The following is a 41485-nucleotide window of genomic DNA, read 5'->3' as shown; positions in this document are numbered from 1 at the left end:
ACATCTTAAGGAAGTTTAAGAAAAAGTGGTTTGACCTTATAACAGGATTAAAGAAGGTAGTAAAGATGCGGCTTTACAGACTAAAAGGTATCTCCGAATCCCTGCTTGATGAGGGGATAGGAGTAGTTGGCAGCGTGAACCTGCCAGGAGGGATAAGGACAGCGTTAAGCTGTCAAAATCCCTCAGAAGCTCTGTCCGTAAGGGCGGAGTAGTTCACTTAACTAAAATTTTAAGTCTAATAAAATTAAACTTTTTTTTAGGAATAATTATTATATTTTTAATATCAGTTGTAAAAAACTAGAGAGTTAATATGAGTACAAATATAGCATCTAAAATTTTTGATTCTGTTTCTAAAACATATGATATCTTCTTAAACTTTATTACTTTTGGATATATACATAAACTTCAAAACAATCTTATAGAAAAAACACCACTTGGGGAAAATATTGTTGATATTGGAACTGGAACTGGTGAAATATTAAAAAAGATTAATGATAAAAATAATAATAGTTTGTTAATTGGAATAGATGTTTCAAAAAATATGCTATTGAAAGCAAAAGAAAAGGTACCAAATGCAAATTTATTAATTGCAGATGCTGAAAATTTACCTTTTAAAAATAAGAGTATAGATAATATATTTTTCTCTCTTGTTTTTAGACATCTAAATCAAGAAAATACTACTCAAGAACTAAAAAGAGTAATAAAGAAAAATGGATATGTCTCTATTTTAGATTTAAGTAAAAATAAATTATTACTTTTTTTATTTGACAAAATTTTTAAACCTTTTGGAAGATTAATATTTTCTAAAAAAGAGTATGATTATTTTATAGATAGTATAAAATGGGCTAAATCTATAGAGGAACTTGAAGAGTTATTTAAAAAAAATGACTTTGAATGCATATATAAGAAGAAGTATCTATTTGGATTAGCAATAATAGTTATTTTCAAAAAATCATCTTAAAAAGATATGATATTATAATTTAAGAATATTCTATAAAAAGGGGAAAGCATATGAAAGAGTTTATTGTAGATGCCTCTAAAAATTTTAATAAAGTAATAATTACTACTGCTATAGAAAGTGGAGCAGATGCAATAATAGTACCAAAAGAAAAATTAGAAGATGCAAAAAAACTTGGAAGAATAAAATTTATATCTATAGACAAAGATGGAAATTTATCAGATGATTTTGTTTTAATAAGAATAGAAAATAAAAAAGATGAAGAAAAGGCAGCATCATTAGCAAAAGCAGGGAAAAAAGTAATAGTGGAAACTACAGACTGGACTATAATCCCTTTAGAAAATCTTATAGCCCAATCAGATAATATATATTCTGTAGTAAAAAATGAAGAAGAAGCAGCTACAGCAATAGCAATTCTTGAAAAAGGTGTAAAAGGTGTTGTTTTACAAACAAATGATATTAATATAATTAAAAAAGTTTCAAATGAAATAAAACAGCAAACAGAAAAAGTTAATTTAGTAAAAGCCAAAGTTATTTCAATAACACCGGTAGGAATGGGAGATAGAGTAGCAGTTGATACTACTTCTCTTTTAAAAAGAGGAGAAGGAATGCTTGTTGGAAATTCTTCTGCAGGAATGATCTTTGTTCATGCAGAAACAGAAGAAAGTCCATATGTAGCATCAAGGCCTTTTAGAGTAAATGCTGGAGCTGTCCATATGTATACAAAAGTTCCAAATGGAAAAACAGTTTATTTATGTGAGTTAAAAACAGGAAGTGAAGTAATGGTTTATGATACTGAAGGAAATGGAAGAGTTGTTTATGTAGGAAGATCAAAAATAGAAAGAAGACCTATGCTTTTAGTAGAAGCAGAATATAATGGTAAAAAACTTTCAGCAGTCCTTCAAAATGCAGAAACAATTAGATTAGTTAAATCAGATGGTTCTTTGGTTTCTGTTGTAGATTTAAAAATTGGAGATGAGATTTTAGGCTATGTAGAAGAAGCCGGCAGACACTTTGGAATGAAAGTTGAAGAAACTATAATAGAAAAATAATGAATACTATAGCAATAAAAGTAGGGCTTTTTGTTCTTTTAACAGCAGTTTTAGCAGGATATTTAATAATTACTTTTGAATCTAATGGATTTAGTAAATCAGTAGCTAATTATTATATATATTTTGATGATGTTAGCGGCCTCTCAAAAGGGGCAGATGTAGTTGTAAAAGGTGTAAAAGCTGGAAAAGTAGATGATATTACTATAGAAGGTAATAAAGTAAAAGTAAAAATAGGTTTTATGAAAGATATAACTTTATATCAAAATGCAAAAGCTTATATAAAGATGCTTGGGCTTATGGGGGATAAATATATTTATATAGAACCAGGTAGTCCTGAATATGGAGTTTTATCAAAAGGCGGAATAATCCAGTATGGAACTACTTATGGTTCAACAGATGAAGCATTCAATAAAGTCTCACAGCTTGTAGATAATATTAACCAAGCAATAGGAAACGGGAGACTTCAAAAACTAATAGAAGATATAGATAGTTTAGCAGTTGAAACAAAATATTTAGTAGCAGAAAATAGAAAAAATATAAAGAAAACAGTTGATAATATTCAACAGATAACAGCATCTTTAAAAGAAACATTACCTTCTTTAATTGAAAAAATGGATAAAGTAGCAGATAATCTTGATCAAATAACATCAGATAATAAAAATGATATTAGAGATATTGTTGCATCTTTAAGAGAAATAACTAAAACATTGAAAGAAAAATTACCTACAACAATGGATAATCTGAATGTAGCTTCAAAAGAAGCAAAAGATATACTTGGAGAAAATAAAGATAATATAAGAAAATCCTTAGAAAACATAAAAAAAGCAACAGAAAAGCTAGATAAAATACTTGCAAAAATAGATAAAGGTAAAGGAACAGTAGGAAAACTTGTAAATGATGATAGTTTATATAATAATGTAAATGAAGGTGTTAAATCAATATCAAAACCATTCAAAATTATAGATGAATCAAACTTAGAAATATCTATGTATGGAGAACATCATACTGGAAATAAAGATGATAAAGCAGGGATATCTGTATCTCTTTTCCCTAAAAATGATAGATATATTTATGTAGGACTTCTTTCTAACTCTAATGGTTCTATTAGTGAAATTAATGAATATACTCAAAATGGTACCACAAAACGTGAAACAAAAAAAGATTATGGTATTTTATTTGATATTCAGTATGCAAGAAGATTATGGGAAACAAAATATGGTAATTTATGGGTAAGAGCTGGTTTAAAAGAAAATACAGGAGCAGGTGGTTTAGATTGGTGGTTTACTAAAAATTTCAGAATTACAACAGATCTTTATAAATTTAATAGAGAATATGAAACTTATGGCACAGATAAACCTGAATTTGATGCTGGTATATATTATAAATTCGGTAAAACACCATTTTTTGTTAAATTTGGTGGTTCTGATTTAATTGCTGAAAAAAATAGAGGATTTTATATAGGTGGTGGACTTCAATTTACAGATAATTATCTTAAATATATGTTAGGAGCCTTAGGAGGAACAAAACCATAAATGGAGAAACAAATGGATAAAATAGAGTTTTTAAAACAGATTTATTTATTTGAAGGATTAAAAGATGAAGAAATAAAAGAGATATCTAAATATTTCTATGAAGAAGATTATAAAAAAGGAGATTATATATTTTTTGAAGGAGATGAAAATCCGGGAATATATATAGTAGTAGATGGAATTATAAAATTAACAAAAGAAACTGCAGATGGAAAAACAGTTATTCTTAGACTTGCTACACCAAAGGAAGTTTTTGGGTGGCTTGTTCTTGGAGAGTCAAAACCAGAAAGTACTTATACAGCTCAAGCTTTAGTGGATAGTAAGGTTCTTCATATATCAAATACTGACTTTTTAAGACTTTTAACAAAATATCCAGCAATAGCAGTAAAAATAACATGTGATGCATCTAAAAAATTACTTGAAGCTTATGAAAGGCTAAAAAGTTTAGCAGCAGAAAAAGTAGAAGGAAGAATAGCAAGTCTTCTTTTAGATTTATCTAAAAAAATAGGAAAAGAAAAAGATGGACATTTAATAATAGAAGCACCTATTACAAGACAAGATATTGCAGAAATGGCAGGAACAACAGTAGAAACAGCTATAAGAGTAATTAGTAAATGGAAAAAAGAAGGTATAGTTAATACAGAAAGAGGAAAAATAGAGATTTTAGATGTAGATTATCTTGAGGATTTAATCCTTTAATAAATCTGATAAAAAATTAAAAAAGTAACACTTGCAAATATAAGGCCATCTATTCTATCAAGAATACCTCCATGTCCTGGGATTATATTTGAAGAATCTTTAACACCTACCTGTCTTTTTATAAAACTTTCAAATAAATCCCCTATCTGCATTAATATAGCTCCAATAAAAATAGGAATTATTGCTTCTAAATGATTAAAGTAATAAGCGGTTAATCCACCAAAAAACAAAGAACCAACTGTACTTCCAATAGCACCTTCTATAGTTTTTTTAGGGGAAAGTTTTGGGGCAAGTTTATGTTTACCAAAATTTTTACCAATAAAATAAGCCAAAGAATCTCCAGCCCATACAGTAGCAAAAAGGATAAAAAGTATATATCTATCAATCTCAAATAAAAATCCTAAAGAAGATATAAAAAAAGAAGAATATACTAATCCAAAAGTTATATAAGCTAATAAATCAATATTCCAATATTTATTTGCAATATAAAATCCATAAATAAAAATGATTAATATAGATAAAAAAGGAGATATAAAAAATAAAGACAAACTACTTATAAAAGCAATAAATGAAAAAAAGATACTATTTATATTTCCTATTTTTTTAGAAATTAAGTTTGCAATTTCCCAGCCAGCTAATGCTGAAACAATAGATACAATAATAAAAAAAATTATTTTATTTAAATATAAAACACCTAAAATAGCAATAGCACCTAAAACTATAGCAGATATAACTCTTTTTATAAGATTACTCACTGAGTTGAAACCTTTCCAAATCTTCTTTCTCTATTTTGATACTCATATAAAGCTTTTAAAAACTCTTCTTTATCAAAATCTGGCCAAAGTACTTCTGTAAAATAAAATTCAGAATAAGCTATCTGCCAAAGTAAAAAGTTAGATATTCTTTGCTCACCACTTGTCCTTATCAATAAATCAGGATCAGGTAAATCTGGAAGATACAAAAATTTAGGGAAATCTTCTTCTGTTATTTCTTTACCTTCTTTTATAGCTTTATTTACTGCATCTACAATTTCTGCTCTCCCACTATAGTTTAAAGCTATCACTAACTGCATTTTTTTACCATTTTTTGTAAGTCTTTCACCTTCTTCAACTGTATTTAAAATCATATCTGGAAGATCTTCTCTTCTTCCTACGAATCTAAGTCTTATATCTCTTTCAATTAAGTAAGGAACTTTTTTATTTATATACTCAATAAGTAAAGACATTATAGCTTCAACTTCTTCTTTTGGTCTTTCCCAGTTTTCTGTTGAAAATGCAAAAAGTGTTAAATACTTAATGCCAAATTCTAATGCATAATCAATAACCCTTTCTACTGCTTTAGCTCCTTCCCTATGACCTATATATCTTGGAAGTCCTCTTCTTTTGGCCCATCTTCCATTCCCATCCATTATAATTGCTATATGATTAGGTATTTTATAAAGATTCATCTAATACCTCTAATTTTTTCTTTGCTATTTTAGCTTGATCACTGTCTGGATATTTATCTAAAAGTTGTTTTAAGTATTTTATAGCTTTTTCTTTTTCCCCTATTTTTAGATAAGAATAAGCTAATTTTAATAAGGTATCAGGAATTTTATTACAATCTTTTAATTGTCCAGTTTCACATTCATTTATTAAATTTTCAAAAGTATTAATTGCTTTGTCATACTGTCCTTCTGTATAATAAATCTGTCCAAGCCAAAATAATGCATTATCATAATATTTACTATCTTTGCTACTTGTATTTAAAAATCTTTTAAGTTCTTTTTTTGCTTCTTCTAATTTTCCTTCATAATAAAGGTCTAAAGCTTTGTCATAAATATCTTCAGAATTTTGAGGGGTTTTTACTTTTTCCTGTCCTTCTAAAGGTGGATTTTTAGGAGGTTTATAAGAAAGTTTTAATTTTTGTATTTCTAATTCATTTTTTGTAGCTTTATTAGAAACTTCATCTAATTTATTTGCTAAATCATCTGTTTTTGATTCTAATTGAAGTTGATGTTTTTTTAGTTGTTTAACCTCTTTTTTTATCTCTATAATCTGATTTTGTAAAGTTATTACAGTTTTATCTTGGACGCAACTTGTTGTTAAAAATATAATACTTGAAAACAAAACAGCTTTTTTAATCATGTTAATCCACCTCTATTATTTTTTTATAAAAAGATAAGAAAAAATAAATCCTGCTGATATAAAAATTATAGCAGCAAAAATTTCAATATAAAAAAGGGAAGAATAACTAAGCTTTAACAAAAGTCTATCAAAAAATAAAGCTAAAAATGGAATAGAAGAAACTATCATTAATAATATTATAAGTGTAAAGGGGTTTTTTAACTTTTGTTTCAATTTTTCCCTCTTTTAAAAATTAGCTTAGGTAATAATTATAAACTTTAAATCTAATATTCTCAAAAATTAAAAAAACTTAATAGAATCTTAATAAAAACTTAATAAAACATAATTAATATATCTATATGAAAAAATTTAATATATCAATCCATGATATTACAAAAACTAATATGGAAAATGTTATTAAAATAATATTTTTTCTTGAAGATTTAGGAATAAAGAAAATATCTCTTTTATTAATTCCTAAGTATCATAATAAAGAAGATATTTTAGAAATTAAAGATTATTTAAAGGATATAATACCTAATAGAGAAATAATACTTCATGGTTTTTACCATAAAGCAGATAAAGTTAACATCTTTAATATAAAAAATAGATTATTTACATCAGGGGAGGGGGAGGTTTTAAATCTCTCACTAAAAGAGTTTGAAAATAGATTAAGAGAAGGTTTAAAACTTTTAAACTCTATAAATTTATATCCAGAAGGATATATAGCACCTGCATGGCTTATAAAAAAAGAAAATATAAAGCTTTTAAAAAAATATGGTTTTAAATTTACAACTACTAGATATGGAATATATGATTTAATAAATAATAGATATATCTTTTCACCTGTAATATCTTTTAGTTGTAGAGGTATTATTGAATCTATATCAGTAAGAACTTTTACTGTTCAACTTAAACTTTATAAAAGTTTTCTCAATTTCTTAAGGCTTGCAATTCATCCTTGTGATATAAATAGCAGTAAAAAATTAAATCTAATAAAAACTTTTATTTTAAAAATGCAAAACTGGGGAGAAAGTTCTCATTTTAGCGAATTAATAGGAGGTATTAATTATGATAAAAGTAGATCTACATCTTCATTCAATAGCATCAAATAAACCTGCTGGTTATTTTTCAGAAAAAATAGGAATAAATGAGAGTTATACAGATCCTATAGATTTATACAATACTTTAAAAGAAAGAGGAATGACTCTTTTTACTATTACAGATCATGATTCTATAGATGGTTGTTTAGAGATAGCTCATCTTCCTAATACATTTATAAGTGAAGAAATTACAACATATTTCCCTGAAGATAATTGCAAAGTCCATGTCATTGCTATTGATATAAATGAAAAAATACATCAAGATATTCAACATGTAAGACATAATATATATGAACTTGTAGATTATTTACAAGAAAACAATATTACTCATATTCTTGCTCATCCATTGTATGATATGGATGGAAAATTAAAACCGGAACATATTGAAAAATTTTTACTTCTTTTTGATAATTGGGAAGTTTTAAATGGAACAAGATCTCATTTATCATCTAAATTAACAGTAAATTTAGCAAGAAGATATTCTAAAGAAGATATATTAAAACTTGCTGATAAATATGGATTTTATAAAAGGAAAAGAGATTTTATATCTTTTTCTGGTGGTTCTGATGATCATGGTGGACTTGATTTAGGTCTTGGTTATACATATGTAGAAGAAGGGGAAACTGTTGAAGATTTAAAAAAAGCTTTAGAAAAAGGAAATACAATTCCTCAAGGATTACATGGTTCTCCAAAAAGACTTGCACATATGGTAATGAAAATAGCATATGAAGGAAGCAAAAGAAAATATAATATTGGGGATTTAAAAAACTTAGGAGATGAAATATTTTCTAAAGGATTAGAAAAAAAGAAATCTTACTCATTTTTAGATTCTTTAATAGGTATTAATCCTGTAGAAGATTTTATAAGATCTGTAATTGGTGAGAATTATGAAGAAGTGAAAAAAGATCCTCACAAAAGAATTTATAGTTTTATAGATAGTTTATTTCCTTATATAGTAAAAAATTTAAAAAGTATGAAAAAATTTGATTTACAAAAATTCTCACAAAATCTTGGAATGGGTATTTTATCTTTTATACCTATTTCTTTCTATATTGGAACTTATTGGCAAAGAGCTAATGAAAAAAATAAATCTAAAGAAATTTATAACAAACTAACTAATGAATATTATAATGAAGGAAAGGTTGCATGTTTTACAGATACATTATTTGAAATAAATGGAGTTGCAAGAACATATCAAAATATAATGGAAATTGCAAAAAAAGAAAATCTAAATCTAAACTTTATAACAAGTTATGATTCTAATATAGATGATCCTTTTATAAAAAATTTTAAACCTCTTATATCATTTCCTATCCCAGAATATAAAGAGCTAAACATAAATATTCCTAACTTTTTAGAAGTTCTTGATTATGTAGAAAAAGAGAATTTTGATGTTATATATAGTGCTACTCCTGGGGTAGTAGGATTATATGGATTTGTAATATCAAAAATACTTGGAATTCCTTTTGTAACTACTCATCATACTGATTTTCCAGAGTATGTAAAAAAATATACAAATGATCATTTTTCTTATATGTATTCATGGAAACTTTTATCTTTATTCTACAATAATGCAGATAAAGTGCTTTCTCCATCAAACTATAATAAGAAAAAATTAATAGAGAAAGGAGTTGAACCTTCTAAAATTTTAGTATTTAAAAGAGGTGTAGATCTAAATATATTTAACCCTGAAAAAAAAGATGAGATGTTCTGGAAGAAATATGATCCTACTTATAATGGAGAAAAAATTATTTTATATGCAGGTAGAGTAGCGAAAGAGAAGGATTTAGATGTTTTTGTAAATATAGCTAAAGAGTTTGAGGATAATAAAGATGTGAAATTTGCTATTGTAGGAGATGGTCCTTATAGAAAAGAGATAGAAGGAAAAGCAAAAAATATAATATTTACAGGATTTTTTGATAAAGAGGAACTTGCTATAGCTTATGCATCCTCTTATTTATTTGTATTTCCAAGTACTACAGAAACATTCGGAAATGTAGTTTTAGAAGCTTTAGCTTGTGGGCTTCCTGTTTTAGTTTCAGATAAAGGTGCAGCTTGTGAAAATGTTATTCAAGGAATAAATGGATTTATAGTAAAAGATAATAATATAAAAGAGTATATTAACTTAATTAACAACTTATTAACTAATAAATATTTATATATGAATCTTAGAAAAAATGCTATAAATCTATCTAAGAACTTAGATTATGAAAAACTTCTTATGGAAATGATAGATAAATTTTCTTTAGGACTTATAAAGAAAAGGGAGATGGTTTTTGCTTAAAGTTTTAGATATTACTCATTTTTATAGTAAAAAAAGTGGAGGGATAAAAACATATCTATTAGAAAAATCTAAATACCTCTTTAAAAAAGGAATAAATCATTCTTTGATTGTTCCTGATAAAGAGGATTATATAAAAAACATAAATAATGCAAAATATTATTTTGTAAAATCACCACCTCTTCCTTTTTCTAAATACTATAGGTTATTATTAAACAAAGCTAAAATATTTGAAATAATTGAAAAAGAAGAACCAGATATTGTAGAAGTAGGTTCTCCTTATTTTTTACCATCATGGATAAATGAGAAAAAAGATTTTTTTGGTTATAGGACTGTAGGATTTTTCCATTCAAATATTGAAGGAAGTTTATCTTCAATACTAAAACTAAAGCAATTAAAGAAATCATCTAGTTTAATTTCTGAAAAAATAATAAAAAAAGAATATAGTGATTTTGATATTGTTATTACTCCTTCTAAGTATATAGAAAATTATATAAATAAAATTGGTATAGAAAATACAACTACAGTTTATTTAGGAGTAGATAGAACTACTTTCTTTTATAGAAAAAAAGAAACTACATTAAGGGCTAAATATAATATTCCAAAAGATAAAATCATATTAATTTATGTAGGAAGATTGACTCAAGATAAAGATATTTTAGAACTTGCTGATATTTATAACAATTTAGATCATAATAAATACCACTTAATAATAGTAGGATCAGGAAATAAAAAAAAGAAATTATTTAAAAAGATAAAGTTTAATTTTACATATTTTGGATATTTACAAAATAAAAAACAACTTGCACAGATTTTATCTTTATCTGATATATATATAACAACTTCAAAAATAGAAACTTTTGGTTTAAGTGTTGTAGAAGCTCAAGCTTGTGGTCTTCCTGTTATAGCTTATAAATTAGGTTCTTTACCTGAAGTAGTTTATAAAAAAGAGCTTTTAGTAGATTCAAAAGATGAGTTTATAAAAATGATTGAAAATGCGTCTAAATATTACATTACTGAAAATATTAGAAAAGAAATATCAATCTTTACAAGAAATTATTTTTCATGGGAAAAAACTTTTAATAAATTACTTGAAATTTACAATCAATTATTAATTAATGTTAAAATATAACTAAATACAATATAAATAGAGGGTTTTTATGAAAGTTTCTGAATATCATAAAAAAGGTTTAAATAATTTTGTTGAAACTATTCCTTCTGGTTATAAACTCGTAGGAGAAGCAAAAGAAGGGATTCATAAAGTTTCATGTTTTATCAAAGAAAAAGATGGAAAAATAGAAGATGCAAAATTTAATTCATCAAAAAGATGTAAAAAATTAATGGCTATTGCAGATTTAGTATGTGAAAAACTAAAAGGACAACCAGTAGATAAAATAATAATTAATGATGAAGAAATTTTAGAATCTTTTAAAGAAGAAAAGGAAAAAGAAAAGATGCAAAACAGATTAAATATTGTAAAAAAAGCCGTAGGAGTATAATTATCAATGTTTAAAAAAGAACTTATAGATATGTTTTCATTACAAGATAATCTAAATAAAAAGATAAATGAAAACTGGAAAAAAGAAAGAACAAAAGAAGATTTTACAAGAGCTATCTGGTTAGAATGTGCAGAGCTTGTAGATAGTCTTCCTTGGAAGTGGTGGAAAAAACAAGAAGCAGATATGGATAATGTAAAAATAGAAGTAGTGGATATATGGCATTTTATATTATCTTATATATTACTTGATTTTGATAATATTGAAGAAATAGTTGAAACTGAATATATAAAACATTTCCAAAAAGGATATGATGAAGATTTTCAAAACTTAGATATAAAGGGAGAATATATAAATCATTATCTTGGAGAAACAGATAATAATAAAAAAATAATATTTTTAGCAGAAAGAGTAGCAGAAGGTTTTTTAAAGGATAATCCTTATGAAGGGTTATTTTTCTTTGGTCTTCTTGTTAAAAATAGTTTATCTTTTAAAGAATTGTATTTACTTTACATAGGTAAAAATATTCTTAATCATATTAGACAAGAAACAGGGTATAAAGATGGTAATTATCAAAAGATGATTAATGGTATAGAAGATAATAAATATTTATTTGATATTGTTAAACAAGTAGAAAATAAAGAAGACCTTGAGAAAAAAATAAGAGATACTTTTGAAAGTTTAGCAAAAAGCTAAACACAAATTAAAGGAGTAAATAATGGATTCCTATGGAATTTTTATAAGTCAGCTCTTTTGGTTTATTTTTATACTTTTATTAATACTACCAATGCTTAAATCTCAGACTTTAGAGTGGAGCAGAGAAAGGCTTATAAGAGCTATTGAAGAAAAAAGAAAATCTCGTGTAATTACAATGATTCATAGACAGGAAACCCGTTCATTTCTTGGATTTTTTATGATGAGATTTATTACTATAGAAGATTCTGAACAGGTTTTAAGAGCAATAAGGTTAACACCAAAAAACATGCCAATAGATTTTATAATTCATACCCCTGGAGGACTTGCTTTAGCAGCTACTCAAATAGCAAATGCCCTAGCAGATCACCAAGCACCTGTTAGAGTAATAATTCCTCACTATGCAATGTCTGGAGGAACTTTAATAGCATTCGCAGCAGATGAGATAATAATGGATGAACATGCTGTTCTTGGTCCTGTAGATCCACAACTTGGACAAGAGCCAGCAGCTTCCATAGTTAAGATAAAAGAAATAAAAGATCCAAATGAAATAGATGATGCTACTTGGGTAAAAATAGATGTAAGTGAAAAAGCTTTAAAGCAGATGTATGATAATGTTGTATCTTTACTTAAAAAGAAAGGATATTCGGAAGAAGTAGCTAAAAAAGTAGCAGAAGAACTAACTCAAGGAAAATATACTCATGACTTTCCTATTACAGTAGAAAGGGCTAAAGAACTTGGACTTAAAGTATCAACAGAAGTACCTGATGAGGTTTATGCTTTAATGGAGCTCTATCCTCAACCTTCAGGACCTCAATCAGTTCAATATATTCCAGTACCATACCAAAAACCTGGAAATACTTCTAATGGACATTAAATTATGAAAAAATTAAGAGATTATTTTTTAACAGGATTATTTGTGTTACTACCTATAGGTATTACCCTATGGGTAGTTATTACATTACTTACTTTTGTAAACAACTTAGTTTTACCTTACATAAGAGTATTTATTCCTATCCCAGATATACCTGGATTAGGAATACTAACAACCTTACTATTAGTATTAGCTACAGGTATTCTTGCTCAAAATTATTTTGGTAAAAAATTTTTTGAATGGTGGGATAAAGTTCTAAGTAAAATTCCACTTGTTAGAGCTATTTATTCTGCAACAAAACAAACTATGGAATCTTTAATATCTAATAAAGATAAATTTAAAAAAACTGTTTTAGTTGAATTTCCAAGAGAAAATACATTGTCTATTGCTTTTGTTGCTAATGAGATTGAAATTAATAATAAAAATTATTATGTAGTATATGTTCCTACTGCACCTAACCCAACTTCAGGTTATACAATCTTTGTTCCTGAAGAAGAAGTAATTCATGTAGATATATCTGTAGATGAAGCTATGAAAGTAATTCTTTCAGGTGGTTTAGTAATGAAAAATAAGATAAATTACCTTTAATAATTTCTTTTAATAATTTCTTTCTCCAAAAAGTCTTGTTCCGATTCTAACAATTGTTGCGCCTTCTTCTATTGCAATATCAAAATCATTGGACATTCCCATAGAAAGATGTGGAAGTTGTATATTAAACTCTTTTTCTATATCCTCTTTTAAATCTCTAAGCCTTGCAAAATAAGGTCTTGAATCTTCTTTATTTTCTGAATATGGTGGAATACACATTAAACCTAAAAGATTTAAATTTTCTTTTTTTAAGGTATATTCCACAAGAGAATTTAGATCTTCTGGCTTTACTCCATATTTTGATTCTTCTTTCCCTATATTTACTTCAATTAAAACATCTTGTATTTTATTTATTTTTTTAGCTCTTTTATCCAGTTCATCAGCTAAACTTTTTCTATCTAAGGAATGAATTAATTCAAAATATTTAACGGCATATTTAGCTTTATTAGTCTGAAGTCCTCCTATTAAATGCCAATGAATATCTTTATAATTTTTTAATGCTTCAATTTTATTTATTCCTTCTTGAACTCTATTTTCACCAAAATATCTTAAACCTGCGTTATAAGCATCTATAATCTTTTCTATAGGCTGGGTTTTAGAAGCCCCTAAGATAATAATATCTTTTAAATTTCTTCCAGATTTTTTTGCAGATTTTTCAGCAATTTCTAAAATTTGTTTTATATTTTCTTTAATAGACATAAAACTCTCTTTTGGAGAAAATTTTATCTTTTATTATACCTAAAAAGGAGATGGAGGGGAATTATCCCCTCTTTTATTAGCAAATTTCTTGTTCAAAAATTTCCCTAATATGTTTTGGAAGTTCACTAAGAATATCTTTAATTTCACCATCAGCGATTCTTCTTTTAATTACATTAAATACCGCTTTAACAATTTCTTCTGGATTAACTTCTTCTCCCTCTTTTACAAAATCTTGTTTAATTAATTCTAAAAATTCTTCTTTACTTCTAATTTTCATTGGTACCTTAGATGGTTGCCAACCTTCATAGTAAATTCCCCTAATTAGTGTTGGCAATTCAGCAGCAAAATCAGCTGATTCTTCAACAGTGAGTCTATCTCTTAAATGATGAAGTACAGAGCGAAGAGCATGATAAGCACGATGTCTATTATCTGTTCCTAATTCTTCTTCAATATCTTTTAACCAAGAGTAAGTTTTTTGAACAGTTCTTTCAATAGGTGCAAATGACATTTTCTAACCCTCCTTTATTTATTAGTTATTTTTTCTATTTTTAAATATAAGACCTATATAAAAATTTTCAAGTGTTTTCACTTAATTTTGTAAGATTAAGTAGTTGAAAATCTTAAACTCATTATCTATTTAAAGTTTAATTCAACTTGAAAAACTTATTTTAAATGATTATAATATATATTCCTTTCTTGGAGGGATGGCCGAGTGGACGAAGGCGGGTGATTTGAAATCACTTGAGGGTTAACAGCCCTCCGGGGGTTCGAATCCCTCTCCCTCCGCCATAAATTAAGAAATATCAAGCCTTTAAAAAAAATCACAAAAAATTAGAATTTAAAATTTTCTACCATATAATGATATTTTATACTATATTTTTACACTAAAAATGTCAGAGCTAATTATAAAAGAATCATTTACTCATAAATTTTTATTCTAATAGCAACTTTATTTAAATACTGTTTAGTTTCTTCATAAGGAAGATTTTTTTCTAATGTATTATAAACTTCAGAAGGAGTCATTTTGTTTATTATATGAATTGCTTTTTTTATATTTGTTGTTCCTATAAAAGCTCTTGCAACATTTCCAGCTCCTGTATTGTATGCAGCTATTGTACAATAAAGCCTGCTTAAAGGATTTTTTATATCACTTAAATATTTATAATAAAGTAAATATAAATATGTTGTCCCAACCATTATATTTTTTTCAGAATTGTAAAGATAAGATGGTGCAAGTAAAACAGGCTTTCCATATATAATTTTTGTTGCATCTTTCCCTGCAGTCTGAGGTACAATCTGCATAAGCCCATAAGCCGGTGCTGGAGATTTAGCTAAAGGATTAAAAGCACTTTCTGTATGTATAATAGCAAAGATAAGAGATTCTCTTAATCTATATTTTTTTGAATATTTACTAACAGTAGGTTTATATTCTTTAATTTTTATTAAAAATATTTTTGGTAAAAGTTTAATTTTAAAAAAATATACTTTTTCTCCTCCAAATTTAGAAGGTTTTTTATAAAGTTCACCTTTCTGTATAAGATTTTCAATTGCTTTTGAAATATCCTTAGGTTCTGGATTTTCTTTTTGGACAATTACATCCATCAAAATAGGTTTCTTATCTACTTTGGCAGTTTTTATATGTTTAACTTTCTCAAGCAGCTTCTTTTCTATATTTTGAGATAATTTATCATTCTTAAATGCTCTATTAGTATCTTCTGTAATTAAATCTTTAAGTAAATTTTTTATCTTTTCATTTGAAGGTTTATTTTTATCTATAATTTCTATTCTTATCTCACCATTTTCAAAATCTACAACCTTTTTTATTTTATAGTTATTTGAATACTCTACCCATTTTGTTTTAGTAGAAATTTCTGTATCTTCCCAATATTTTGATATTTCTTTTTTATAATTTTCAAATTCTTCATTGACAATTTTTTTGTATTCTTCAAACTCTTTCATTATCTGTTCATAATATGCTTTATAATCTCTAATCTCTTTATTTTCATATTCTTGAAATTCTTTCATATAATTTTGAAATTTTTCTTCTTTTCCATAAGAATAAATAGATATCAGTAATAAAAGTAAAAAGATTAAAATCTTCATTTTTCCCTCCTGATTAAAAACTTATCTACCTTTTATTTAGATATAGAAATGTAATAAATTTTTTATTAAATATTTCTTTAATTAAGCCGAAAAATATTAGTACTATGAGAAATATAAAATTCATTTCAATTATAATTATAACTTTATTTTTAGTATTTGCTTTGAATATTTTTGAAAATAAGTTTGAAAAATTGATAGACAAACTTTATCCAGATAATACTATTATTTCTGTTTATGTTGAAGAAGAAGGAGGATAAACCTCCCTCTTAATTTATTCTGAAACTTCAGTTTTTATATTTGATGAATTGTAATTTGATTGATAAGAAGGAATCCATCCATCCCAAGCTTTAGCTCTTGGAGTATCATATTCAGGCCATACTTTTTGATCATCTCTCCAGTTTGATTTTTCATCAAATTTTTCTTTTCCTCTTCTTGCTATAAAATCATCTGCAATTCTTGAAAGTTCTTCTTTATTTAATACCCAGCTTTTTCTTGTATAAGAAGAAAGATCATATACATCTGTATGAATAATACAATCTGTAGGGCATGCTTGAGTACAAAGACCACAGAACATACATTTAGATAAATCCATATCAAAAACATCTAAAACTTTTAAACCATGATGAGGATGATCTTCAGGTACATCTAATTTTTTAGCTTTAATTGTAAAAAGTTCTGGTACAGGGCATGCTGCTTGGCAGAATTTACAAGCAATACATCTTGTTTCACCTACTTCAGGTGGTTTTATTTTTAACTTTTTCACCCAGCTATTAAAATCTTCTGATTCAGTACCATCTACATTTCTAAGACCATGAACTCCTCTAAACCTAATTGTAGGAGTGGTAACTTCATATGGAAAATCAACAGTAATAGTTTTTCTAAATAAATGCTTTATAGTAGTTTTTAAACCTTTCATAAAATCTAAAAAGAATAGTTTTTCTACTAAACTTTGAGGTTTTATATTTCTATTTAAACCTACTTTTTTTATACCCATTTTTTAACCTCCTTATCTATCTGTTTCACCAACAACAGGATCTATTGTTGATAAAAGTGTAATAGCATCTGCAATTGGTCTTCCTATAATTGCTTTTGTAAATACTTGTAAGTTATAAAATGCTCCAGATCTTATTCTTACTCTATGTGGCTTAATAGCTGCCTTTTTATTGAATATATAAAATCCAAGTTCTCCTCTTGGATTATCTGTAGAAGCATAAACTTCACCTGCAGGAAGTTTTAAACCTCTTCCATCTATTGAAAGCTTTAATTTTTTTGGATCTTCTGGTTCTAAAAAGTAAGGGTCATCAGGAGTAAATTCATTTCTTAATTTATCAATACATTGTCTTATTATTTTTGCACTTTGCCTCATTTCTTCCATTCTTACAAGATATCTATCATAACTATCTCCTACTTCGCCAATAGGAATATCAAAATCAACTTCTCCATACATATCATATTCATCTATTTTTCTAATATCATAAGGTACTCCTGAAGCTCTTGCTACAGCACCTGTAAGACCGTAGTCATATACATCTTCTTCTGTAATAATACAAACATCTTTATTTCTTTTTAGCCAAATTCTATTTCTTGTAAGTAGATTTTCATAATCATCTACCCTTTCTTCAAAATCTTTTAAGAAATGTTCTATAGCTTCTAATGCACCTGCTGGTAAATCTGCAAAAACTCCACCTATTCTAAAATAATTTATTGTAAATCTTGCTCCTGTTATACCTTCTAAAATATCCATTATTTTTTCTCTTTCTCTAAAAGTATAAAGGAACATAGTTAAAGCACCAAGATCAAGTGCATAAGTACCAAGCCAAAGTAAATGAGAATTTATTCTGGAAAGCTCAGCCATCATAGTTCTAATCCATTTTGCCTTAGGAGGTACCTTTTCATGAATTCCAAGTAGTTTTTCTGCTGCTACAACATAAGCATGATTTTCATTTATAGCAGCTATATAATCCATTCTGTCTGTATAAGGTATAAATTGTTGATATCCAATATTTTCAGCTATCTTTTCAACCCCTCTATGAAGCTGGCCAATGATAATATCACATTGCCTTACATATTCTCCATCAAGATCAAATAAAAACCATATTGTTCCGTGAGTTCCTGGATGTAATGGTCCCCAGTTTAAAACTATTTGAGATTTTTTTTCTGGCATTCTTGCTTTTTGAGTTTCTTCTAAATCTTCTAAAGTAGGAAGTGCAGTATGCATTCTTGAATAGTTAAAAAGTCCTTCTAAATTTTCACCTCTTTCTTTTTCATTTAAAGAAGGAAGTTCAACATCTTCATATCCTCTTATAGGAAAATCCTTTCTTAAAGGATGATATGGATAACTTTCCCACATAAACATTCTTACAAGATTTTCATGGCCTTCAAATTTAATACCAAACATATCCCAAGCTTCTCTTTCTGCCCATTTAGCTCCTGACCATAAAGTTGTCAAAGTAGGAAGAGATTCATCTGTAGCCCAGCTTTTTACTATTATTCTTTCTTTATGTTCAGGAGAATAAAGTATTACTACTCCTTGAAACCTTGGATCTTCTTTTTCTCCATGATCTATTATTGTAAGGTCTATAAACATTTTAAAAGAATAATCAGGACTTTCCTTTAAAAATTTTAAAAATTCAATAAGATTTTCCTTAGGAACTTCTACTGAAACATATCCATTAGAGTTATTAACCTGTACAAAATTAAATTTTTCTTTTAAACCATTTGCTTTTTCTTCAGTTATCCAAGACATACTATACTCCACCTACATATATTTAATCAAACATTGTTATAAATTTTATATATTTTACTACAATTTATCAATATTGCTTTAAAAAAAGAATCAGATATTTTTAGTTGTTTTTATTATAAAAACTAAATATATTTAATTATAGTTAGTATATTTTTTGGTATTAAAATGATAGAAGATATAAAAAAAATAAAAATATATGGTGGAATAGGCCAATTATTGATTGTTTTTTCAATTTTTATTTTTCCTATATTAAAATTTTTATTTAAATTTCCTATATTAAAATTTTTATTTAAATTTATATCTGATATTTTTGGATATAATTTATTAATTTATAATTTAATAGGCCAAAAATTGCTTTTTTTAATATTTATTATCGGGAATATTTTAGTAATCTATGCAGTAAAAATTTTAACTGATGTTATTTGTCAAAAATCAGTATTCAAAAAATTCCTAATTTCTTATCTGGCTTTTATCCTATCATTAATTATTGCATTAATTTTATTATTTGTATTTTTAGTTTTAGGTTTAGGTTCAGCATTATCTGACCAAGTACTTTATGGAATGAATAAAATATTAACAACGATGTTATTTCTTAGTTTCATTATTTTCTTAATTTCATTTTATTTTTATAGAAGATCTTTATTAATTATATTTCAATTAACCAATCAAAACTTATTTAAAATAGCAGGAAATTTATATTTATTAGGAGGCGTTTTTTTGTTTATTACTATAATTGGAGAACTTTTGTTAATTGAGTTAGACAAAGACGTATCTTTGAATAAATTTTTATATTTAACATCTTTTTCTGGACTTTTTCTAATATTATTGGGTTTATTTTTACCAGTTTTTGGATTTTTTAGGATAAAGGAAGTTTATAACCCTAATCTCTCTTGATGATATAATTTTTTATTAACTTTATTGAAAATTCCTAAATAATTATATATATTATCATAACCAAATCAAACATTGTTTTATTTTTCAGGAGGTTTAAATGGCTGTAGCAGAGAAAACTATTATAAATGATATAAATAAATTAAGAAAAGAAAAAAATGCAGTAATATTAGCTCATTATTATCAAAGAGGAGAAATACAAGATATAGCAGATTTTATTGGAGATAGTTTAGAACTTGCAAGAAAAGCTCAACAAACAGATGCAGATATTATAGTATTTGCAGGTGTTAGATTTATGGCTGAAACTGCCAAAATATTAAATCCAGGAAAGAAGGTTTTACATCCAAACCCTGAAAGTGGTTGTCCTATGGCAGATATGGCAACATATAAAGGGGTTTTAGAGCTAAAAAAACAGCATCCAGATGCAGCAGTAGTATCTTATGTTAATACAAATGTTGATGTAAAAGCAGTATCAGATATTATAGTAACTTCAAGAAATGCAGTTAAAGTTGTTAGATCTTTAAAAGAAGATAAAATTATTTTTGTTCCGGATCAGTTTCTTGGTTCTTATATAGCGAAACAAATTCCAGAAAAAGAGTTTATTTTATGGAAAGGTTTTTGCCCTCCTCATTTCAATTTAACTCCAGATCAACTTTTAGAATTAAAAGAAAAATATAAAGATGCAAAAATAGCTGTTCATCCTGAATGTAATACAGAGACAGTAAAAATTGCAGATTTTGTTGGAAGTACTTCTCAGATTATAGAGTTTGCAACTACTTGCGATTCAGAAAATGTAATAATAGGAACTGAAGTTGGTTTAAAACATCAGCTTGAAAAAATAAATCCAAACAAAAATTATATATTTCCTGTAAATGCAGATTATTGTGGAACAGTTCATTGTTGTGATATGAAGAAAAATACCTTGGACAAAATTAAAGAAGTTCTTGAAAATGAAAATAATGAAATTATTTTAGATGAAGAATTAATGGAAAAAGCAAGAAAACCTCTTGAAAGAATGCTAAATATTGTGTAAGGAAACAATCTTCTTTATTTAAGTTATGGTTGATTATAAAGATATATTAGAAAGTATTGAGTTTCCTGTTGTTGTAATATCTAAAGATAAAAAAATACATTATATTAACTCTTCAGCAAAAGAGTTAAAGATATTTTTAGGATTTCCAAAATTTTTTGAACTTATAACATATCCTTTATCATTAAAATTAGTAAAAGAAGGATTTTCTGTAAAAGGAATATTGAAAGAGATAAATAATAGTAAATATATGTTAGATATTTCTACCATATCAGGTACTGATTTAAAAACAATTTTAATAAAAGATGTTACAAGATTTTTAGAACTTGAAGAAAAAATAAAAAGAGAAGGTTCTATTGTTACAGTTTCAAAATTACTTTATGAAATTTTTCATGAAATGAAAGGTCCAGTTGGAGGAATAAAAGCTTTCGCGCAGCTTTTAAAAGAAGATCCTTTAGACAAAGAGCTTATAGATGATATTTTAGAACAAACAGATAGATTAGAAAATATAATAAATGAAATAACATTTTTATCTAAGGATTTAATTTTAAATAAAAAACCTATAAATATACATCAAATAATAAGAAAAACTGTAAATCTATTTAGAAAGCAATATAAAGATATTGAATTTAAAGAAATATTTGATCCAAGTTTACCAAATATAGCTGTAGATAAAGAGCTTTTAGTTAGAGTTTTAACAAATATAATAAGAAATGCTATAGAAGCTATAAACTTTAAAGGGTGGGTAGAGATTAGGACAGGAATTTCTTGGGATAAAGTTTACTCTCCTAAGGGAGATAAAATTTCTATTCAGATTAAAGATAGTGGTAAAGGGGTACCTAAGGAATTAGAAGATAAACTATTTTATCCATTAATATCAACTAAAAAAAATGGAATGGGACTTGGCCTTTCAATTTCTTATAAGATAATAAAGCAACATAATGGTATATTAAAATATATAGGGAATTCAACTTTTGAAATACTTCTTCCTATAAAGGATAAATAAATGAAAGCTTTAGTTTTTGACGATGAAAAATCTATCTTAAAAGCAATGAAAAAATTACTTGAAAAAGAAAATGTAGAAGTAAAACTGTATGATTCTGCAAAAAAAGCATTAAATATAATTAAAGAAGAATCTCCTGATATTGTGTTTTTAGATATTTCATTTAAAGACAGTAATGGATTAGAAGTTTTAAAGCAGATCTCCAAATTAGAAGAAAAACCTTATGTAGTAATGATTTCTGGGTATGATGAGTACAATTATCTAATTGAAGCTATGAAATTTGGAGCTTATGACTACATACCTAAACCCTTTGATGTAGCAAAAATAAAAGAAATAATTAATGATATTAAAAAAAGTATTAACAAAAAATCAGAAAATGTTAATGCAAAGTCAGAGATTGTAGGAAAAAGTCCTGCTATGACACAAGTTTTTAAATTGGTAGGTAGAGCCGCTATAACAGATGAGCCAGTTTTGATAACAGGAGAAAGTGGAACAGGAAAAGAAGTAATAGCAAATCTTATACATAAATTTAGTAATAGATCTAAAAATCAGTTTGTAGCTATAAATTGTGCAGCTATTCCAGAAGATTTAATAGAAAGTGAGCTTTTCGGATATGAAAAAGGAGCATTCACAGGTGCAAATACTAAAAAAGAAGGAAAATTTTTGTTGGCTGATAAAGGTAGCATATTCTTAGATGAAATAAGTGAACTTCCATATAATGCTCAAGGAAAACTTTTAAGAGTTTTACAAGAAAAAGATGTTTCTCCTATAGGTTCAAATAAAACTTATAAAGTTGATATTAAGGTTATTGCAGCAACAAATAAAGATTTAAAAAAACTTGTTGAAGAAGGAAAGTTTAGAGAGGATTTATATTACAGATTATCTGTTTTTGAAATATATATTCCTCCTTTAAGAGAAAGAAAAGAAGATATACCTGAACTTATAAATCTTTTTACAAAACAAGCTCTAAAAGCCTATAATCTAAAAGATGGAGGGTTTACAAAAGAAGCAATAAATATGTTAACAAATTACAGTTTCCCAGGAAATGTTAGACAGTTAAAAAATATTGTTAATAGAATGATATCTTTATATAGAGAAAGACCAATAACTCCAGAACTTTTACCTGCTGAGATAAAAGGGAATATAGAAAAAGATAAATGGTTAAAATTTTTAAAAGAAGAAATTAATGACCTTTTTATTTTAAATAAATCAGAAAATGTTTATAATAATATTGTGAACAAAGTAGAAAAATTATTAATTGAAGAAGCTTTAAACTTAACAAATAACAATATTTCTAAAGCAAGTAAACTGCTTGGAATACATAGGAACACAATACATAAAAAAATTAAAGAGTTAGGTATAGATAAAAAATGAAAAAAATTTTAATAATCTTTCAGATTTTAGCTGTTGTTATCTTTTTAAACAGTTGTGCAACTAAAAAACCGAGTCAAGAAGAAGCAAAAAAAACGGCTCAATACTACTTTAAAGTTGGTGTCTCATACTTGAATAGTGGTAATACTGCAGAAGCTATATATAATCTTAATAAAGCTTATACCTTAGATAATAAAAATCCAGAAATACTTAATGCACTTGGGATAGCATATTCAAAAGTAGGAGAATTAGATAAAGCTCAGCAATATTTTTTAGAAGCTATAAAAGTAGCTCCTCAAAAAGGAGAAAGCTATCTAAATTTAGGAGTTTTATTAGCAGAAAAAAAAGATTATGGTTCAGCTTTAAAATATCTCAAAAAAGTAGCAGAAAATCCAAACTATAAAAGCCAAGAAAAGGTTTATTATAATATGGCCCTTGTAGATAAAGCTATTGGGAATATAAAAGAATATGAAGAAAATCTAAAAAAAGCTATTGCTTATAATAATTCCTTTCTTCCTGCATATTTAGAGTTAGGAAATTACTATATAGCTACTGAAAATTATGAAAAAGCTCAAAGCTTATATGAAAAGGCTATCTCAATAGGTTTAGGTACTCCTGAAATTTATTATAGTTTAGCTTATTTATACTACAAAAAAGAAAAATATGAGTTAGCAAAAAAGTATCTTAAAACAGCTTTAATTTTAACCCAATCAAATCCTGTCCAAGAAAAGAGAATAAAAGAACTGCTTTCAAAAGTTGAAGAAAAATTAAACCAGCAAACAAAAATAAAGAAAACTGCTTTAAAAAAAGAAGAAAAACCAACAAAACAGAAAGAATATCCAAAAATAATTATTTATCCTAATGTGAAAAAAGGAAGTGAATATAGCTATATTCCAAGAGAACCAATAATAAGAGAAAAGAAAAAAGAAGAGAATAAAACTCCACCATCTAATTTATATACAAAAAAGACAGAACCAAAAAAAGAAAAAAGTTTTTCAATTAAATTTTTTATCAACTTAGGAACATTTTCTTTAGAAAAAAATGCTAAAAAACTACATGCAAAATTAAAACTTTATGGATATGATTCAAAAATTGAAAAAATTAAAGTAGATGGTAAAATATACTACATTGTTTATATTGGATATTTTGATAGCTATTTAAAAGCTTCTAGATTTTATAAAAAAAATTTAAAACCTGCAGGATTTATAGGAATAATAAAATTTAAAAGGATAGAAGATGAAAAAAGTTGATTTATCTATTGTTATTCCGGTCTATAATGAGGAAGAAAATTTACCTATTTTGTATGAAAAACTAAAATCAGTTTTAGATAAACTTGGAAAAAGTTATGAAATAATCTTTGTTAATGATGGAAGTACTGACAAATCTTGGGAAATAATAAAACAACTGTCAGAAAAAGATCCTACTGTAGTAGGAGTAAATTTTAGAAGAAACTATGGGCAAACAGCAGCTATGTCTGCAGGATTTGATATTGCAAGAGGGGATATAATAATAACAATGGATGCAGATCTTCAAAATGATCCTGAAGATATACCAAAACTTCTTGAAAAGGTAAATGAAGGATATGATATTGTAAGTGGATGGAGAAAAAATAGAAAAGATGCATTTATAAGTAGGACCCTTCCTTCAAGAATAGCCAATTGGCTTATTTCTAAGGTTACAGGAGTTCATTTACATGATTATGGATGTTCTCTGAAAGCATATAAAGCAGACATTGCAAAAAAATTAGATTATTATGGAGAAATGCATAGATTTTTACCTGCTCTTGCAAAGCCTTATGGAGCAAAAATAACAGAAATTGTTGTAAAGCATCATCCAAGGCTTTATGGAAAATCAAAATATGGAATATCAAGAACATTTAAAGTTATATTAGACCTATTTTTAGTTAAATTTCTTCTTGATTATAGGACAAAACCTCTTAGAGTTTTTGGTGGAACAGGTTTAGTTTTATTTTTTATTGGATTTTTCTCCCTTTTATATCTTGTATCTTTAAAACTTTTTCTAGGACACGATATTGGGAATCGTCCTCTTTTAATATTTGGAACTCTCCTTGTTTTATCAGGAATTCAGCTTATATCAACAGGTATTGTTGCTGAGCTAATTACAAGAACTTATTATGAATCTCAAAATAAAAGACCTTACTTTATAAAGGAAGTAGTTAGGAAACAAGATTGAAAAATAAGCTAAAAATTTTTGAACTACTTGTTTCTGTTTTTATATCTGTTGGGTTTATATATCTTTTTTATAAAGTTATAGGATTTAATAAATTTATTAAATTTTTTTCTCAAATAGATTTTGTTCATTTTCTAATTGCTTTTTTATTATATCTGTTAAGCTATATTACAAGAACTATTAGATGGATTTTAGTTTTAAAAATTAAAGATTTCCTGAAACTTTTTAAAATTACAGTTTACAATACAGTTTTTAATATATTTTTACCTTTTAGGACTGGAGAATTTTCTTTTTTTTATATGATGAAAAAGGAAAATATTAATTTTTCTGAAAGTATTATTCCATTTTTAACAGTTAGACTTTTTGATGGTTTCTCATTATTGATTTTTTTCTTTATTTCTTTTCTTATTTTTAAAGAATATAGTATTGCTTTATCAATTTTTACACTTATTGTTTCACCTTTTTTAATAGCATTATTTTTCAAGATTATAAGTATTATAAAACTAAAGAAATTAGAAAAGTTTAAATCTGTTAATATTAATTTAACTTTTATTTTTAAGCTTTATATACTTTCTATTTTTACTTTATTTTTTAAATTTTTATCTTTTTACTTTATATTGCCAAAAAATATAAAATTATCTCTTAGTGAGCTTTTTTTTGCATCTTCAGCAGGAGATTTAACAACTGTTTTACCTATACATGGATTAGCAGGTATAGGTACTTATGAAGGCGGATTTGCCGGTGTACTACTACTTATAGGTATAGATAAAGAGCTGGCTTTATTATCTTCTGTTTTTGTTCATATCTTTATACTTTTTTCTTCTTTTTTACTTTCCTTAATATGCTTTTTGTTTTTAAGAAAATAATTATTTGTTAAATATTTGATTAAGCTTTTCTTTTACTATTTTAGCTGTAATATCTGCTATATAATCTTTTAAATCTTGTTTTAAAGTATTTGTTATTTCTTCTTCTATTTTTCCTAAAATTTTTCCTTTAACTTCAGCTCTTATTTCCTCTTTTAAATTTTCTAATTCTTTATTTAATCTTTCAACAAAATCTTTTTGAATATTTTCTGTTATCTGTTTTATATCTGGGTCTTCTTTTATCAAAGAAACTAGTTTATCAACAGCTAATTTTATAACTTGTTCTTTTATTTCTTCTTTATTCAAAGAAAAACTGATTATATCAGAGTTTATAGGAACATTTGAACTTATAGTTTCTTTTGGTTTTTCTGTAATTGGCTTTTCTTTTTCTATATTATTTTTACTATTCACTTCTTCTATTTCTGGTATTTCTAAAGATGGCGATAAATCTTGATTATTAATCTCAAGGTTATTTTCTACACTCTCTGTAATAGGTGTTTCTATGTTAGAAAAATCCTCCATAGTCATATCTGAAAACATATCTTCAAATCCTGGTATTTCCTCTTTTTTCGAATTTTGTATATCAAGATTATTACCTTCTTGATTATATAAGCTTTCAATATCTTCTGGAGAAGAAAATAAAGCAGTATTATCTATTTGTTCTTGAAAATTTTCATTAATTTCTATTGGTGAAGATAAATCTTTATATTCAGTATTACCTTCAAAATTTGATATTTCATCTAAAATTTCTTTTATTAATTTATCTAAATCCTTAGTCTTTTCATAAAAAGATATATTTTCAGCTTCTATTTCTTTCTTTTTTATTGGATTTTCTTCAGAATATAAAACTTTAAACTCTTTTCCTTTTAATTTTTCCTTAGACAATAAGAATTTTAAATCATCTATAGCAAAATCTCCTGCTGATGCATCATAAATAATTATAGATGGTTTTAAGTTTTCTATATCTTTTAAAAGAGAAATACTATCTACATATGCTTGTATATATGCTTCCCCAATAGAATTAATTAATTTATTTTGTAAATTTTCATCAAATGTTATTAAAGCTATCTTCATAATTTCTGCTCCTTAATAAACTTTTATTTTTATTTTCGGTTTATAAATTAATATATAAAATCCAAAACATAAAAACAATATTTGTTGTTTTCAGTTTTAAATTTATGTTAATATTTATTTAAAATAACATTAAATTAATGGAAGAATAATTATGAAAAGATTAGCTTTAAGCTCTATTTTAACCATTCCTTTAATGGCAAATGCAGAAGTTTTCAAAATTGAAAAAATCCAAGCATCAGAAAAAATGCCAACTACTTCAGTAGAACAAAAGAAAACAGAAAGCCAAGAGATAAAATTAACAAAACAGGTAGATTTAGGAGAAATATTATCCCAGTTATATCCTGAAATTAGCCATATAAGAAAAGCAGGAACTGCAAATGATATAGTTTTAAGAGGTTTTGGAAGAGATAATATAAATGTTTTAATAGATGGAGAAAAGATATATGGTGCCTGTCCTAATAGAATGGATCCTCCTATTTTTCATGTTTCCACTTTAAATGTTGAAAAGGTAATAATAAAGGAGGGACCTTTTGATGTTGAAAATCAAGGTTCTATGGCAGGTTTAGTTAATGTAGAAACAAAAGATCCTAAAAAAGGTATTCATGGAGAAATTGGAGGCACAATTGGTTCATTTCAATACAAGCAAGGATATATTTCTGCAGAAGGTGGAAACAATTTTATAAAAGCTCTTGTTGGATACCAAAAAAGATATTCAAAACCTTATAAAACAGGAGAAGGTAAAAAAATAACAGAGTATAAACATCCAAATTCTATTAATGATTATAAGGATTCAGAGAAAAACCATAAAGCATTTGATATAGATAATGTATGGACAAAATTTGTAATTACACCAGATAAAGAAAATATCTTTAAATTAGGTTTTAATTATGATGATGCGAAAGATGTTTTATATCCTTATCTTTTAATGGATGCAGTTTATGATAGAACATATAGATATTCTATAGATTATAAAAATAAATCTTTAGATTTAATATCAAAAATATATTACAACAAAGTTAAACATGATATGCAAGATAGATGGAGAAAATCATCTATCTCTTGGACAGATGGAACAAAATCTACCAGAGGATATATGATGAGAACCTATGCAAAATCTCATGTAAAAGGTTTTAAAATAGAAAAAAATTTTAAAGTTGAGTTTGCAAAAATAAAAACAGGAATAGATGGATTTATTAGAAACTGGAAAGCAGATAATGAGCTAATGACTCTTGATAATAAAGGTATGATACCTGATGTAGATATAAAAAATATTGGTTTATTTTTAAAAGCAGATAAAAAAATAGATAAAAATATTTTTAGCTTTGGATTAAGATTTGATAATACAAAATCAGAGGCTGATAAAAATGCTTTTGGAACTGCTAATAAAAATTTATATAGTCAGTATTATGATTCTTATCTATACTCAAAAACTGATAATTATTTATCAGGATTTATACTAAGTAAGCATTATTTTGCAAAAAAATCATATATATATGCAGGCTTTGGCCATACAGTTAGAGTACCTGATCCTGAAGAAAGATATATTGCATTAAAAAGACCAATGAATAAACCAGATTGGGTAGGAAACCCTAATTTAAAACCTGTAAAAAATAATGAGTTTGATACTGGTATAAAGTATAAAAAAGCTAATTTTATTATTTCTGCAAATGGATTTTATAGTAAGCTAAATGATTATATCTATATCACAAAAATAACTTCAAAAGATGGTACTAAAAATGCAATGAGTTATAAAAATATAGGAGCTACATTTTATGGTGGAGATTTTAATATAAAAGCTTTATTTCCATATTATTTAACATTTGATTTTGGTGGAGCATATCAAAGAGGAAAGAAAGATAATGGAACAGATAAAGATATAGCAGAAATACCACCATTGAAATTAAGGACTGCTTTATCTTATGATGATTTAATAAAGTATGTACAGATTGAAATGATTCATTCATTTAAACAAAATAAAGTAGATAGTACCTTAAAAGAAAGCGAAACATCATCTTATACTGTATTTAATTTTAAAGCAGGTTATAAAACTAAAAATTTCTTTGTAGGATTTGGAATAGATAATATATTTGACAAGTTCTATTATACTCATCTTTCATACTTAAGAAATCCGTTTAGCAGTGGCATGAAAACAGCAGAACCGGGAAGATTTATATATCTTACATTATCTGCTAAAATGTAATTATGGCTATTATAGTTATACCTGCAAGAGAAGGTTCTACAAGACTTAAAAATAAGATGCTTCTTGATATAAATGGCAAACCTTTAATAAGATGGACTGTAGAAAACTGCCTTAAATTAAAAAATGTAAAAGTGGCTGTCGCAACTGACAGCCACAAAATAAAAAAAGTATTAGAAGATTTACCTATACAAATCTATATAACCCCTTCAGATTTAAAAAGTGGAACTGACAGAATAGCTTACATATCAAAAAATTTAAACGAAGAAAAAATAATAAATGTGCAAGGTGATGAACCTTTATTAGATATAAATGATATAAAAAAAGTGATAGATGCTTTAGATTATTCTGATGTTTCATCTCTTTACTATCCTATAGAAAAAGAGGAAGATTATTTAAATCCAAATGCTGTAAAAGTAGTAATGGATAAAGAAAGTTATGCCCTTTACTTTTCAAGAAGTCCAATTCCTTTTGGAAGAGATATAAGCTTTACTGAATTAAAAGAAAAAAAACTTGTAAATAAGCATATAGGTATTTATGGCTATAGAAAAAAGGCTTTACTTGATTTTGCTTATAATTTTAAACATTCTCCTTTAGAAGAAGTAGAAAAATTAGAACAATTAAGATTTTTACATTATGGAATAAAGATAAAAATGGAAAAAGCATCTAAGGAATGCGTAGGTGTTGATACAGAAGAAGACTATAAGAAAGTAAAAAATTACCTTAAATAAAGATTTCAACAGATAAATCTATTTCTTCAAGTATGCTTGCTACTTTTAAAGCTTCTTCAAAATCACCTTCAAAAACAACAGCTTTTCCTTTAGTATGAACTTCCATTGTATATTTCTCAGCAGTTAGATAATCACAGCCAAGAGCTTTCATAAGCTGTTCTATAACTTCATCAAATGTATGCCAATCATCATCATATAAAACTACTTTTGCAGGTATATCTAAATCAGTCTTATCTTTCTCTAAAACTTCTGTTTCAAAACCTATCCCCATTTATTGACCTCTTAGATATAGTTTTTTATTTAAAATATAATCTTCTACTTCTTTAAGGACAAGATATTTTATACTTTTTTTCTGTTTAATTCTACTTCTAATTTCAGTAGAAGAAATATCTAATCTTCTACAATCAAAATAGTATATGCCAACTTCTGAAGTATTTAATTTTTCAGATCTAAAAACCTTAACAAAAGGAAAATTTTCTTCTAAATAATCAATTAAATTAAAAAAGTTATCTTTACCTCTTCCTACAACTATAAAATTTGTAATTTTTAATAAATCTTCAGGCTGTTTCCATAAATGAAAACTTAAAAAAGCATCTGTACCAACTATAAAATAAGGATTATATCCTAATATATTTTTAAAATGTTTTATAGTATCTATAGTATAAGATTTTCCACCTTTTTTTATTTCAAACTCAGAAATTTCAAAATATGGATTATCTTTAATAGATAGCCTTAACATATTAAGTCTATCTTCTGCAGAAGCTCTTACTTTCTTTTTTAAAGGAGATATATATGCAGGAATAAAAATTATTTTCTCAAAGTCATAATATTCCCTAATATCTTCAGCAATTCTTAAATGGCCTATATGAACTGGATCAAAGCTTCCACCATAAAGAGCAATCATTAAAATATGATAACAAAAAAAGCTCCCAAAATGGGAGCTTATTATTATTTTTCTTTTTTACCTTCATCTATAGGAACAGCAGGTGCCATACAAAGAGTTTCAGCTCTTTTTCTTTCAATCATAAAGTATAGAACTGGAACAACAACAAGAGTAATCAATGTAGAAGCTACTGTACCAAATATTAAAGATATTGCAAGTCCATTAAAGATAGGATCAAAGATAATAACAAAAGCACCAACTACAATTGCTGCAGCAGTTAATAAAATAGGTCTTGTTCTTACTATTCCTGCTTCAAGAAGAGCCTCCTCAACAGAATAACCTTCTTTTAATTTATCTTCTGCAAACTGAACAAGTAGTATAGAGTTTCTAAGAATAATACCTGCCAAGGCAATAAATCCAATCATAGAAGTTGCTGTAAAAAATGCTCCCATTAACCAGTGTCCTGGGATTATTCCAACAAGAGTAAATAATATTGGAGACATTATTACTGCAGGCATTTTAAAGGATCCAAACCAACCAACAAGTAATATATATAAAGCAACAATTGCTACTGCAAAAGCTATACCCATATCTCTAAATGTTTCATAAGTAACTTGCCATTCTCCATCCCATTTTAAGTAATATTTATCTGTAAATTCAGGCTGTTTTGTTAATAAAAGTTGTAGATGGTCTCCATCTGGAGTTTTTATGCTTTTCATTTTATCCCATAAATCTATTATTGGATAAACAGGACTACCAACACTGTCATTAACATTAGCAACTACATAAACTACAGCTTGTAAATTTTTTCTATATATCTCTTTATGAGTTAATCCTTTTTCAACTTCTACTAATGCTGATAAAGGAACTGCACCCTTCTTAGTTGGTATTTTCATAGCAAGTAAATTTTCTAAAGAGTTTTTATATTTAGGATCAAAGGATAATATTATCTGTTCAGCTTCTATACTATTTCCATCATAAATTAATCCTGCATTATATCCAGATAGAGCAACCCTTACTGTTTTTATTATCATATCATCATTTATTCCATATCTATATGCAATATCTCTCTTTATTTTTAAAATATACTGTTTTCTTGGAATATTGGAGTATATACCTACATCAATTACACCTTTTGTATTTTCAAATATTTTCTTAACTTTCTCTGCAATTTTTAACTGATTTTGATAATCAGGACCATATATCTCTGCAACTATTGGTGAAAGTACTGGAGGACCTGGAGGAGGCTCTACTACTGCAACAAATTTAGCTCCATTTTCTTTTGCTATTTTTTCAATATCTCCTCTAATTCTTTCAGCAATTTCATGGGACTGCTGTTTTCTTTTATATTTATTCACAAGATTTATCTTAATCATTGCATAATAAGGAGCTTTTCTAAAGTAATAATGTCTTACTAAACCATTAAAATCAAAAGGTGCAGGAACTCCTACATAACTAACATAGTTTTCAACTTCATTAATATTTTTTATGTAATCTGTAATCTTTTTAGTAACTTTATATGTCTCTTCAAGAGGAGTATTTTCTGGCATATCAAGGACAACAAATAGATCACTTTTATTATCATAAGGAAGCATTTTTACAAGTACCGCTCTTTTTACAAGAAGTCCAATAGAACCAAGTAATAAAATAGCTAAAAATCCTATAAATACCCATCTTTTTATTCTACTTCTAAAAAGAGGAATATATATCTTTTCAAAAAGCACAGCTAAAAATCCTGCAGTTTTTTCTTCTTCTTTTTCTAAAGCTTCAGGAGATTCATGTTCTTTATCATGCTTTAGCCATTTTAATGCAAGGTATGGAGTTAATATAAATGCGAGGACCATTGAGAAAAACATTGCAACAGATGCATTTATTGGAATAGGCCTCATATATGGTCCCATTAATCCTGATACAAAAGCCATTGGAAGAAGAGCTATGATAACTGCAAATGTTGCAAGTATTGTAGGATTACCAACTTCATCTGTAGCAACTACTGCTGCTTGTTCCATAGGAAGTTTTCTCATAGAAAACCATCTATGTATATTTTCAAGAACAACTATAGAGTTATCTACTAAAATACCTATTGAGAATATAAGTGCAAAAAGAGTAACTCTATTTAGAGAATATCCATACATTTCACTTAAAAATAATGCTATTGCAAGGGTAACAGGAATTGTAATTGCAACTATTAAACTTTCTCTAAATCCTAAGGTTACTGCAATAAGTAAAACAATAGAAAATGTAGCTATTAAAAGGTGTTCTATAAGCTCATTTGCTTTTTCAGTAGCTGTTTCTCCATAATTTCTTGTTATTTTTACTTTTACATCATCTGGGATGATAGTTCCTTCCATAAGTTTGAGTTTTTCTTCAATGGCATGAGCTACTGTAACTGCATTACTGCCTGTTCTTTTGGCAATAGCTATAGTTACTGCATTGTAAAGTTTATTTTTATCTTTACCTGAAGCTTGTCCAAAACCAAATTTTACATAATTAGTCGGTTTTCCTTCGCCTTCAAAAATCTTAGCTACATCCTTTAAATAAACAGGTTTATTTTTATAAACACCTACTACAACATTTTTTACATCGGTTATAGATTTAAATAATTTACCAGCTCTTACATGGTATCTATAGTTATTCTTTTCTATGTCTCCAGCTGGTAATGCATTATTCTGTAATTGTAGCATCTGTATAACTTGAGGAAGCATTATATGGTAAGTATTTAATTTTTCAGGATCAAACCATATATTTATAGTTTTAGGTTTTGATCCTATTATAGTTGTTTCAGAAATATTTTCTAATTGTTTTAGTTGATCTTCAACAACAGATGCTATTTTTCTTATTTGATAAGAACTTAATTTATCACTATATAAAGTGATTGCCATTATCGGAACATCATCTATAGATTTAGGTTGAACTATAGGGTCCATAGCCCCTTTTGGCATTTTATAATAATTAGACATAAGTTTACTATATAGTTTTACTAAACTATCTTCTGGATTCGCTCCAACTTTGAATCTAACAGTAACAACTCCAAATCCTTCTCCTGCATATGAATATACATACTCAACACCAGGAATTTCCCACATTATCTTTTCAAGAGGTTTTATAACCTTTTTATTAACCTCTTCTGCTTCAACTCCAGGATATGGAGCTGTAATATCTATCATAGGAACAACGATTTGAGGTTCCTCATCTCTTGGAGTAGTTAATATTGCAAATAAACCAAGTAACAAAGATGCAAGTACTAATAATGGTGTTAAAGGTGATTTTATAAAAGCTTTTGCTATCTTACCAGCAAGCCCAAGTTTATATTCTTTATTCATTTTCTCCTCCATCTAAAAGCTTACTCTACAACCATCGCAAGCTTTATCTACATCTGAAACAACTATTTTTTGTCCTTCTGTAATTCCAGATTTAACTTCTATTTTTCCATTATATTCTTCACCTAAGTCAACTGGTGTTAAATGTAATATTCCATTTTTATCTACTATAAAAACTGCAGTAGTATCATTTAATCTAGATATTGCAGTTTTAGGAATAAGAATTTTTTCATCTTTTTTAACATTTATATAGCTATATCCATAAAGTCCAACACCCATATCATCAGGAATATCTACTTTTATTGAAAAACTATTATTCATAGGATTTACATTACTATTTTTTTCTATAACTTTTCCTTTAAAGCTTTTTCTTAAAGGTTCAATATATATTGATAGAGTATCTCCTTTTTTAACATTGTTTATATATTTAGCATCAATGAAAGACTGAAATTCTATATCTTTATTTCCTATTATAAATATAGGCATACCAGGAGATGCCATACTACCTGTATCTATCATTTTCTTAACTATATAACCATTAAACGGAGCTCTTATATAGCCATATCCTTCCATAATTTCTATCTGTTTTAATTTTGCTTGAAGTTGTTTTTCTTTTGCCTCTAACTGTTTTAATTTCGCATTTACTTGATCAACCTGAGCTTGAGCTCCTTTTAGTTTCATTTCAATCTCATCTACTTTTTGTTTAGGAATAGCATTTTCTTCATAAAGATTTTTTAATCTTTTATATGTAATTTGCATAAAATGAAGTTGAGCTTCAGCTGCTTTTTTACCTGCAAGAGCTTCTTCTTTACCTGCTTTTAACTCTTTTAATGCAGCAAGTAGTTCTTGTTTTTGAGCTTTTATATCTGATGTATCAATTACTGCAAGAAGTTGTCCTTTTTTTACATAATCTCCTTCCTTTACATATTCTTTAAGTATTTTTCCCATAATTTTAGTGGCAACATTTGCAGTTTCTTTAGAAGTAGTATATCCATCTATTTTGTATCTTTCACTTACAGGTTGTTTATTTATTTCTATTACCTTAAGTCCTGATACAACCTTTGGAGATTCTTCTGCATATCCTGGTTGTATTCTATTAGAGAAAAAGCCTCCAAGCCATAATATAAACAAAGCTATAGGTAATATAAAAAATAATGTAAATTTAATTACGCCTTTCATTTTCTCCTCCGTTTTATTGATTTATTAATCCAGATTCATAATTTAGATTTAATCTTTCAATTTCACATTCATAAGTGGCTTTAGAAAGATCAAATTTGATTTTATCTCTCATTGTTTGAGTATCTATTAAATCAAGCATAGATACCATTTGGTTTTGGAAATTTTTTTCTGTTGTTCTTAAAACTTCTTCTGCATATTTTAGGTTTTCTTTTTGAGTTAAATATTTATTATATTTTGTTTGAAAATTATTATAAGCTTGATAAACCTTAAATTTTATGTATTCCTCAAAACCTTTAATCTGATTCTTATAATGATAATACTGTTCTTTTGATGCCTTGTATTGATTAAATCTTTGGAACCCATTAAAAATATTCCAATTTAAGCCAATTCCAGCTCCCCACCATTTACCATCTGGATCAATAGGTGAGTCTTTAGAATCCATTTCATAAAAAGCAAAAGCTCCAACTGTTGGTAAGAAATCTGCTTTCGTAATATTAATCATATTTTTTGCTATGTTTAATTTCTTTTTAAAAGAAAGCAAATCTTTTCTTTTTGCCAAAGCAATATTTTGATAATAAGAAACATCTTTATTTAGTTTTTCACATTTTAAGTTTCCTTCTACATCTATATCCTCAGGTTTTGTTTTTGTATCTCCCATAGCAAGCAGTAATGCTTTTTTAGCTGTAAGATAGTTAGCTTTGGCTTCAGCTATTTTATCTTCCATATTTAACATATAAATTTTTGCTCTTAAAACATCTGCATATACAATAAGTCCTTCCTTTTGCATTTTTTTCGCAATTTCATAATGTTTTTTTGCTGTTTTATAAGCCTCTTTTGCAAGTTTAATACCTTCTTTTGCAAGTAAAGCACCTTTATAAGCTTTAATTACATTAAATTCTGTTTCTTCTTTTTTTCTTTCAAGCTGATATTTAGAAGCTATATAATCATCTTTTCTTATTTTTATTGCAGTAGATATTTTTCCACCGGTATATATAGGAACTTGAAGTTGTAGTTTAGTTTGCCAATTATTTACTTCTGGATAAGATGGATTTGGAAAGTTAACACCTGGGAAAGAATTAAAACCTGTCATATCTACAAATTTAGCAGATTCATTTAAATCTAATCTTTTTTGATTTAAAGTATTCATCATTGCATAGCCAGGATTATTTGTTCTGAAAAAATTTAAAGATAAATCTATCTTAGGCCATCTCATTCCTTTAGATGCTTTATATTGAAAACTTTTAGATTTTACTAATTTTTCTTCTGCTTTTATTTGGAAGTTGTTTTTTAAAGCTTCATTTATAGCTTCTTCTAAAGAAATAATTTTTGCATTTGCAAAACTTGTAATAATAAATATACTAAACACAGCAAGCCAGTTTTTTCTCATTTGATATTCCCTCACTAAAGAAATTTCTTATTAGAATATTCAAAAATTATTATAATATTATATTCTAATATTATCTAATTTTCAAGTTATTGATATTTTCACTATAACAATATATCTTTCTGTATATTTGTGCAATAATAAAAAAGGTAATAAAATTAAAAAATAACAAACTTTTTTAAAGGAATAATATGAAAAAAGGCAAGGTTTCAGGAAAAAAAGAACTAATTGAGATAATAAAAAAAAGAGGAACTATACCTTTTAGTGAATTTATGGATATTACCCTTTATTATCCAGAACTTGGATACTATACATCTGATAAATCAAAAATAGGTGGAAAAGGGGACTTTTTTACTGCATCGGAGCTTGATCCAGTTTTTGGACAGCTTTTAGCAAAACAGTTTGTAGAAATTTACGAAAAACTAAATACAAAAAAATTTAAAATTGTAGAAATAGGAGCAGGGAAAGGATACCTTGCTTACGATATTTTATCTACTTTAAAAAATGAATATCCAAAAGTTTTTGAGAATATAACATATGTTATTATTGAAAAATCCCCTTATCATATAAAAATTCAAAAAGAACTTTTAAAAGATTTTGAAAATATAGACTGGAAACAAGATATTATTGATTTTAAAGATAATGAAATAGAAGGGATAGTATTTTCAAATGAGCTTTTTGATGCTTTTCCGGTTGAACTAATAAAAAAGAAAAACGGAAAAATTTATCAAATATTTGTAAAAATAGACGAAGAAAACAATCTTTATGAAATAGAAAAAGAAGCAACTGAAGAAATACTAAGATATTTAAAAGAGTTAAATATAAATATTCCTGAAGGAATGACAACAGAAATAAATCTTGGAGCTAAAGATTATATAATCAAAATAGGAAAAAAACTAAAAAGAGGATATGTAATAACAATAGATTATGGATATCCATCTGCAGAGCTTTATAAACCTTATAGAATGAAAGGAAGTTTATTATGCTACTATCAGCATAAATATTCAGAAAATTATTGGGAAAATATTGGCCTTCAAGATATTACTTCCCATGTAAATTTTTCAGCATTAAGCTATTACGGGAAATTAGAAGGGCTTGAAACAGTTGGCTTTACAGATCAAGCTCATTTTTTAACAAATCTTGGACTTATGGAAATTTTTGAAAAACTTCAAGAAATTGGAGATTATAAAGCTTACGAAAGAATGAATAGATTAAAAACCTTAGTATTACCTAAGGGTATGGGTGAAAAATTCAAAATATTAGTACAAGCTAAAAATGTAAAAGATACTAATATAAAAGGACTTGATATAATTCCACCTCAAACAGATAGATATAAACTTTAACTTGCAGTTAAAAAAAATTAGTTTTATACTTATAAGTATACCTTTATCTTAAAGGGGAGAATAATCATGGAAATTATAAAAAAATTAACTTTATGTTCTTCTGCTCATTGTTGCCCAGATATAGAAATAATCAAAAATGAGAAAGGCGAATCTGAAGTAATCTTAAAAGAAAATGACGATAAAATAGTTTTAAACAAACATGCTTGGAATTTACTTGTTAAACTTATAAAAGAAGGTGAATTAAAGGAGCTTTAATTCTTGAACTTTGATTTTGAAAATTTACAGCAAATTATTAAGGAAGAAAGGGAAAAACAAAATTTATCTTTAGAAGATATTAGTAAAAAAATAAAAGTTCCATTATATGTACTAAAAGAATTAGAAACAGATCCTTCATTTTTTAATAAAAATTATCCATATAGTTTTTATGTTGTAAGAGAAATATTAAATTTATTAAAAATTGAAGATTTAGATTTTAACTTGGCAGAAGAAGAAGAAAAAAAACAGAATAAACAATTAAAAAAAGAAAATGGTAGTTTTCTTTCCAATTTAAAAAATAAAATAATCTCAATGTTTAAACTTCTATTTTTATCTTTTAGTTTGTTTACATTTTTCTTTTTAAACTATAGTTTCCAAAAGCAAAAAGAAGAGAAAAAAGAAATACCCCTAATAGAATATAATGAAAAAATTAATAAAGATTTTTCTATAAATCAAAAAAAGTTAGAAAATATTCATAAACTACAATTAATAGCTAAAAAAGATATATGGTTAAGTGCTATAGTAGATGGAAAACAACATATTTTTAATTTGAAAAAAAATAATAAACTTGATATTTCTTTTAAAGAAAAGATATATTTTGAAACAATAGGAAATGCAGATGGGCTTATTATTAAAGTAAATAATAAAAATATTAAATTGACAGAAAATGATATTATTCATAACATTTTTGTAGATAAATCAGGTATATTTAAAAATGGATATAATCTTCTAAAGGAAAATAGTTGATACCACCAAAGGAAGAGATAGAAAAAGCTATTTCTGAAGTTAAAAAATATGTAGACCAAAGAATAAAAGAGTTTAAAAATCTAAAAAGCAAAAATCTTACTACTTTTAACTTTAGACCTTTCTTAGATATTGAGCCTTATCAAGCAGATATATTTTCAGAGGCTTGTTTTTGCATTTTAACTGCTAATTCTTCTGCTGCTATGGGAATAAAAATTCAAAAGTCTATAGGAATAAAAGGTTTTAAAAATTTAGACTTAAAAGATCTTTATGAGAAAATCAGAGAACATGGACATAGATTTGCCATGCAAAGAGCAGAAAGAATTGTAAAGCTTAGAGAAAAAGAAAATTTCCTTTTAGATATAGCAAAAGAAAAAGATGGTAAAAAAGCAAGAGAGAAATTAGTAAAAGAAATATATGGATATGGATATAAAGAGGCAAGCCATTTTTTAAGGAATATAGGTTTTGATGATGTTGCAATAATAGATAGACATATATCAAGATTTTTATTTGAAAAAGGTCTTGTAAAGCCAAGGAAAACTATTACAAAAAAAGTTTATCTTGAATGTGAAGAAGCTTTAGAAAAGATAGCCAAAGATTTTAAATTGACCCAAGCAGAATTAGATCTTTATATCTTTTATATAAAAACAAAAAAAGTTTTAAAATAATGGAAAATAAAGAGATAGAAATACTAATAAAACTTTGCAACCAAAATGGTATAAATTTTTCAGAAAAGCAAATAGAACTTTTTGACAAATATCTGTCTATGTATATGAAATGGAATAAAGTTTATAACCTATCTTCCATTAGAAAAAAAGAAGAAGTAGTTAAAAAACATTTTTTTGATAGTTTAACACTTGTCAAACTTTTTGAAATAAAAAACATAGATATTACAAATAAAACAATAGCAGATTTTGGCACAGGTGGTGGTTTTCCGGGAGTACCTTTAAAAATTTATTATCAAGACAAGATAGAACTTTATCTCATAGATTCTATACAAAAAAAATGTATATTTCTTGAAATGCTTAGAAAAGAGTTAAATTTAAAATATAATGTAATATGTGATAGAGCTGAAAATATAAAAGAAAAGTTTAATATTGTTGTAAGTAGAGCTACAGGAGAAACTTTTGAAGTTTTAAAAATAGGTAAAAATTTATTAAAAAATAAAGGCTATTTAATAATAATGAAAGGACAAAAAATAGAAGAAGAAGTTAAACCTTTTACTATAGAAATAGAATTTAAGAATTACCCTTCAAGAAAATTTATAGTAATAGAAAAACATGAAAGAAAGACTAAATAAATTTATTGCATCTACAGGATATTGTTCAAGAAGAAAAGCCGATATTCTAATAAAAGAAGGAAAAGTCAAAGTTAATGGTCAAAAAGTATCAGAACTTGGTATAAAAATAGACCCAAGCAAAGATAAAGTAGAAGTAGAAGGAAAAATTTTAAAACCTATTTCTAAAAAAGTATATTATAAACTTTATAAACCAAGAGGATATCTAACTGCCTTAGGTAAAGATAAATTTGGTAGAAAAACTTTAACAGATCTTTTTAAAGAAATAAATTTTAAAGAAAAAGTATTTCCAGTAGGAAGATTAGATTTAGATTCGGAAGGACTTTTAATTCTAACAAACGATGGAGAATTTGCATACAAATTAATGCATCCATCTTTCAAAATTCCCAAAAAATATATATTAAAAGTTGAAGGCAGAATAAATGCTAAAGATTTCAATAAAATAAAAAAAGGAACCAAACTAGAAGACACTTTTTTAAAACCAGATTCAGTGAAAATTTTAAAAAAAGATGAAAAAAGTACTACAGTAGAAATAGAAATACATAGTGGCCAAAAAAGAATTCTTAGAAGATTTTTTAAGAAATTTGGATATCCTGTAAAAAGATTATTGAGAATCCAAATTGGAAATATAAAATTAGGTGATCTAAAAGAAAAAGAAATAAAAATAATAGGGGAAGAAGAGATTCTAAAATTAAAGAGAAGGTTAAGGAAATAACCCTGGCAGCGACCAACTTTCCCGACCGCTCTCGCGGCCAGTATCATAGGCGCAGGGGAGCTTAACTGCCGGGTTCGGAATGGGACCGG

Annotated in this window: 42 protein-coding genes, 1 tRNA gene and 1 rRNA gene; 29 read left to right on the top strand and 15 right to left on the bottom strand. The window is 26.4% G+C overall.

Going from position 1 to position 41485, the window contains the following annotated elements; genetic code table 11:
- From CLV39_RS08630 to CLV39_RS08275, 5 genes are all read left to right on the top strand, one after another.
- The coding region (locus CLV39_RS08630) for a hypothetical protein (protein ID WP_170145632.1) at positions 1–212 on the top strand (212 nt) is incomplete at its 5' end.
- A gap of 98 nt (positions 213–310) precedes the next feature.
- The gene (locus CLV39_RS08290; protein ID WP_121923771.1) at positions 311–961 is read left to right on the top strand and encodes a class I SAM-dependent methyltransferase; all 651 of its coding nucleotides are present in this window, start codon (positions 311–313) and stop codon (positions 959–961) included.
- Positions 962–1011: 50 nt separating this feature from the next.
- Entirely contained in the window at positions 1012–2010 is a 999-nt protein-coding gene (locus CLV39_RS08285) for a 3-dehydroquinate synthase II (RefSeq protein WP_121923770.1), read from the top strand.
- Positions 2010–3542 (top strand): MlaD family protein, encoded by a 1533-nt coding sequence (locus CLV39_RS08280; protein ID WP_121923769.1) that lies wholly within the window; start codon positions 2010–2012, stop codon positions 3540–3542. The genes CLV39_RS08285 and CLV39_RS08280 overlap by 1 nt, the downstream gene beginning before the upstream one ends.
- A complete protein-coding gene (locus CLV39_RS08275) occupies positions 3543–4238 on the top strand; it encodes a Crp/Fnr family transcriptional regulator (RefSeq protein WP_170145631.1) in 696 nt (231 codons plus the stop codon). It abuts the gene before it with no gap.
- Here CLV39_RS08275 and CLV39_RS08270 read toward each other — a convergent pair.
- The 3 genes from CLV39_RS08270 to CLV39_RS08260 are packed head-to-tail and all read right to left on the bottom strand — an operon-like array spanning position 4235 to position 6364.
- Positions 4235–4993 (bottom strand): phosphatidate cytidylyltransferase, encoded by a 759-nt coding sequence (locus CLV39_RS08270; protein ID WP_121923768.1) that lies wholly within the window; start codon positions 4991–4993, stop codon positions 4235–4237. The genes CLV39_RS08275 and CLV39_RS08270 overlap by 4 nt on opposite strands.
- A complete protein-coding gene (locus tag CLV39_RS08265) occupies positions 4990–5685 on the bottom strand; it encodes an isoprenyl transferase (protein WP_121923767.1) in 696 nt (231 codons plus the stop codon). Before CLV39_RS08265 ends, CLV39_RS08270 begins: the two co-directional genes overlap by 4 nt.
- Complete coding sequence (locus tag CLV39_RS08260) at positions 5672–6364, bottom strand: tetratricopeptide repeat protein (RefSeq protein WP_121923766.1); 693 nt, start codon at positions 6362–6364, stop codon at positions 5672–5674. Before CLV39_RS08260 ends, CLV39_RS08265 begins: the two co-directional genes overlap by 14 nt.
- Positions 6365–6702: 338 nt before the next feature.
- Here CLV39_RS08260 and CLV39_RS08250 point away from each other — a divergent pair, with 338 nt between their 5' ends.
- The 7 genes from CLV39_RS08250 to CLV39_RS08220 are packed head-to-tail and all read left to right on the top strand — an operon-like array spanning position 6703 to position 13378.
- Positions 6703–7458 carry a polysaccharide deacetylase family protein gene (locus CLV39_RS08250; protein WP_121923764.1) on the top strand — a complete coding sequence of 252 codons (756 nt, stop codon included), beginning with the start codon at positions 6703–6705 and terminating at the stop codon, positions 7456–7458.
- Complete coding sequence (locus CLV39_RS08245; RefSeq protein ID WP_121923763.1) at positions 7415–9730, top strand: glycosyltransferase; 2316 nt, start codon at positions 7415–7417, stop codon at positions 9728–9730. Before CLV39_RS08250 ends, CLV39_RS08245 begins: the two co-directional genes overlap by 44 nt.
- Entirely contained in the window at positions 9723–10859 is a 1137-nt protein-coding gene (locus CLV39_RS08240; RefSeq protein WP_121923762.1) for a glycosyltransferase family 4 protein, read from the top strand. Before CLV39_RS08245 ends, CLV39_RS08240 begins: the two co-directional genes overlap by 8 nt.
- Positions 10860–10887: 28 nt before the next feature.
- The gene (locus CLV39_RS08235; protein WP_121923761.1) at positions 10888–11226 is read left to right on the top strand and encodes an iron-sulfur cluster assembly scaffold protein; all 339 of its coding nucleotides are present in this window, start codon (positions 10888–10890) and stop codon (positions 11224–11226) included.
- A gap of 6 nt (positions 11227–11232) precedes the next feature.
- Positions 11233–11919 (top strand): dUTP diphosphatase, encoded by a 687-nt coding sequence (locus CLV39_RS08230; RefSeq protein WP_121923760.1) that lies wholly within the window; start codon positions 11233–11235, stop codon positions 11917–11919.
- A 22-nt stretch (positions 11920–11941) separates the two neighbouring features.
- Positions 11942–12793 carry an SDH family Clp fold serine proteinase gene (locus tag CLV39_RS08225; RefSeq protein ID WP_121923759.1) on the top strand — a complete coding sequence of 284 codons (852 nt, stop codon included), beginning with the start codon at positions 11942–11944 and terminating at the stop codon, positions 12791–12793.
- A 3-nt stretch (positions 12794–12796) separates the two neighbouring features.
- Positions 12797–13378 (top strand): DUF502 domain-containing protein, encoded by a 582-nt coding sequence (locus CLV39_RS08220; protein WP_121923758.1) that lies wholly within the window; start codon positions 12797–12799, stop codon positions 13376–13378.
- Between the two features lie 9 nt (positions 13379–13387).
- On the opposite strand, the gene CLV39_RS08215 is transcribed toward CLV39_RS08220, so the two are convergent.
- Both CLV39_RS08215 and CLV39_RS08210 read right to left on the bottom strand, forming a co-directional pair.
- A complete protein-coding gene (locus CLV39_RS08215; RefSeq protein ID WP_121923757.1) occupies positions 13388–14077 on the bottom strand; it encodes a YggS family pyridoxal phosphate-dependent enzyme in 690 nt (229 codons plus the stop codon).
- 76 nt (positions 14078–14153) lie between these two features.
- Positions 14154–14585, bottom strand: coding sequence for a DUF2267 domain-containing protein (locus tag CLV39_RS08210; protein ID WP_121923756.1), 432 nt, complete (start codon positions 14583–14585; stop codon positions 14154–14156).
- Positions 14586–14775: 190 nt separating this feature from the next.
- On the opposite strand from CLV39_RS08210, the gene CLV39_RS08205 reads away from it, so the two are divergent.
- A tRNA-Ser gene (locus CLV39_RS08205) sits at positions 14776–14866 on the top strand.
- A 129-nt stretch (positions 14867–14995) separates the two neighbouring features.
- Here the strand turns inward: CLV39_RS08205 and CLV39_RS08200 are convergent.
- Positions 14996–16180 (bottom strand): murein transglycosylase domain-containing protein, encoded by a 1185-nt coding sequence (locus tag CLV39_RS08200; RefSeq protein ID WP_121923755.1) that lies wholly within the window; start codon positions 16178–16180, stop codon positions 14996–14998.
- A gap of 104 nt (positions 16181–16284) precedes the next feature.
- Between CLV39_RS08200 and CLV39_RS08625 the strand changes: the two genes are divergently transcribed.
- Positions 16285–16437, top strand: a complete 153-nt coding sequence (locus CLV39_RS08625) for a hypothetical protein (RefSeq protein WP_170145630.1) — start codon at positions 16285–16287, stop codon at positions 16435–16437.
- A gap of 14 nt (positions 16438–16451) precedes the next feature.
- On the opposite strand, the gene CLV39_RS08195 is transcribed toward CLV39_RS08625, so the two are convergent.
- Positions 16452–17174 (bottom strand): NuoI/complex I 23 kDa subunit family protein, encoded by a 723-nt coding sequence (locus tag CLV39_RS08195; protein ID WP_121923754.1) that lies wholly within the window; start codon positions 17172–17174, stop codon positions 16452–16454.
- Positions 17175–17186: 12 nt separating this feature from the next.
- Entirely contained in the window at positions 17187–18926 is a 1740-nt protein-coding gene (locus tag CLV39_RS08190; RefSeq protein WP_121923753.1) for an NADH-quinone oxidoreductase subunit D, read from the bottom strand.
- A gap of 351 nt (positions 18927–19277) precedes the next feature.
- Here CLV39_RS08190 and CLV39_RS08185 point away from each other — a divergent pair, with 351 nt between their 5' ends.
- From CLV39_RS08185 to CLV39_RS08155, 7 genes are all read left to right on the top strand, one after another.
- On the top strand, positions 19278–19820 hold the full coding sequence (locus tag CLV39_RS08185; protein WP_170145629.1) for a DUF996 domain-containing protein: 543 nt from the start codon (positions 19278–19280) through the stop codon (positions 19818–19820).
- Between the two features lie 97 nt (positions 19821–19917).
- A complete protein-coding gene (gene nadA / locus CLV39_RS08180) occupies positions 19918–20850 on the top strand; it encodes a quinolinate synthase NadA (RefSeq protein ID WP_121923751.1) in 933 nt (310 codons plus the stop codon).
- Positions 20851–20875: 25 nt separating this feature from the next.
- Entirely contained in the window at positions 20876–21853 is a 978-nt protein-coding gene (locus CLV39_RS08175; protein WP_121923750.1) for a two-component system sensor histidine kinase NtrB, read from the top strand.
- Entirely contained in the window at positions 21854–23224 is a 1371-nt protein-coding gene (locus CLV39_RS08170; RefSeq protein WP_121923749.1) for a sigma-54-dependent transcriptional regulator, read from the top strand.
- Complete coding sequence (locus tag CLV39_RS08165) at positions 23221–24471, top strand: SPOR domain-containing protein (protein ID WP_121923748.1); 1251 nt, start codon at positions 23221–23223, stop codon at positions 24469–24471. Before CLV39_RS08170 ends, CLV39_RS08165 begins: the two co-directional genes overlap by 4 nt.
- Positions 24458–25414, top strand: a complete 957-nt coding sequence (locus CLV39_RS08160; RefSeq protein WP_121923747.1) for a glycosyltransferase family 2 protein — start codon at positions 24458–24460, stop codon at positions 25412–25414. The genes CLV39_RS08165 and CLV39_RS08160 overlap by 14 nt, the downstream gene beginning before the upstream one ends.
- Positions 25411–26277, top strand: coding sequence for a lysylphosphatidylglycerol synthase transmembrane domain-containing protein (locus CLV39_RS08155; RefSeq protein ID WP_121923746.1), 867 nt, complete (start codon positions 25411–25413; stop codon positions 26275–26277). Before CLV39_RS08160 ends, CLV39_RS08155 begins: the two co-directional genes overlap by 4 nt.
- Here the strand turns inward: CLV39_RS08155 and CLV39_RS08150 are convergent, their stop codons facing one another.
- Positions 26278–27348, bottom strand: a complete 1071-nt coding sequence (locus tag CLV39_RS08150; protein ID WP_121923745.1) for a hypothetical protein — start codon at positions 27346–27348, stop codon at positions 26278–26280.
- 151 nt (positions 27349–27499) lie between these two features.
- Between CLV39_RS08150 and CLV39_RS08145 the strand changes: the two genes are divergently transcribed.
- Together CLV39_RS08145 and kdsB are read left to right on the top strand one after the other, a co-directional pair.
- Complete coding sequence (locus tag CLV39_RS08145; protein WP_121923744.1) at positions 27500–29548, top strand: TonB-dependent receptor domain-containing protein; 2049 nt, start codon at positions 27500–27502, stop codon at positions 29546–29548.
- A 2-nt stretch (positions 29549–29550) separates the two neighbouring features.
- Positions 29551–30276: a 3-deoxy-manno-octulosonate cytidylyltransferase gene (kdsB, locus tag CLV39_RS08140; protein WP_245960361.1), complete on the top strand. Its 726-nt coding sequence runs from the start codon at positions 29551–29553 to the stop codon at positions 30274–30276.
- Here the strand turns inward: kdsB and CLV39_RS08135 are convergent.
- Genes CLV39_RS08135 through CLV39_RS08115 form a run of 5 tightly spaced genes read right to left on the bottom strand, consistent with a single transcriptional unit; the run spans position 30269 to position 37045 of the window.
- Positions 30269–30547 carry an ATP-dependent Clp protease adaptor ClpS gene (locus tag CLV39_RS08135; protein ID WP_121923742.1) on the bottom strand — a complete coding sequence of 93 codons (279 nt, stop codon included), beginning with the start codon at positions 30545–30547 and terminating at the stop codon, positions 30269–30271. The two genes, kdsB and CLV39_RS08135, sit on opposite strands and share 8 nt — an antisense overlap.
- Complete coding sequence (nadD, locus tag CLV39_RS08130) at positions 30548–31180, bottom strand: nicotinate (nicotinamide) nucleotide adenylyltransferase (protein WP_121923741.1); 633 nt, start codon at positions 31178–31180, stop codon at positions 30548–30550.
- Between the two features lie 44 nt (positions 31181–31224).
- Complete coding sequence (locus CLV39_RS08125; RefSeq protein ID WP_121923740.1) at positions 31225–34482, bottom strand: efflux RND transporter permease subunit; 3258 nt, start codon at positions 34480–34482, stop codon at positions 31225–31227.
- Positions 34483–34494: 12 nt separating this feature from the next.
- Entirely contained in the window at positions 34495–35658 is a 1164-nt protein-coding gene (locus CLV39_RS08120; RefSeq protein ID WP_121923739.1) for an efflux RND transporter periplasmic adaptor subunit, read from the bottom strand.
- A 13-nt stretch (positions 35659–35671) separates the two neighbouring features.
- Positions 35672–37045, bottom strand: a complete 1374-nt coding sequence (locus CLV39_RS08115) for a TolC family protein (RefSeq protein ID WP_121923738.1) — start codon at positions 37043–37045, stop codon at positions 35672–35674.
- A 188-nt stretch (positions 37046–37233) separates the two neighbouring features.
- On the opposite strand from CLV39_RS08115, the gene CLV39_RS08110 reads away from it, so the two are divergent.
- The 6 genes from CLV39_RS08110 (at position 37234) to CLV39_RS08085 (ending at position 41396) form a co-directional block, all read left to right on the top strand.
- A complete protein-coding gene (locus tag CLV39_RS08110; RefSeq protein ID WP_121923737.1) occupies positions 37234–38385 on the top strand; it encodes a class I SAM-dependent methyltransferase in 1152 nt (383 codons plus the stop codon).
- Between the two features lie 66 nt (positions 38386–38451).
- Positions 38452–38640: a hypothetical protein gene (locus CLV39_RS08105; protein WP_121923736.1), complete on the top strand. Its 189-nt coding sequence runs from the start codon at positions 38452–38454 to the stop codon at positions 38638–38640.
- Between the two features lie 3 nt (positions 38641–38643).
- Complete coding sequence (locus CLV39_RS08100; protein ID WP_121923735.1) at positions 38644–39387, top strand: helix-turn-helix domain-containing protein; 744 nt, start codon at positions 38644–38646, stop codon at positions 39385–39387.
- Complete coding sequence (locus CLV39_RS08095) at positions 39384–40052, top strand: N-glycosylase/DNA lyase (protein WP_121923734.1); 669 nt, start codon at positions 39384–39386, stop codon at positions 40050–40052. The genes CLV39_RS08100 and CLV39_RS08095 overlap by 4 nt, the downstream gene beginning before the upstream one ends.
- On the top strand, positions 40052–40684 hold the full coding sequence (gene rsmG, locus CLV39_RS08090; RefSeq protein ID WP_121923733.1) for a 16S rRNA (guanine(527)-N(7))-methyltransferase RsmG: 633 nt from the start codon (positions 40052–40054) through the stop codon (positions 40682–40684). Before CLV39_RS08095 ends, rsmG begins: the two co-directional genes overlap by 1 nt.
- Positions 40665–41396: a pseudouridine synthase gene (locus tag CLV39_RS08085; protein WP_121923732.1), complete on the top strand. Its 732-nt coding sequence runs from the start codon at positions 40665–40667 to the stop codon at positions 41394–41396. The genes rsmG and CLV39_RS08085 overlap by 20 nt, the downstream gene beginning before the upstream one ends.
- On the opposite strand, the gene rrf is transcribed toward CLV39_RS08085, so the two are convergent.
- Positions 41397–41485 (bottom strand): 5S ribosomal RNA (gene rrf, locus CLV39_RS08080); the annotation flags it as partial.

Source organism: Hydrogenothermus marinus, from assembly GCF_003688665.1.
In the GTDB taxonomy this organism is placed as follows: domain Bacteria; phylum Aquificota; class Aquificia; order Aquificales; family Hydrogenothermaceae; genus Hydrogenothermus; species Hydrogenothermus marinus.
This window is presented reverse-complemented; position numbering and strand designations above follow the sequence as displayed.

What these genes read in the sequence shown, in the direction of transcription:
- CLV39_RS08290 (WP_121923771.1), top strand. Translation starts at nt 311, where the DNA reads ATGAGTACAAATATAGCATCTAAAATTTTTGATTCTGTTTCTAAAACA.
- CLV39_RS08285 (WP_121923770.1), top strand. Translation starts at nt 1,012, where the DNA reads ATGAAAGAGTTTATTGTAGATGCCTCTAAAAATTTTAATAAAGTAATA.
- CLV39_RS08280 (WP_121923769.1), top strand. Translation starts at nt 2,010, where the DNA reads ATGAATACTATAGCAATAAAAGTAGGGCTTTTTGTTCTTTTAACAGCA.
- CLV39_RS08275 (WP_170145631.1), top strand. Translation starts at nt 3,543, where the DNA reads ATGGAGAAACAAATGGATAAAATAGAGTTTTTAAAACAGATTTATTTA.
- CLV39_RS08265 (WP_121923767.1), bottom strand. Translation starts at nt 5,685, where the DNA reads ATGAATCTTTATAAAATACCTAATCATATAGCAATTATAATGGATGGG.
- CLV39_RS08260 (WP_121923766.1), bottom strand. Translation starts at nt 6,364, where the DNA reads ATGATTAAAAAAGCTGTTTTGTTTTCAAGTATTATATTTTTAACAACA.
- CLV39_RS08250 (WP_121923764.1), top strand. Translation starts at nt 6,703, where the DNA reads ATGAAAAAATTTAATATATCAATCCATGATATTACAAAAACTAATATG.
- CLV39_RS08245 (WP_121923763.1), top strand. Translation starts at nt 7,415, where the DNA reads ATGATAAAAGTAGATCTACATCTTCATTCAATAGCATCAAATAAACCT.
- CLV39_RS08235 (WP_121923761.1), top strand. Translation starts at nt 10,888, where the DNA reads ATGAAAGTTTCTGAATATCATAAAAAAGGTTTAAATAATTTTGTTGAA.
- CLV39_RS08230 (WP_121923760.1), top strand. Translation starts at nt 11,233, where the DNA reads ATGTTTAAAAAAGAACTTATAGATATGTTTTCATTACAAGATAATCTA.
- CLV39_RS08225 (WP_121923759.1), top strand. Translation starts at nt 11,942, where the DNA reads ATGGATTCCTATGGAATTTTTATAAGTCAGCTCTTTTGGTTTATTTTT.
- CLV39_RS08220 (WP_121923758.1), top strand. Translation starts at nt 12,797, where the DNA reads ATGAAAAAATTAAGAGATTATTTTTTAACAGGATTATTTGTGTTACTA.
- CLV39_RS08215 (WP_121923757.1), bottom strand. Translation starts at nt 14,077, where the DNA reads ATGTCTATTAAAGAAAATATAAAACAAATTTTAGAAATTGCTGAAAAA.
- CLV39_RS08210 (WP_121923756.1), bottom strand. Translation starts at nt 14,585, where the DNA reads ATGTCATTTGCACCTATTGAAAGAACTGTTCAAAAAACTTACTCTTGG.
- CLV39_RS08200 (WP_121923755.1), bottom strand. Translation starts at nt 16,180, where the DNA reads ATGAAGATTTTAATCTTTTTACTTTTATTACTGATATCTATTTATTCT.
- CLV39_RS08625 (WP_170145630.1), top strand. Translation starts at nt 16,285, where the DNA reads ATGAGAAATATAAAATTCATTTCAATTATAATTATAACTTTATTTTTA.
- CLV39_RS08195 (WP_121923754.1), bottom strand. Translation starts at nt 17,174, where the DNA reads ATGGGTATAAAAAAAGTAGGTTTAAATAGAAATATAAAACCTCAAAGT.
- CLV39_RS08190 (WP_121923753.1), bottom strand. Translation starts at nt 18,926, where the DNA reads ATGTCTTGGATAACTGAAGAAAAAGCAAATGGTTTAAAAGAAAAATTT.
- nadA (WP_121923751.1), top strand. Translation starts at nt 19,918, where the DNA reads ATGGCTGTAGCAGAGAAAACTATTATAAATGATATAAATAAATTAAGA.
- CLV39_RS08175 (WP_121923750.1), top strand. Translation starts at nt 20,876, where the DNA reads ATGGTTGATTATAAAGATATATTAGAAAGTATTGAGTTTCCTGTTGTT.
- CLV39_RS08170 (WP_121923749.1), top strand. Translation starts at nt 21,854, where the DNA reads ATGAAAGCTTTAGTTTTTGACGATGAAAAATCTATCTTAAAAGCAATG.
- CLV39_RS08165 (WP_121923748.1), top strand. Translation starts at nt 23,221, where the DNA reads ATGAAAAAAATTTTAATAATCTTTCAGATTTTAGCTGTTGTTATCTTT.
- CLV39_RS08160 (WP_121923747.1), top strand. Translation starts at nt 24,458, where the DNA reads ATGAAAAAAGTTGATTTATCTATTGTTATTCCGGTCTATAATGAGGAA.
- CLV39_RS08150 (WP_121923745.1), bottom strand. Translation starts at nt 27,348, where the DNA reads ATGAAGATAGCTTTAATAACATTTGATGAAAATTTACAAAATAAATTA.
- CLV39_RS08145 (WP_121923744.1), top strand. Translation starts at nt 27,500, where the DNA reads ATGAAAAGATTAGCTTTAAGCTCTATTTTAACCATTCCTTTAATGGCA.
- kdsB (WP_245960361.1), top strand. Translation starts at nt 29,551, where the DNA reads ATGGCTATTATAGTTATACCTGCAAGAGAAGGTTCTACAAGACTTAAA.
- CLV39_RS08135 (WP_121923742.1), bottom strand. Translation starts at nt 30,547, where the DNA reads ATGGGGATAGGTTTTGAAACAGAAGTTTTAGAGAAAGATAAGACTGAT.
- nadD (WP_121923741.1), bottom strand. Translation starts at nt 31,180, where the DNA reads ATGATTGCTCTTTATGGTGGAAGCTTTGATCCAGTTCATATAGGCCAT.
- CLV39_RS08125 (WP_121923740.1), bottom strand. Translation starts at nt 34,482, where the DNA reads ATGAATAAAGAATATAAACTTGGGCTTGCTGGTAAGATAGCAAAAGCT.
- CLV39_RS08120 (WP_121923739.1), bottom strand. Translation starts at nt 35,658, where the DNA reads ATGAAAGGCGTAATTAAATTTACATTATTTTTTATATTACCTATAGCT.
- CLV39_RS08115 (WP_121923738.1), bottom strand. Translation starts at nt 37,045, where the DNA reads ATGAGAAAAAACTGGCTTGCTGTGTTTAGTATATTTATTATTACAAGT.
- CLV39_RS08110 (WP_121923737.1), top strand. Translation starts at nt 37,234, where the DNA reads ATGAAAAAAGGCAAGGTTTCAGGAAAAAAAGAACTAATTGAGATAATA.
- CLV39_RS08105 (WP_121923736.1), top strand. Translation starts at nt 38,452, where the DNA reads ATGGAAATTATAAAAAAATTAACTTTATGTTCTTCTGCTCATTGTTGC.
- rsmG (WP_121923733.1), top strand. Translation starts at nt 40,052, where the DNA reads ATGGAAAATAAAGAGATAGAAATACTAATAAAACTTTGCAACCAAAAT.
- CLV39_RS08085 (WP_121923732.1), top strand. Translation starts at nt 40,665, where the DNA reads ATGAAAGAAAGACTAAATAAATTTATTGCATCTACAGGATATTGTTCA.